Annotated in this window: 72 protein-coding genes, 1 pseudogene and 2 other annotated features (2 of these 75 running past the window's edge); of the genes and pseudogenes, 3 read left to right on the top strand and 70 right to left on the bottom strand. The window is 42.3% G+C overall.

Going from position 1 to position 54,879, the window contains the following annotated elements; genetic code table 11:
* The 3 genes from NYE22_RS00930 to NYE22_RS00920 all read right to left on the bottom strand — a co-directional run.
* Window positions 1-117: the 5' portion of a hypothetical protein gene (locus tag NYE22_RS00930; protein ID WP_017695837.1), read on the bottom strand. Its footprint begins 39 nt before the window's first position; 117 of the gene's 156 nt are visible here — the first part of the coding sequence; the start codon lies at window positions 115-117; its stop codon lies off the left edge, out of view.
* Window positions 118-255: 138 nt separating this feature from the next.
* A complete protein-coding gene (locus NYE22_RS00925; RefSeq protein ID WP_017695836.1) occupies window positions 256-525 on the bottom strand; it encodes a hypothetical protein in 270 nt (89 codons plus the stop codon).
* A gap of 5 nt (window positions 526-530) precedes the next feature.
* Window positions 531-716 carry a helix-turn-helix transcriptional regulator gene (locus tag NYE22_RS00920; protein ID WP_048407361.1) on the bottom strand — a complete coding sequence of 62 codons (186 nt, stop codon included), beginning with the start codon at window positions 714-716 and terminating at the stop codon, window positions 531-533.
* 271 nt (window positions 717-987) lie between these two features.
* On the opposite strand from NYE22_RS00920, the gene NYE22_RS00915 reads away from it, so the two are divergent.
* From NYE22_RS00915 to NYE22_RS00905, 3 genes are read left to right on the top strand one after another with little or no spacing between them, the layout of a single operon-like run.
* On the top strand, window positions 988-1,416 hold the full coding sequence (locus NYE22_RS00915) for a helix-turn-helix transcriptional regulator (protein ID WP_017695834.1): 429 nt from the start codon (window positions 988-990) through the stop codon (window positions 1,414-1,416).
* Between the two features lie 10 nt (window positions 1,417-1,426).
* Window positions 1,427-1,849, top strand: a complete 423-nt coding sequence (locus tag NYE22_RS00910; protein WP_159376596.1) for an ImmA/IrrE family metallo-endopeptidase — start codon at window positions 1,427-1,429, stop codon at window positions 1,847-1,849.
* 42 nt (window positions 1,850-1,891) lie between these two features.
* Complete coding sequence (locus NYE22_RS00905; protein WP_017695832.1) at window positions 1,892-3,019, top strand: site-specific integrase; 1,128 nt, start codon at window positions 1,892-1,894, stop codon at window positions 3,017-3,019.
* A gap of 89 nt (window positions 3,020-3,108) precedes the next feature.
* Here the strand turns inward: NYE22_RS00905 and rpsI are convergent, their stop codons facing one another.
* The 67 genes and pseudogenes from rpsI to NYE22_RS00570 form a co-directional block, all read right to left on the bottom strand.
* On the bottom strand, window positions 3,109-3,501 hold the full coding sequence (gene rpsI, locus NYE22_RS00900) for a 30S ribosomal protein S9 (RefSeq protein ID WP_004399691.1): 393 nt from the start codon (window positions 3,499-3,501) through the stop codon (window positions 3,109-3,111).
* Between the two features lie 20 nt (window positions 3,502-3,521).
* Complete coding sequence (gene rplM / locus NYE22_RS00895) at window positions 3,522-3,959, bottom strand: 50S ribosomal protein L13 (RefSeq protein WP_003241966.1); 438 nt, start codon at window positions 3,957-3,959, stop codon at window positions 3,522-3,524.
* A gap of 161 nt (window positions 3,960-4,120) precedes the next feature.
* Window positions 4,121-4,864 (bottom strand): tRNA pseudouridine(38-40) synthase TruA, encoded by a 744-nt coding sequence (gene truA / locus NYE22_RS00890; protein WP_014475607.1) that lies wholly within the window; start codon window positions 4,862-4,864, stop codon window positions 4,121-4,123.
* Between the two features lie 9 nt (window positions 4,865-4,873).
* On the bottom strand, window positions 4,874-5,671 hold the full coding sequence (locus NYE22_RS00885) for an energy-coupling factor transporter transmembrane protein EcfT (protein WP_004399656.1): 798 nt from the start codon (window positions 5,669-5,671) through the stop codon (window positions 4,874-4,876).
* Entirely contained in the window at window positions 5,668-6,537 is an 870-nt protein-coding gene (locus NYE22_RS00880; RefSeq protein WP_123374470.1) for an energy-coupling factor ABC transporter ATP-binding protein, read from the bottom strand. The genes NYE22_RS00885 and NYE22_RS00880 overlap by 4 nt, the downstream gene beginning before the upstream one ends.
* Window positions 6,513-7,358 (bottom strand): energy-coupling factor ABC transporter ATP-binding protein, encoded by an 846-nt coding sequence (locus NYE22_RS00875; protein ID WP_004399689.1) that lies wholly within the window; start codon window positions 7,356-7,358, stop codon window positions 6,513-6,515. Before NYE22_RS00875 ends, NYE22_RS00880 begins: the two co-directional genes overlap by 25 nt.
* A gap of 127 nt (window positions 7,359-7,485) precedes the next feature.
* Entirely contained in the window at window positions 7,486-7,848 is a 363-nt protein-coding gene (gene rplQ / locus NYE22_RS00870) for a 50S ribosomal protein L17 (RefSeq protein WP_003225836.1), read from the bottom strand.
* A gap of 77 nt (window positions 7,849-7,925) precedes the next feature.
* Window positions 7,926-8,870: a DNA-directed RNA polymerase subunit alpha gene (locus NYE22_RS00865; RefSeq protein WP_003225835.1), complete on the bottom strand. Its 945-nt coding sequence runs from the start codon at window positions 8,868-8,870 to the stop codon at window positions 7,926-7,928.
* Window positions 8,871-9,046: 176 nt separating this feature from the next.
* The gene (gene rpsK, locus NYE22_RS00860) at window positions 9,047-9,442 is read right to left on the bottom strand and encodes a 30S ribosomal protein S11 (RefSeq protein WP_009966385.1); all 396 of its coding nucleotides are present in this window, start codon (window positions 9,440-9,442) and stop codon (window positions 9,047-9,049) included.
* Window positions 9,443-9,462: 20 nt separating this feature from the next.
* Window positions 9,463-9,828 (bottom strand): 30S ribosomal protein S13, encoded by a 366-nt coding sequence (rpsM, locus tag NYE22_RS00855; RefSeq protein WP_003235095.1) that lies wholly within the window; start codon window positions 9,826-9,828, stop codon window positions 9,463-9,465.
* A gap of 22 nt (window positions 9,829-9,850) precedes the next feature.
* Window positions 9,851-9,964 (bottom strand): 50S ribosomal protein L36, encoded by a 114-nt coding sequence (gene rpmJ / locus NYE22_RS00850; protein WP_003156543.1) that lies wholly within the window; start codon window positions 9,962-9,964, stop codon window positions 9,851-9,853.
* Window positions 9,965-9,997: 33 nt separating this feature from the next.
* Complete coding sequence (gene infA / locus NYE22_RS00845; RefSeq protein ID WP_003156508.1) at window positions 9,998-10,216, bottom strand: translation initiation factor IF-1; 219 nt, start codon at window positions 10,214-10,216, stop codon at window positions 9,998-10,000.
* A pseudogene (locus NYE22_RS00840) lies at window positions 10,194-10,462 on the bottom strand (ribosome-binding protein ybzG). The gene infA and the pseudogene NYE22_RS00840 overlap by 23 nt, the downstream one beginning before the upstream one ends.
* A gap of 65 nt (window positions 10,463-10,527) precedes the next feature.
* Window positions 10,528-11,274 carry a type I methionyl aminopeptidase gene (gene map / locus NYE22_RS00835; RefSeq protein ID WP_003225828.1) on the bottom strand — a complete coding sequence of 249 codons (747 nt, stop codon included), beginning with the start codon at window positions 11,272-11,274 and terminating at the stop codon, window positions 10,528-10,530.
* A complete protein-coding gene (locus tag NYE22_RS00830; RefSeq protein ID WP_003241987.1) occupies window positions 11,271-11,924 on the bottom strand; it encodes an adenylate kinase in 654 nt (217 codons plus the stop codon). Before NYE22_RS00830 ends, map begins: the two co-directional genes overlap by 4 nt.
* A 54-nt stretch (window positions 11,925-11,978) precedes the next feature.
* Entirely contained in the window at window positions 11,979-13,274 is a 1,296-nt protein-coding gene (gene secY, locus NYE22_RS00825; RefSeq protein WP_004399662.1) for a preprotein translocase subunit SecY, read from the bottom strand.
* A gap of 1 nt (window position 13,275) precedes the next feature.
* Window positions 13,276-13,716: a 50S ribosomal protein L15 gene (gene rplO, locus NYE22_RS00820; RefSeq protein WP_003225819.1), complete on the bottom strand. Its 441-nt coding sequence runs from the start codon at window positions 13,714-13,716 to the stop codon at window positions 13,276-13,278.
* A gap of 30 nt (window positions 13,717-13,746) precedes the next feature.
* Window positions 13,747-13,926: a 50S ribosomal protein L30 gene (gene rpmD / locus NYE22_RS00815; protein ID WP_342412229.1), complete on the bottom strand. Its 180-nt coding sequence runs from the start codon at window positions 13,924-13,926 to the stop codon at window positions 13,747-13,749.
* A 13-nt stretch (window positions 13,927-13,939) separates the two neighbouring features.
* Window positions 13,940-14,440: a 30S ribosomal protein S5 gene (rpsE, locus tag NYE22_RS00810; protein WP_003328273.1), complete on the bottom strand. Its 501-nt coding sequence runs from the start codon at window positions 14,438-14,440 to the stop codon at window positions 13,940-13,942.
* Window positions 14,441-14,464: 24 nt separating this feature from the next.
* On the bottom strand, window positions 14,465-14,827 hold the full coding sequence (gene rplR, locus NYE22_RS00805; protein ID WP_003225816.1) for a 50S ribosomal protein L18: 363 nt from the start codon (window positions 14,825-14,827) through the stop codon (window positions 14,465-14,467).
* 32 nt (window positions 14,828-14,859) lie between these two features.
* The gene (gene rplF, locus NYE22_RS00800; protein ID WP_004399690.1) at window positions 14,860-15,399 is read right to left on the bottom strand and encodes a 50S ribosomal protein L6; all 540 of its coding nucleotides are present in this window, start codon (window positions 15,397-15,399) and stop codon (window positions 14,860-14,862) included.
* A 29-nt stretch (window positions 15,400-15,428) separates the two neighbouring features.
* Window positions 15,429-15,827 (bottom strand): 30S ribosomal protein S8, encoded by a 399-nt coding sequence (rpsH, locus tag NYE22_RS00795; protein ID WP_003241998.1) that lies wholly within the window; start codon window positions 15,825-15,827, stop codon window positions 15,429-15,431.
* A gap of 31 nt (window positions 15,828-15,858) precedes the next feature.
* Complete coding sequence (rpsN, locus tag NYE22_RS00790) at window positions 15,859-16,044, bottom strand: 30S ribosomal protein S14 (protein WP_003156488.1); 186 nt, start codon at window positions 16,042-16,044, stop codon at window positions 15,859-15,861.
* A gap of 22 nt (window positions 16,045-16,066) precedes the next feature.
* A complete protein-coding gene (gene rplE, locus NYE22_RS00785; RefSeq protein ID WP_003225809.1) occupies window positions 16,067-16,606 on the bottom strand; it encodes a 50S ribosomal protein L5 in 540 nt (179 codons plus the stop codon).
* Between the two features lie 26 nt (window positions 16,607-16,632).
* Complete coding sequence (rplX, locus tag NYE22_RS00780; RefSeq protein ID WP_003156486.1) at window positions 16,633-16,944, bottom strand: 50S ribosomal protein L24; 312 nt, start codon at window positions 16,942-16,944, stop codon at window positions 16,633-16,635.
* 36 nt (window positions 16,945-16,980) lie between these two features.
* A complete protein-coding gene (rplN, locus tag NYE22_RS00775) occupies window positions 16,981-17,349 on the bottom strand; it encodes a 50S ribosomal protein L14 (protein ID WP_003225805.1) in 369 nt (122 codons plus the stop codon).
* A gap of 40 nt (window positions 17,350-17,389) precedes the next feature.
* Window positions 17,390-17,653, bottom strand: a complete 264-nt coding sequence (gene rpsQ, locus NYE22_RS00770; RefSeq protein ID WP_003225804.1) for a 30S ribosomal protein S17 — start codon at window positions 17,651-17,653, stop codon at window positions 17,390-17,392.
* A gap of 22 nt (window positions 17,654-17,675) precedes the next feature.
* Window positions 17,676-17,876, bottom strand: coding sequence for a 50S ribosomal protein L29 (gene rpmC / locus NYE22_RS00765; protein WP_003156482.1), 201 nt, complete (start codon window positions 17,874-17,876; stop codon window positions 17,676-17,678).
* Window positions 17,866-18,300 carry a 50S ribosomal protein L16 gene (gene rplP, locus NYE22_RS00760; RefSeq protein ID WP_003225801.1) on the bottom strand — a complete coding sequence of 145 codons (435 nt, stop codon included), beginning with the start codon at window positions 18,298-18,300 and terminating at the stop codon, window positions 17,866-17,868. Before rplP ends, rpmC begins: the two co-directional genes overlap by 11 nt.
* 1 nt (window position 18,301) lies before the next feature.
* Window positions 18,302-18,958, bottom strand: coding sequence for a 30S ribosomal protein S3 (rpsC, locus tag NYE22_RS00755; protein ID WP_003242001.1), 657 nt, complete (start codon window positions 18,956-18,958; stop codon window positions 18,302-18,304).
* A 3-nt stretch (window positions 18,959-18,961) separates the two neighbouring features.
* Window positions 18,962-19,303: a 50S ribosomal protein L22 gene (gene rplV / locus NYE22_RS00750; RefSeq protein ID WP_003156475.1), complete on the bottom strand. Its 342-nt coding sequence runs from the start codon at window positions 19,301-19,303 to the stop codon at window positions 18,962-18,964.
* Between the two features lie 16 nt (window positions 19,304-19,319).
* Entirely contained in the window at window positions 19,320-19,598 is a 279-nt protein-coding gene (gene rpsS, locus NYE22_RS00745; RefSeq protein ID WP_003156472.1) for a 30S ribosomal protein S19, read from the bottom strand.
* Window positions 19,599-19,655: 57 nt separating this feature from the next.
* On the bottom strand, window positions 19,656-20,489 hold the full coding sequence (rplB, locus tag NYE22_RS00740; protein ID WP_003225795.1) for a 50S ribosomal protein L2: 834 nt from the start codon (window positions 20,487-20,489) through the stop codon (window positions 19,656-19,658).
* A 31-nt stretch (window positions 20,490-20,520) separates the two neighbouring features.
* The gene (gene rplW / locus NYE22_RS00735) at window positions 20,521-20,808 is read right to left on the bottom strand and encodes a 50S ribosomal protein L23 (RefSeq protein WP_003156467.1); all 288 of its coding nucleotides are present in this window, start codon (window positions 20,806-20,808) and stop codon (window positions 20,521-20,523) included.
* A complete protein-coding gene (rplD, locus tag NYE22_RS00730) occupies window positions 20,808-21,431 on the bottom strand; it encodes a 50S ribosomal protein L4 (protein WP_003225792.1) in 624 nt (207 codons plus the stop codon). Before rplD ends, rplW begins: the two co-directional genes overlap by 1 nt.
* 27 nt (window positions 21,432-21,458) lie before the next feature.
* Window positions 21,459-22,088 (bottom strand): 50S ribosomal protein L3, encoded by a 630-nt coding sequence (gene rplC / locus NYE22_RS00725; RefSeq protein WP_004399671.1) that lies wholly within the window; start codon window positions 22,086-22,088, stop codon window positions 21,459-21,461.
* Window positions 22,089-22,127: 39 nt separating this feature from the next.
* Window positions 22,128-22,436: a 30S ribosomal protein S10 gene (rpsJ, locus tag NYE22_RS00720; protein WP_003156464.1), complete on the bottom strand. Its 309-nt coding sequence runs from the start codon at window positions 22,434-22,436 to the stop codon at window positions 22,128-22,130.
* 236 nt (window positions 22,437-22,672) lie between these two features.
* The gene (locus NYE22_RS00715; protein ID WP_120027713.1) at window positions 22,673-23,629 is read right to left on the bottom strand and encodes an alpha/beta hydrolase; all 957 of its coding nucleotides are present in this window, start codon (window positions 23,627-23,629) and stop codon (window positions 22,673-22,675) included.
* Window positions 23,630-23,727: 98 nt separating this feature from the next.
* Entirely contained in the window at window positions 23,728-24,918 is a 1,191-nt protein-coding gene (tuf, locus tag NYE22_RS00710) for an elongation factor Tu (RefSeq protein ID WP_003235058.1), read from the bottom strand.
* A 119-nt stretch (window positions 24,919-25,037) separates the two neighbouring features.
* On the bottom strand, window positions 25,038-27,116 hold the full coding sequence (gene fusA, locus NYE22_RS00705; RefSeq protein WP_003235056.1) for an elongation factor G: 2,079 nt from the start codon (window positions 27,114-27,116) through the stop codon (window positions 25,038-25,040).
* A 53-nt stretch (window positions 27,117-27,169) separates the two neighbouring features.
* Window positions 27,170-27,640: a 30S ribosomal protein S7 gene (rpsG, locus tag NYE22_RS00700; protein ID WP_003225784.1), complete on the bottom strand. Its 471-nt coding sequence runs from the start codon at window positions 27,638-27,640 to the stop codon at window positions 27,170-27,172.
* 41 nt (window positions 27,641-27,681) lie between these two features.
* Window positions 27,682-28,098, bottom strand: a complete 417-nt coding sequence (gene rpsL, locus NYE22_RS00695; protein ID WP_003225781.1) for a 30S ribosomal protein S12 — start codon at window positions 28,096-28,098, stop codon at window positions 27,682-27,684.
* A gap of 113 nt (window positions 28,099-28,211) precedes the next feature.
* Window positions 28,212-28,460: a 50S ribosomal protein L7ae-like protein gene (locus NYE22_RS00690; RefSeq protein ID WP_003225778.1), complete on the bottom strand. Its 249-nt coding sequence runs from the start codon at window positions 28,458-28,460 to the stop codon at window positions 28,212-28,214.
* A gap of 178 nt (window positions 28,461-28,638) precedes the next feature.
* Window positions 28,639-32,238, bottom strand: a complete 3,600-nt coding sequence (gene rpoC / locus NYE22_RS00685; RefSeq protein WP_004399688.1) for a DNA-directed RNA polymerase subunit beta' — start codon at window positions 32,236-32,238, stop codon at window positions 28,639-28,641.
* Window positions 32,239-32,298: 60 nt separating this feature from the next.
* Window positions 32,299-35,880, bottom strand: a complete 3,582-nt coding sequence (gene rpoB, locus NYE22_RS00680) for a DNA-directed RNA polymerase subunit beta (RefSeq protein WP_009966326.1) — start codon at window positions 35,878-35,880, stop codon at window positions 32,299-32,301.
* Between the two features lie 245 nt (window positions 35,881-36,125).
* A complete protein-coding gene (locus tag NYE22_RS00675; protein WP_003235045.1) occupies window positions 36,126-36,731 on the bottom strand; it encodes a class I SAM-dependent methyltransferase in 606 nt (201 codons plus the stop codon).
* An 89-nt stretch (window positions 36,732-36,820) separates the two neighbouring features.
* Window positions 36,821-37,192 (bottom strand): 50S ribosomal protein L7/L12, encoded by a 372-nt coding sequence (gene rplL / locus NYE22_RS00670; RefSeq protein ID WP_003156436.1) that lies wholly within the window; start codon window positions 37,190-37,192, stop codon window positions 36,821-36,823.
* 45 nt (window positions 37,193-37,237) lie between these two features.
* Window positions 37,238-37,738, bottom strand: a complete 501-nt coding sequence (gene rplJ / locus NYE22_RS00665; RefSeq protein ID WP_003235042.1) for a 50S ribosomal protein L10 — start codon at window positions 37,736-37,738, stop codon at window positions 37,238-37,240.
* Window positions 37,739-37,803: 65 nt separating this feature from the next.
* Window positions 37,804-37,944, bottom strand: a sequence feature (ribosomal protein L10 leader region).
* A 45-nt stretch (window positions 37,945-37,989) separates the two neighbouring features.
* The gene (gene rplA / locus NYE22_RS00660; protein WP_003235040.1) at window positions 37,990-38,688 is read right to left on the bottom strand and encodes a 50S ribosomal protein L1; all 699 of its coding nucleotides are present in this window, start codon (window positions 38,686-38,688) and stop codon (window positions 37,990-37,992) included.
* Between the two features lie 94 nt (window positions 38,689-38,782).
* On the bottom strand, window positions 38,783-39,208 hold the full coding sequence (gene rplK / locus NYE22_RS00655) for a 50S ribosomal protein L11 (RefSeq protein WP_003156430.1): 426 nt from the start codon (window positions 39,206-39,208) through the stop codon (window positions 38,783-38,785).
* Between the two features lie 167 nt (window positions 39,209-39,375).
* Entirely contained in the window at window positions 39,376-39,909 is a 534-nt protein-coding gene (gene nusG, locus NYE22_RS00650; protein WP_003225764.1) for a transcription termination/antitermination protein NusG, read from the bottom strand.
* A gap of 178 nt (window positions 39,910-40,087) precedes the next feature.
* On the bottom strand, window positions 40,088-40,267 hold the full coding sequence (secE, locus tag NYE22_RS00645; RefSeq protein WP_004399676.1) for a preprotein translocase subunit SecE: 180 nt from the start codon (window positions 40,265-40,267) through the stop codon (window positions 40,088-40,090).
* Window positions 40,268-40,300: 33 nt separating this feature from the next.
* A complete protein-coding gene (rpmG, locus tag NYE22_RS00640) occupies window positions 40,301-40,450 on the bottom strand; it encodes a 50S ribosomal protein L33 (protein ID WP_003156421.1) in 150 nt (49 codons plus the stop codon).
* A gap of 92 nt (window positions 40,451-40,542) precedes the next feature.
* Window positions 40,543-41,199 carry an RNA polymerase sporulation sigma factor SigH gene (gene sigH, locus NYE22_RS00635; RefSeq protein WP_003225758.1) on the bottom strand — a complete coding sequence of 219 codons (657 nt, stop codon included), beginning with the start codon at window positions 41,197-41,199 and terminating at the stop codon, window positions 40,543-40,545.
* Between the two features lie 62 nt (window positions 41,200-41,261).
* Entirely contained in the window at window positions 41,262-41,774 is a 513-nt protein-coding gene (gene rae1, locus NYE22_RS00630; protein ID WP_003235032.1) for a ribosome-dependent mRNA decay endonuclease Rae1/YacP, read from the bottom strand.
* A 6-nt stretch (window positions 41,775-41,780) separates the two neighbouring features.
* Window positions 41,781-42,530 (bottom strand): 23S rRNA (guanosine(2251)-2'-O)-methyltransferase RlmB, encoded by a 750-nt coding sequence (gene rlmB / locus NYE22_RS00625; protein ID WP_014475598.1) that lies wholly within the window; start codon window positions 42,528-42,530, stop codon window positions 41,781-41,783.
* Window positions 42,514-42,945, bottom strand: a complete 432-nt coding sequence (locus tag NYE22_RS00620; RefSeq protein WP_014475597.1) for a mini-ribonuclease 3 — start codon at window positions 42,943-42,945, stop codon at window positions 42,514-42,516. The genes rlmB and NYE22_RS00620 overlap by 17 nt, the downstream gene beginning before the upstream one ends.
* A gap of 3 nt (window positions 42,946-42,948) precedes the next feature.
* Complete coding sequence (gene cysS, locus NYE22_RS00615) at window positions 42,949-44,349, bottom strand: cysteine--tRNA ligase (RefSeq protein WP_038427269.1); 1,401 nt, start codon at window positions 44,347-44,349, stop codon at window positions 42,949-42,951.
* A complete protein-coding gene (gene cysE / locus NYE22_RS00610) occupies window positions 44,346-44,999 on the bottom strand; it encodes a serine O-acetyltransferase (RefSeq protein ID WP_003225749.1) in 654 nt (217 codons plus the stop codon). Before cysE ends, cysS begins: the two co-directional genes overlap by 4 nt.
* A gap of 68 nt (window positions 45,000-45,067) precedes the next feature.
* Window positions 45,068-45,298, bottom strand: a binding site (T-box leader).
* A 2-nt stretch (window positions 45,299-45,300) separates the two neighbouring features.
* On the bottom strand, window positions 45,301-46,752 hold the full coding sequence (gene gltX, locus NYE22_RS00605) for a glutamate--tRNA ligase (RefSeq protein ID WP_014478617.1): 1,452 nt from the start codon (window positions 46,750-46,752) through the stop codon (window positions 45,301-45,303).
* A gap of 90 nt (window positions 46,753-46,842) precedes the next feature.
* Window positions 46,843-47,319, bottom strand: a complete 477-nt coding sequence (gene ispF, locus NYE22_RS00600; protein ID WP_003225745.1) for a 2-C-methyl-D-erythritol 2,4-cyclodiphosphate synthase — start codon at window positions 47,317-47,319, stop codon at window positions 46,843-46,845.
* On the bottom strand, window positions 47,312-48,010 hold the full coding sequence (ispD, locus tag NYE22_RS00595) for a 2-C-methyl-D-erythritol 4-phosphate cytidylyltransferase (protein WP_064672086.1): 699 nt from the start codon (window positions 48,008-48,010) through the stop codon (window positions 47,312-47,314). The genes ispF and ispD overlap by 8 nt, the downstream gene beginning before the upstream one ends.
* A 14-nt stretch (window positions 48,011-48,024) precedes the next feature.
* Window positions 48,025-49,125 (bottom strand): PIN/TRAM domain-containing protein, encoded by a 1,101-nt coding sequence (locus tag NYE22_RS00590; RefSeq protein ID WP_003235014.1) that lies wholly within the window; start codon window positions 49,123-49,125, stop codon window positions 48,025-48,027.
* Between the two features lie 115 nt (window positions 49,126-49,240).
* Window positions 49,241-50,323, bottom strand: coding sequence for a DNA integrity scanning diadenylate cyclase DisA (disA, locus tag NYE22_RS00585; RefSeq protein WP_003225736.1), 1,083 nt, complete (start codon window positions 50,321-50,323; stop codon window positions 49,241-49,243).
* Between the two features lie 3 nt (window positions 50,324-50,326).
* Complete coding sequence (radA, locus tag NYE22_RS00580; RefSeq protein WP_014475593.1) at window positions 50,327-51,703, bottom strand: DNA repair protein RadA; 1,377 nt, start codon at window positions 51,701-51,703, stop codon at window positions 50,327-50,329.
* A 91-nt stretch (window positions 51,704-51,794) separates the two neighbouring features.
* Entirely contained in the window at window positions 51,795-54,227 is a 2,433-nt protein-coding gene (gene clpC / locus NYE22_RS00575; RefSeq protein WP_014475592.1) for an ATP-dependent protease ATP-binding subunit ClpC, read from the bottom strand.
* On the bottom strand, window positions 54,224-54,879 hold the 3' portion of the coding sequence (locus tag NYE22_RS00570) for a protein arginine kinase (RefSeq protein ID WP_003235007.1). The gene runs 436 nt beyond the window's last position; only the last 656 of its 1,092 coding nucleotides appear in the window; its start codon lies off the right edge, out of view — the gene reads right to left on this strand; the stop codon is at window positions 54,224-54,226. The genes clpC and NYE22_RS00570 overlap by 4 nt, the downstream gene beginning before the upstream one ends.

The following is a 54,879-nucleotide window of genomic DNA, read 5'->3' as shown; positions in this document are numbered from 1 at the left end:
GACACAAATACTACTGACTATAATTCCAATTAAATGAAATCTTCTGCTATCCATTTGATCACCTCCAACCTCTTCAACCTCTGTTGCCGCAGGGGTTGATTTATTTTGTTTGGTCATTTTTCTCTCTCCTTTTATTTCTAGATATGCTTCTTCACAAAAGCTTGATAAATCTTCATAAAACGCTCCGCCTCACTTAATGCAAGCCATTCTTTTGTTTTGATCTTCATTTTTCTCACCTTCCTCATTTAGTAGGGCTTAATGCCTTGGCTGTTCAGCCAACCAGGTTAACAAGAACTTTTTCATTTCCTCAGCAGGAAATCTCCAGCGAGAGCCAACTTTATATTTGGGACAACGAGGATCGTAAAAGAATTTATCTAAAATCTCAGTCCAACTCATATCTGTCTTTTCTTGAAGCGTTTTTGTATTCCAAAAAACCTTTTCATTTTCGATGGCCTTTAATTGCTCCTCAATTTTTTCTAGACAAATGCGTTTAACTTCATTTTCATCAATCTGAACCGTTAGCATTGCTATTATGAAACCTCCTTCATATCAAGGATTTTGACAATTTTCTCCCTGACTTTTTTGCCCTTTCTTTTACCAAGCAAAATGTCAGAGAGATACGCATTCGAAATGTTTAGCATCTTTGCTAAATCCTTTTGCTGCATGTCGTTAAGAATTAACCAAGTCTTAACCTGCTTTCCAAAATCCAGTTCCATAGAAAATACCTCCTTTTTATATTTTTAGCTAAATATTCAGCTTAATATTGACAGTTATTAAAGAATATTGTAGAGTATAGGCATAGCTAAACAAACCCTACAAAAACTGCCTAAAACGTTGAGGGACGTAGACATAGGCTTTGATTTGTGGTGTCTGAAAAAGCTGAATAAGTAGCTTATGAACATAGTGTATTAAAGAATTCTTTAAAAGTCAATTATTTTTTAGAGATTTCTTTAACTAGTTTTTCATGAGCCATTAAGGATGGTTGATATGACTACGTTTGAAAGAGTTAAAAAACTTTGTAAAGATCGAGGTATAAGCCTTTCAAGGCTAGAAGAAAATGTAGGTTTCGGAAAAAATTCTATTTATTCATGGAAACAAAATAATCCTTCAAGTGACAAACTCAAAAAAGTTGCCGATTACTTCAACGTTTCTGTTGACTACCTTCTCGGCAGAACAGAAAAAGAAAACTTTGAGCCTGAACTTACTGCTAAAGATGAAAGAGATATTCAGAAAGAGCTACAAAAAATTATAGAAGGGTTAGAAGGCAAGAACGGGTATGCTGCATTTGACGGCCAAACTCTTGACGATATGGACGACGAAGATAGAGAGCTGTTAATTGCAAGCTTGGAAAACTCCCTACGCCTTGCCAAAAGAATTTCAAAACAAAAGTTCACTCCTAAAAAATATCGTAAGTAGGTGCCTTTTTGTGGAGTCAATTACTAAAAAGATCAAATTATTAACAGAGAAATTTCAAACAAACAATCCGTTTAAAATTGCAAAAGGTTTAGGTATCGAGGTAGTTTATGAAGATTTAGGAAAAGCTTTGGGGTACTACAGTAGGCATTTCAGAGTTAAAGTCATCCACATTAATCAGAATGCGAATGAACATAGTAAGGAGTTTATTTGCGCCCATGAATTAGGTCATGCAATCTTTCATCCAGACGCAAACACTCCTTTTTTAAAAAGGCAGACTCTATTTTCAACAGATCGAATCGAGTTGGAAGCGAATTTTTTCGCGGTAAATTTATTGTTCTCCTCCACCGATGCGTGCGTAACTGTGGAAGAAGCTATTAAGCAGTATGGAATCCCTAAACAGTTAGTTATATCTAACATCGCTAAAAATTTTTAACCCAAAGACCGAACATATATTCCGATAATGAGGTGAGAAAAGATGGCCAGTTTTAGAAAGCACACTAACGGATCATGGGAATATCGCATAAGAATAAAAGACCCCATTTCCAAAAAATTCAAAGAGAAATCGAAACGCGGATTCCCAACAAAAAAAGCTGCTCAACTTGCAGCAGCCAAAGTAGAGCAGGAAATTAGTAACAGCACGTTTATTCCAAATAATTCAGCCACATTCAAACAGGTCTTTGATAATTGGTGGGCTTCTCACTCCAAGACATTAAAACCAAGTACTCAGTACTCTCTAGAATCAAAATTTAACAAACACATACTTCCTAGATTCGCCCATTTAAAAATTCAAGACATTTCAAAAGAATATTGTCAAAAAATGATTGATGAAATTGCGGAACAAATTGATTCTGTTAATGATGTGAAAATACAAGCGAACCAAGTTTTTAAATATGCCGTACGTATGGATTACATAGCCAAAAATCCTATGGAACATGTAATAATTCCGAAGAATGAGGCCGATTTTTTGGTGGAAGAACCTAAAAGGAATTTTTGGACCAAGCAAGAGATCAAAAACTTTTTTAACTTAGCAAGAATAACCTTAGATCATCAGGATTATGTAATGTTTCATTTGTTAATCTATACAGGGATGAGAAAAGGAGAGCTTTTATCATTAGAGTGGGAGGACATAGATTTTGACGAATGCACTATATTTATTTCTAAAACATTGTTTTTTAAAGATGGCAAGGAAATAATTCAAAAAGTTAAGACCTATCAAGCCAGGACTATACATATTGACACGAAGACCATCCAAATATTAAAAAAATGGCGCATACAGCAACGAGAAACTACCCCAGAGGGTAAAAGATACCCCTCCATCAAAAACGTGCTTACACGGGAAGATAAACGCCCTTTACGGCTTGCATATCCTAACGATAAGTTTGACAGCTTTATTAAAACCCATAATTTGCACCCCATCACAATCCATGGGCTCAGGCACACTCATGCTTCTATATTATTTGAAGCTGGTGCGACAGTTAAAGAAGTACAAGCACGCCTGGGGCATCGTGATATTAAAACTACAATGGATATCTACACCCACGTAACCAGAACAGTTAAGGAAAGAACCGCAGATCTTTTTCATTCTTACATTGACTTATCATAAATGTGGGTGTTTTGTGGGTGTGCTAGGTTTTCAAACAACAAAAAAGACCCCCAAGACAAGGTCTTGAGAGTCTTTGAAACGTTGATATATTAACGTTTTGAGAACTGAGGTGCACGACGAGCGCCTTTAAGACCGTATTTTTTACGTTCTTTCATACGAGCGTCACGAGTCAGAAGACCTGCACGTTTAAGAGTTGTACGGTATTCTGGATCTGCTTCAAGCAAAGCACGAGCGATACCGTGACGGATTGCTCCAGCTTGACCAGATAAGCCGCCTCCATGTACGTTTACTAAAACATCATAAGTGCCAGCTGTTTCAGTCAAAGTTAATGGTTGTTTGATATCTTCGATTAAAGCTGCAGATGGGATATGTTCGCTGATTTCACGATTATTAACGACGATACGGCCTTCTCCTGGAACTAAACGCACACGCGCTACAGAGCTTTTACGACGGCCAGTACCGTAATATTGAACCTGTGCCAAATTGGTAACCTCCTTTTTAATTAACCGCGAAGTTCGTAAACTTCAGGTTTTTGTGCTTCGTGTGGATGCTCAGAACCACGGTATACGTTCAATTTTTTGAACATTTGACGACCTAGAGAACCTTTTGGAAGCATGCCTTTGATAGCAAGCTCAAGCATTTTCTCAGGGTAGTTTGTACGCATTTCAAGAGCAGTTCTTGATTTTAATCCGCCTGGATGTTGAGTGTGACGGTAGTAGATTTTGTCAGTTAACTTTTTACCAGTTAACTCGATTTTTTCAGCGTTGATGATGATCACATGATCTCCAGTATCAACGTGTGGTGTGTAAGTTGGTTTGTGTTTTCCGCGAAGGATAGCTGCAACTTCTGAAGAAAGACGACCTAAAGTCTTGCCAGCAGCATCAACAACTAACCACTTGCGTTCAATAGTACTTGCGTTAGCCATAGGTGTTGTACGCATTGAATTTCCCTCCTAAATGATCTGTCATTTTCAATAAACTTCGATTACGTTCTATTTCACAACACAATAAGTTCCGGGGCTTATCGTGGGGTTGAAATACATACCATATGATATCTTATAACTTTATGCAGACTCTGTCAAGAAAATATTATACACCTGGTTTAGTTGTCATAGTAAACGTTCCACAAATATAGCCCGTGCCCCGGCGCTGTGCGCCCTGCCGCTTCGCGATCCTTCGCTTCCAGCATGGATTTCACATCATCGGGAGAAATTTTTCCAATACCTGCATCAAGCAAAGTACCCGCAATAATTCTGACCATATTATATAAGAAACCGCTGCCTGTGATCCGCATTTGCAGGCCGTCAGCCGTCTCAGTCCAATCAAGTTCGTAAATCGTTCTTACCTTGTCCTGCACTTCTGTTTTAGCCGCGCAAAAGCTCGTAAAATCATGTGTCCCTATAAGATGCTTTGCCGCTTCTCTCATGTCCTGCACATTAAGGCGATATGAAAAATGGTAAGCGTAATGCCGTTTAAATACGTCCGGGTGTTTCTCCGTGTATACAAAGTAGCGATATTCTTTTTTGACTGCGCTAAATCGTGCATGGAACCCATCATCCGCAATTTCTGCCTGTTTGACTGCGATATCGTCCGGAAGCAGTGCATTTAAGGCATATGGCCATCTCTCAGCCGGGATAGACAGTGGAGTGTCAAAATGAATCACCTGTCCGGCTGCGTGAACCCCGCTGTCTGTTCTTCCAGACGAAACGACCGGAATTCTGTCTTTTGACTTATGCAGGACAGCCAAAGCCTTCTCCAGTTCATCCTGAACCGTTCTTTTGCCCGGCTGAACCTGATAACCGTTAAACAAATGTCCGTCATAAGAAATCGTGCATTTCAGTCTCATACAGCACCTCTAAGCCCTTAAGAAAAATAACAAAGCAGCTAATACAATTAAGCTGACAATGACAGAAGTGTCTTTTCCTGTCCATACAAGCTTTCTATATTTCGTACGTCCTTCTCCGCCTTGATAGCCTCTTGCTTCCATTGCCACCGCAAGCTCTTCGGCGCGTTTAAATGCGCTGACGAAGAGCGGGACAAGAAGCGGGACAATAGCCTTCACTCTTTCTTTGACAGGCCCGCTTGTAAAATCAACGCCTCGCGCCATCTGAGCCTTCATGATCTTATCTGTCTCCTCCATCAGTGTCGGAATAAACCGTAAAGAAATTGACATCATAAGAGCCAGCTCATGAACAGGAAGCTTTAATTTTTTCAATGGGTTCAGCAGCTGCTCCATTCCATCGGTAATCTCAATCGGTGTAGTGGTAAGCGTTAATAAAGTTGTGATTAAAATCAAATAGACGAATCTAAGAGAAATGAATATCCCCTGAACCAGACCGCCCTCATAGACTTTGAAAAAACCTATTTGAAAGATAATCGGTCCTTCATGTGTCATAAGGATATGAAGAAGGAACGTAAAAAGGACAATCCAGATGATTGGCTTCAGCCCTTTCATTAAAAAAGAGAAAGGAACTCTTGTTAAAGAAACGACGCCAATTGTAAATAAACCAAGCAACGCATATGTCTGAACATTATTGGCTAAGAATACAATGCAGACAAATAAAAAGATCGTGATCAGTTTTGTTCTGGGGTCAAGCCGGTGCACAAGTGAAGTCCCCGGTACATACTTGCCGATAATCATGCTGTCCATCATAAAGTCTTCTCCCCCTGAAAAAGAGCACGGATTTCAGCAGCGGCATCTTCGATTGTGAGCATAGGCTCATTAAATCTCACACCCAGTACAGCTTCAAGGTGTCTTTGGAATTTTATTGTTTCAGGAAGATCCAGCCCCCAGCCGGCCATCTCTTCACCCTTTAAAAACAGATCACGCGGACTGCCTGATGCTTGTATCGTTCCTTTATGCATAACAATTATTTCATCAGCGTATGCAGCTGCATCCTCCATGCTGTGTGTCACAAGGATCGTCGTCAGGTTCCCACGCTGATGAAGCTCATAAAACATATCCATAATCTCTTTTCGCCCTCTTGGGTCCAAACCTGCAGTCGGTTCATCCAGAACAAGCACTTCAGGATCCATTGCAAGTACGCCGGCAATTGCAACTCTGCGCATTTGTCCCCCGCTTAATTCAAAGGGGGACCTGTCCAAAAGCTCTTCTGATAAACCTACAAGCTGCAGCATCTCTCTCGCTTTTTGTTCAGCATCTTCTTTTTTAACACCAAAGTTCATCGGTCCGAATGAAATATCTTTAAGAACTGTTTCTTCGAATAATTGATGCTCAGGAAATTGGAAAACGATTCCGACTTTTTTACGAAGTTTTTTCAGATCTTTATTCTTTTTCCCTGCCTGAATGACAGTGCTGCCTAGTGATATCTGTCCCTTCGTCGGCTTCAGGAGACCATTTAGGTGCTGAAGAAGAGTGGACTTGCCAGAGCCTGTATGTCCGATAACGGCTACGTAGCTTCCTTCTTTAATCGATGCATTGATATCATACAGTGCTAGGCGCTCAAACGGCGTCTTCATCTGATAACGATGCTCTACATCTTTGATTGTAATGTCCACAGCTCTTTCACCAGCCCTTCCTGAGTCAAATGGTTTTCTTCCAAAGCCAGTCCATTTTCTCTTAAAAGCTGGCTAAGCTGGAATGAGAAGGGTAAATCAAGCCCGATTCGAACAAGTTCTTTATTCAATTTAAAAATCTCTTCAGGCGGCCCTTCAGCATATTTTTTACCGCCATTCATGACAATGATCCTGTCTGCTTTTGCTGCCTCATTCAGATCATGTGTAATGGATATGACAGTCGCCATGCCCTGCTCTTTTAAATGTCTTACCGTTTCAAGCACTTCTTCTCGCCCGATCGGATCAAGCATGGATGTTGCTTCATCTAAGATAATAATATCAGGACGTGCGGCAATAACCCCCGCAATCGCAACTCTCTGCTTTTGGCCTCCGGAGAGATGGTGCGGCTCTTGATCGAGAAAATCTTGCATATTCACCTGTTTTACTGCCCAGTCTACTCTCTCAATCATTTCTTCCCGCGGTACACCATTGTTTTCTAAACCAAAAGCCACATCATCGCGAACAGTCGTTCCGACAAATTGGTTATCCGGATTTTGAAAGACCATACCTATCTTCTTACGCACTTCCCAAACAGATTCCTCTGTCAATTGAATCCCGGCAACCTCAATGTCGCCTGATTCAGGAAGAATTAAACCATTCAATGCCCGGGCCAGTGTTGATTTCCCTGAACCGTTATGACCTACGATTGCAAGCCATTCACCCTCATACACCTGCAGGGAGACGCCGTCTAGTGCTCGTCTTTCTGCGTCCTTCCGATATCGAAATACGATATCCTCTACCGATATCAACTGATTTTGATTCATGGAAAACCGGCCTCCTCTCAGCTAATGCTCTGCTTTTCTCTCTATTAAAAGTTGCAGTATCTAAAAAAAGGGCATAGATCCAGTTAGAAACTGTCCCGCCCTTCTTTAGATACACAAAAATATGTGATTAAACCAATTCGATAATTGCCATTGGTGCTCCGTCACCACGGCGAGGACCAAGCTTCATAATACGTGTGTATCCGCCTTGGCGCTCCTCGTAACGAGTTGCAATGTCAGAGAATAATTTTTGAAGTGCATCTTGGTTATTTTCTTCGTTTGCAACCTCGTTGCGGATGTATGCAGCAGCTTGACGGCGAGCGTGAAGATCACCGCGTTTGCCAAGCGTGATCATTTTTTCAACTACAGAGCGAAGTTCTTTCGCACGTGTTTCAGTTGTTTCGATTCTTTCGTTGATGATCAAATCAGTTGTAAGATCACGAAGCATAGCTTTACGCTGTGCACTCGTACGTCCTAGTTTTCTGTATGACATGTGATGTCCCCTCCTTTATTGGAATACTGTTTCTGAATAATAAACACACGAAAATCCTAGTTCACATGGGAAACTAGTCAATCGTCTTTGCGAAGTCCGAGTCCAAGTTCTTCTAGTTTCGCTTTCACTTCTTCAAGTGATTTGCGTCCTAGATTTCGAACTTTCATCATATCTTCTTCCGTCTTGTTCGCAAGCTCTTGAACCGTGTTAATACCCGCACGCTTTAAGCAGTTGTAAGAACGAACAGAAAGATCCAATTCTTCAATTGTCATTTCAAGAACTTTCTCTTTTTGATCTTCTTCTTTTTCAACCATGATTTCAGCATGTTGAGCTTCGTCAGTTAAACCAACGAATATATTAAGGTGTTCAGTTAAAATCTTTGAACCAAGCGCAATTGCTTCTTTCGGTCCAGTGCTTCCATCAGTCCAAACATCAAGTGTAAGTTTATCATAGTTTGCAACTTGGCCTACACGAGTGTTCTCTACCTGATAAGATACACGAGAAACTGGCGTATAGATAGAATCGATCGGAATCACGCCGATTGGCTGATCGTCTCTCTTGTTTGCGTCAGCAGGCGTATACCCACGTCCTCTTTGAGCAGTAAGGCGAACTCGGAAACTCGCATTCTCACCAAGAGTCGCGATATGAAGATCAGGATTTAAGATCTCTACATCACTATCGTGTGTAATATCAGCTGCCGTTACAGTTCCTTCACCCTGTACATCAATTTCTAGCGTCTTCTCTTCATCAGAGTAGATTTTCAATGCAAGCTTTTTAATGTGTAAGATAATCGTTGTAACATCTTCCACAACGCCTTCAATTGTCGAGAATTCGTGCAGTACACCATCTATCTGGATTGATGTTACAGCGGCACCAGGGAGTGAGGATAAGAGGATACGACGTAAGGAGTTACCCAGAGTTGTACCATATCCACGCTCAAGTGGCTCTACGACAAACTTACCAAATTTGGCATCGTCGCTGATTTCAACCGTTTCGATTTTTGGTTTTTCAATCTCGATCATTACTTAAAACCCTCCTTCAAAACGTCGAAACCTCGAATAGAATCATATGAGATTCCATCCGAAATTCCCCATTGTTTAGTCCCGTATGTGCTCAGGCAACGAGTCGGTGCATTCGTTTCATAAATAACTGTATCATAACCCATTATTGACAGGGACACAAAATCTATACAAACAAATTACACGCGGCGACGTTTTGGTGGACGGCATCCGTTATGAGGAACAGGAGTTACGTCTCTGATAGCAGTGACTTCTAGTCCAGCAGCTTGAAGTGCACGGATTGCAGCTTCACGGCCTGAACCAGGTCCTTTAACAGTAACCTCTAGAGTTTTAAGACCATGTTCGATTGAACCTTTAGCAGCTGTTTCTGCAGCCATTTGCGCAGCAAAAGGAGTAGATTTACGAGAACCTCTGAATCCTAAAGCTCCGGCACTAGACCAAGAAATAGCATTACCATGAGTGTCAGTGATCGTAACGATCGTGTTATTGAAAGTTGAACGAATATGAGCAATTCCAGACTCAATATTCTTTTTCACGCGACGTTTACGCGTGTTAGATTTACGAGCAGCAGCCATTGTTTAAGAACCTCCCTTACTTATTTTTTCTTGTTAGCTACAGTACGACGCGGACCTTTACGAGTACGCGCATTGTTTTTAGAGTTTTGTCCGCGAACAGGTAATCCTCTGCGATGACGGATTCCGCGGTAGCTTCCGATTTCGATCAGACGTTTGATATTAAGAGAAACTTCACGGCGAAGGTCACCTTCTACTTTCAGTTTGTCAATAATATCACGGATTTTACCAAGTTCTTCTTCAGTAAGATCGCGCACACGAGTATCTTCTGAAACTCCAGCTTCTTTTAAAACTTGCTGAGCCGTTGTGCGGCCAATTCCGAAGATGTATGTTAAAGAAATAACAACACGTTTGTCACGTGGGATATCTACACCAGCAATACGAGCCATTCTCTGGGCACCTCCTTATAAATTATCCTTGTTTTTGTTTATGCTTTGGATTTTCACAGATCACCATTACTTTTCCTTTTCTGCGAATAACTTTACATTTTTCGCAGATTGGTTTAACTGATGGTCTCACTTTCATGTGTTTCCAACCTCCTTCAGTTTCCGGAGTGCTTTATTTGTAACGGTACGTAATCCTGCCACGAGTTAAGTCATATGGAGATAATTCTACCGTAACTTTGTCTCCAGGTAAAATGCGAATGAAGTGCATGCGGATTTTACCAGATACATGAGCCAAAACAGTGTGGCCATTTTCAAGTTCAACTTTGAACATCGCGTTTGGCAGTGTTTCGACTATAGTACCTTCCACTTCAATTACATCGTCTTTCGCCATTCAAGTGTTCTCCCTTCTTCAAATCAGTAACTTGCTTTCTGACAAATTTCAAAAGAAGTTTGTCACACGCCCTGTTTCGTTTATACTGTTCTGAACTTCCGGAGATACGCAATCATAAAGGGTTAAATGATTGATATTCTTTATCTTAGGAGAATGAAATGTACGCTTTTCTCCGTCTGCTGTTAGTACATTGATGATGGTTAAAATTCCAACGACAAGCAGCAAGATGAATTCGGTCTTGCCAATGTTCACCCAAGCTTTCTGCCCTATCAAGCTTGAAAAACATCTGTCTTCGGAATTATTTTCATCATCTAGACTCTCGTCAGTATATCAAAACCCGTTTCCGTAATCGCAATCGTATGTTCAAAATGAGCACACTTTTTCCCATCTACCGTTACAACCGTCCAGTTATCAGCCAATGTTTTCACGTAGCGGCTGCCAGCGTTCACCATAGGTTCAATAGCGAGAACCATGCCAGGTTTAAGCCGTGGTCCTTTGTTGGGCGGACCGTAATGAGGAATTTGCGGGTCCTCATGCAAGTCTTGACCAACACCATGTCCGACATACTCCCTAACAACTGAAAACTGCTCATTTTCGACATACGTTTGTATTGCGTGGGAAATATTCGACAAACGTTCACCTGGTTTTGCTTCCTGCAAGCCTTTATATAAAGACTCCTCTGTCACTTCCAGAAGTTTTTTGTCATCATCGCTGATGTTTCCTACCGGATATGTCCATGCAGAGTCACCATGATAACCATTTAATTTAGCACCGATATCAATACTGATGATGTCACCGTCCTTCAGCACCCTGCTGCCAGGTATGCCGTGAACGAGTTCTTCATTAACTGATACGCAAATGCTCCCGCGAAACCCATTATACCCCTTAAAAGATGGGATTGCACCCTGCTTCTTAATAAAACGTTCGGCAATTTGATCCAATTCTTTTGTCGAGATTCCTGGTTTAATGTGCTTTTTTAACTCTTCATGAGTTAAAGCCACGATTCGCCCTGCTTCCCGCATGATACCAAGTTCACGTGGGGTTTTACAGATAATCATTTTTTTAATCCTCCAAGAAGATCCTTCACATCTGCATAAACGTCTTGAATGTCCTGCTGGCCATTCACGTTTGCAAGATAACCTTTCTCTGAATAGAAATCGAGTAAAGGCTGAGTTTGCTTCATGTTTACCTCAAGCCGTTTAGAGACTGTTTCCTCATTATCATCTGCCCGTTGATAGAGTTCGCCTCCGTCTTTATCACAAATACCCGGCGTTTTCGGCGGATTAAAGACTAAATGATAGGTTGTGCCGCAAACACTGCAAATTCTGCGTCCAGTCAGACGTTCCATAAGAGCGTCTTTGTCGACTTCAATGTTAATGACATAATCAATCGGCTTGCCGTATTCCTCAAGAATTTCTTCAAGAGCTTCGGCTTGAGCGACTGTTCGCGGAAATCCGTCCAGAAGAAAACCTCTTTCACAATCATCTTTGCCAAGTCTCTCTTTTACAATTCCGATTGTGACTTCGTCAGGTACGAGCTCTCCCTTATCAATATAAGATTTTGCTTCGAGTCCGAGTGGTGTTTCTTCTTTCATAGCAGCACGGAACATATCTCCTGTTGAGATATGAGGAATCCCATAATCCTCAACAATTCGTTCGCCCTGTGTGCCTTTACCGGCACCAGGAAGCCCCATTAAGACTAAGTTCATTCGGATTTCCCCCGTCCTCTCTTTATTAAGAGGGAATGGATAAATCCATTTCCTCTAGTTTTTCATAAATCCACGGTAGTTTCGTTTCACCAACTGGCTTTCTAGTTGTTTCATTGTCTCCAAGGCTACCCCGACAACAATTAACAAAGATGTTCCGCCAATTTGTGCACTTTGAGGCAATCCAGCGAATTGAATGAAAAAGATAGGAAGAATGGAAATCACGGCTAAGAATATAGAACCCACAAACGTAAGTCGATACAAAATGCTCGTAATTCTATCTTGAGTCATTTTCCCTGGACGAACCCCCGGGATATAGCCACCCTGTTTTTTAAGGTTATCAGCCATTTGTTCAGGGTTTACCTGTACAAAAGCATAAAAGTACGTAAAGGCAATAATCAACGCAACATATATCGCCATACCCACCGGATGCGTATTATCAAAGTTGTTTTGAATCCACTTTGTCACATCGTTTGTTCCAAAGAATGACGCGATCGTCCGCGGCGTTATCAAAAACGCAACCGCAAAGATTACCGGAATAACCCCTGCAGGATTCACTTTCAATGGAAGGTGTGTAGACTGACCTCCGCCAGCAGGTGAACGACCTGTGCCTTTAGCATATTGAATCGCAATTTTCCGTACGGCTTGCTGAATGAAAATAACTCCAACAATAACTGCTAAAATCGCAATCACAAGAAGTGCGACTTTCACAATATGAATAAACAACTGATCGTTGCTGCCGACAAATTGAGTCTCATATATTTGCCCAATTGTTTTTGGAATACTAGACACAATCCCCGCGAAGATAATGATCGATATTCCGTTGCCTACTCCATGAGAAGTAATTTGTTCCCCAAGCCACATTAAAAAGGCAGTTCCGCCAGTGAGCACTAAAGCAATGATAAGATATGTCGATACACCGGATTTTTCGATCAGCATACCGTTTGCCAGATTGTTAAATCCATATGACATACCTAATGCTTGGATGAAACCAAGCACAATCGTAAAGTACCTTGTGAACTGAGCTAATTTACGGCGGCCAACTTCACCTTGCTTAGACCACTCGGTAAACTTCGGTACAACATCCATCTGAAGCAGCTGAATGATGATCGAAGCCGTGATATAAGGAGTAATTCCCATTGCGAAAATGGAAAATTGGTAAAGCGCACCGCCGCCAAATGTATTAAGGAGATCAAAAACACCCATTTGAGACTGTGCCTGTAACGCTTCAGCGTTAACGTAAGGCACAGGAATAAACGCACCTATGCGAAAGACGATAAGCATGAGTAAAGTGAATATGATTTTATTCCTGATATCACTCACACGCATAAAGTTGGAGATTGTTTTAAACAAGTTAGATCACCTCAGCTGTACCGCCAGCAGCTTCAACAGCTTCTTTCGCAGAAGCAGAGAATTTATTGGCTTTTACAGTTAATTTTTTCTCTAATTTACCGTTGCCAAGAATCTTTACTCCTGCATTAAGTTTGCTAATAACACCAGTCTCTAGAAGAAGTTCAGGAGTGACTTCCGTTCCTTCTGCAAAACCGTTCAATTTGTCTAGGTTGACTACAGCGTATTCCTTGCGGTTGATGTTAGTGAAACCGCGTTTAGGAAGACGTTGGAATAAAGGCATTTGTCCCCCCTCGAATCCAGGGCGTACACCGCCACCAGAACGAGCGTTTTGACCTTTGTGACCTTTACCAGCTGTTTTACCGTTGCCAGAACCAATACCACGACCTACGCGATTACGCGTTTTGCGTGAACCTTCTGAAGGTTTTAATTCATGAAGTTTCATTAGGACACCTCCTTATCCGATCAAATATTTTTATTGTTCTTTAACAGAAACTAAATGAGATACTTTATTAATCATACCACGGATCGCAGCGTTGTCTTCATGAATAACAGTTTGGTTTGTTTTCTTTAAACCAAGTGTTCTTACAGTAACGCGTTGGTCTTCCGGGCGACCGATTACACTTCGTTTGAGGGTAATTTCTAATTTAGCCATTAATGTTCCCTCCTTATCCTAACAGTTCTTCTACAGATTTTCCACGAAGCTTCGCAACGTCTTCAGCACGTTTAAGTTCACTTAAACCTTGAAGTGTTGCACGAATCATGTTGATCGGTGTGTTAGAACCTAAAGACTTAGAAAGGATATCAGCTACACCAGCTAGCTCAAGTACCGCACGTACAGGGCCTCCAGCGATAACTCCAGTACCTTCAGAAGCAGGTTTTAACAAGATGTTACCTGCACCGAAACGTCCGATGATTTCGTGTGGAATTGTAGTTCCAACCATTGGTACTTCAATCAAATTCTTTTTCGCATCTTCAACAGCTTTGCGGATCGCTTCTGGTACTTCTTGTGCTTTACCAGTACCGAATCCTACGTGTCCGTTTTTGTCACCGACAACGACTAGAGCTGCGAAGCGGAAACGACGACCACCTTTAACAACTTTCGCTACGCGGTTAACCGTAACTAAGCGTTCTTCTAACTCTAATTTGCTTGGGTCAATACGACGCATAATCATGTGTCCCTCCTTCTTTTATTAAAATTTAAGTCCAGCTTCACGAGCGGCATCAGCCAAAGCTTTTACACGTCCATGGTATAAGTATCCGCCACGGTCAAATACTACGTCAGAAATGCCTTTTTCAGCAGCGCGTTTTGCAACTAATTCTCCAACTTTAGTAGCAGCAGAAGTATCTCCAGTGCTTTCAACGTTCAAGTCTTTATCGAGAGTAGATGCACTAGCAAGTGTTACACCATTTACATCATCGATGATTTGAGCGTAAATGTGCTTGTTAGAACGGAAAACGTTCAGGCGCGGTCTTTCAGCAGTACCGGAAAGTTTAGCGCGAACACGAGCGTGTCTTTTAAGACGAGCAGCATTTTTGCTAGTTTTCGTAATCATCTAGGTCACTCCTTTCTTCACTTTAAGCGATCTTACTTAGCAGATTTACCTTCTTTACGGCGAACAACTTCACCTTCGTAGCGGATTCCTTTACCTTTGTAAGGCTCTGGAGAACGTACAGCGCGGATGTTAGCAGCAATAGCTCCTACACGTTCTTTGTCTGTACCTTTTACAACTACTTTTGTTTGAGAAGGAACTTCGATTTCGATGCCTTCTTCAGGAACGATCTCAACAGGATGAGAGTATCCAACGTTTAAAACAAGTTTATTTCCGGATTTAGAAGCACGGTAACCGACACCGACTAATTCCAAACCTCTTTCAAATCCTTTAGATACACCTTCAACCATGTTGCCAAGCAGACTGCGAGTCGTACCATGCAGGGCACGGTGCTCTTTTTGATCAGAAGGACGAGCGACTGTAAGCACATTGTCCTCTACTTTAATCTCCATATCAGGGTGAAACGTACGAGTTAATTCTCCTTTTGGTCCTTTCACAGCTACAGTGTTGTTATCATTTAACGTTACTGTAACATCAGAAGGAATCTCAAGTAGCTTCTTACCTACACGAGACATACCAAACACCTCCATTCATGTTAAACTTCTTACCAAACGTATGCTAGAACTTCTCCACCAGCTTGTTTTGCACGGGCTTCTTTGTCCGTTAAAACACCTTGTGATGTAGAAATAATCGCGATTCCAAGACCGTTAAGTACGCGAGGTACTTCATTAGATTTAGCATAAACACGCAAACCAGGCTTGCTGATTCTTTTAAGACCAGTGATAACGCGCTCGTTATTTTGTCCGTATTTCAAGAAAACGCGGATGATACCTTGTTTGCTGTCTTCTACGAACTCAACGTCACGAATGAAACCTTCACGCTTTAAAATTTCAGCAATTTCTCTTTTCAATTTAGAAGCAGGAATTTCAAGCTTCTCATGACGTACCATGTTTGCATTGCGAATACGAGTTAGCATATCTGCAATTGGATCTGTCATAACCATTATATAATTACCTCCTTCCCTTTCTTGGGGATTACCAGCTGGCTTTTTTCACGCCAGGAATTTGTCCTTTATATGCAAGCTCACGGAAACAAATACGGCAAAGTTTAAATTTACGAATGACTGAATGCGGACGTCCGCAGCGTTCACAGCGTGTGTACTCTTGTACTTTAAACTTTGGTGTACGTTGTTGTTTCGCAATCATAGACTTTTTAGCCACGATTTCGCCTCCCTTTCATTGATTATTTCTGGAACGGCATACCTACTTGAGTTAATAGCTCACGAGCTTCTTCGTCAGTATTAGCAGTTGTTACGATAACGATGTCCATTCCGCGAACCTTTGTTACTTTATCGTAGTCAATTTCAGGGAAGATTAACTGTTCTTTGATACCAAGTGTGTAGTTACCGCGACCGTCGAAAGATTTTTTAGAAACCCCGCGGAAGTCACGTACACGTGGTAAAGATACAGAAATAAGTTTATCAAGGAAATCATACATGCGCTCTCCGCGAAGAGTTACTTTCGCACCGATAGGCATTCCCTCACGAAGACGGAATCCAGCAATTGATTTCTTCGCACGAGTAACGACAGGTTTTTGACCTGCGATAAACGTTAATTCTTCAACAGCACTGTCGATTGCTTTGGCGTTTTGAACAGCGTCACCAACACCCATGTTGATTACGATTTTTTCGATTTTAGGCACTTGCATGACTGAATCATAGTTGAACTTAGTCATTAAAGCAGGTGCAATTTCTTTATTGTACTTTTCTTTAAGGCGGTTCATGAGATAGACCTCCCTTCCTTTTAATACTATTTATCTAGAACTTGCCCAGATTTTTTTGCTACACGAACTTTTTTGCCATCTTCCACTTTGTATCCTACGCGAGTCACTTCACCTGTTTTAGGATCGAGCGGCATAACGTTTGATACATGAATTGGCGCCTCTTGATTAGAAATACCGCCTTGAGGGTTAGCTTGAGTTGGTTTAGAGTGTTTCTTTACCATGTTAACACCTTCAACTAAAACGCGGTCCTTTTTAGGGAAAGCAGCAAGGATTGTTCCTTGTTTGCCTTTATCTTTACCAGAGATAACCATAACTTTATCGCCTTTTTTTACATGCATCCTGATCGCACCTCCTTGAGTAAGGCATTTATTTCATTAGATAACTTCTGGAGCTAGAGAAACAATTTTCATAAAGTTGTTTTCACGCAATTCACGAGCAACTGGTCCGAAGATACGAGTTCCGCGTGGGCTCTTGTCGTCACGGATGATAACACATGCATTCTCATCGAAGCTGATGTATGAACCGTCACTTCTGCGCGCTCCGCTTTTAGTGCGAACGATAACAGCTTTTACGACTTCACCTTTTTTGACAACGCCTCCTGGTGTTGCTTGTTTAACCGTGCAAACAATTACATCACCAATGTTAGCTGTTTTACGTCCAGAACCACCAAGAACTTTAATAGTAAGTACTTCACGTGCGCCAGAGTTGTCAGCTACTTTTAAACGAGTCTCTTGTTGAATCATTATTTGTTACCTCCCTTCGGAAAAAGAATTCCGAACTTTATTAGATAATAACAGCTTCTTCGACAACTTCAACTAGACGGAAACGCTTAGTTGCAGACAATGGACGAGTTTCCATGATCTTAACGATGTCACCGATTTTAGCTTGATTATTTTCATCATGTGCTTTGAATTTTTTTGAGTATTTTACGCGTTTACCGTAAAGTGTATGTTTTTTGTATGTCTCAACAACAACAGTAATGGTTTTATCCATTTTGTCAGAAACAACACGGCCTTGGTAAACTTTGCGTTGGTTACGTTCGCTCATGCTCACGACCTCCCCTCAGTGATTATTTATTAGCAGCAATTTCTCTTTCACGAATCACAGTTTTCATGCGCGCGATAGCTTTGCGCACTTCACGAATGCGAGCAGTATTTTCAAGTTGTCCTGTCGCTAATTGAAAGCGAAGATTGAAAAGTTCTTCTTTAAGAGACTTTACTTTTTGTTCAATTTCAGCAGTGGTAAGGTCACGAATTTCATTAGCTTTCATTTGATTCACCACCAATTTCTTCACGTTTTACGAACTTCGTTTTAATTGGCAATTTGTGAGATGCAAGGCGAAGCGCTTCACGAGCAACCTCTTCAGACACACCAGAAATTTCAAATAAAACTTTGCCCGGTTTTACAACAGCTACCCAACCTTCTGGAGCCCCTTTACCGGATCCCATACGTACCTCAAGTGGTTTAGCAGTGTAAGGTTTAGAAGGGAAAATTTTGATCCAAACTTTACCGCCACGTTTCATGTAACGAGTCATCGCAATACGTGCAGCTTCGATTTGACGGTTAGTAATCCAAGAAGCTTCTAGAGCTTGGATACCGAATTCTCCGAAATGTACTTCAGTACCGCCTTTCGCACGGCCACGCATTTTTCCGCGATGCTCTCTGCGATATTTAACGCGTTTTGGTAATAACATATTATTTTCCTCCTTCCTCAGTTTTCTTCTTAGTAGGAAGAACCTCTCCACGATAGATCCAGACTTTTACACCAAGCTTACCGTAAGTAGTATCAGCTTCAGATGTTGCATAGTCAATGTCCGCACGTAATGTGTGCAATGGAACAGTTCCTTCACTGTAGTATTCAGAACGAGCGATATCTGCACCGCCAAGACGACCAGAAACCATTGTTTTCACACCTTGTGCTCCAGCACGCATAGTACGTTGGATTTGTTGTTTCTGCGCACGGCGGAAAGAAACACGGTTTTCTAATTGACGAGCGATGTTGTCAGCAACTAGCTGTGCATCAAGATCTGCTCTTTTGATTTCAAGAATGTTAATGTGTACACGCTTGCCAGTAAGGCTGTTAAGGGCTTTGCGAAGTGCTTCGACTTCAGAACCGCCTTTACCGATAACCATACCAGGCTTAGCTGTGTGGATCGTAATGTTAACGCGGTTTGCTGCACGCTCGATTTCTACTTTAGAAACAGAAGCGTCAGAAAGGCGTTTGCTAATGTATTCACGAATTTTTAAATCTTCGTGCAGGAAGTCAGCGTAATCTTTACCAGCGTACCACTTAGATTCCCAATCACGAATGACTCCGATACGAAGACCGACTGGATTTACCTTTTGACCCACTACTTATCCCTCCTTCTTTTCTGATACAACGATTGTAATGTGGCTCGTACGTTTGTTGATTTGGCTCGCACGTCCCATAGCACGTGGGCGGAATCTTTTTAACGTAGGGCCTTCGTCAACGAATGCTTGAGAAATAACCAGGTTGTTAGCGTCCATTTCATAGTTATGCTCAGCATTTGCAATAGCGGATTTTAATACTTTCTCGATAATTGGAGAAGCAGCTCTTGGTGTAAGGTTCAAGATTGATACTGCCTCACCTACTTGCTTGCCTCGAATCAGGTCCATTACTAGACGTGCTTTACGAGGAGCAATACGGACTGTTCTTGCAACAGCTTTAGCTTGCATTTAAAAGCCTCCTCTCTTAGCGTCTTGTTTTTTTGTCATCACTAGCATGACCTTTGTACGTACGAGTTGGAGCGAATTCACCCAACTTGTGCCCTACCATATCTTCAGAGATGAATACAGGCACGTGTTTACGTCCGTCATAGACTGCGATTGTGTGACCAATAAACTGTGGGAAAATAGTAGAACGACGAGACCAAGTTTTTACGACTTGTTTCTTGTCTGTTTCATTTAATTTCTCGATTTTAGTCATCAAGTGTCCATCGACAAATGGTCCTTTTTTTAAGCTGCGAGCCATTTTGGAACCTCCCTTCGTGATTGCACTACGGTCCGAAAAGAACCGTAGACAACCCCGTTATTTATTTTTACGACGACGTACGATAAATTTATCGGATTTGTTCTTTTTCTTCCGAGTCTTGAATCCAAGAGTTGGTTTGCCCCATGGAGACATTGGTGATTTACGTCCGATTGGCGCACGTCCTTCACCACCACCGTGTGGGTGATCGTTAGGGTTCATTACAGAACCACGAACTGTAGGACGGATGCCTTTCCAGCGAGAACGTCCAGCTTTACCAATGTTGATAAGTTCGTGCTGTTCGTTACCTACTTGACCGATAGAAGCACGGCAAGCAGAAAGGATCATGCGAACTTCACCAGAGTTAAGACGTACAAGAACGTATTTACCTTCTTTACCAAGAACCTGAGCAGATGTACCAGCTGAACGTACAAGCTGTCCGCCTTTACCAGGTTTTAATTCAATGTTATGCACAACTGTACCAACAGGGATGTTGATAAGTGGAAGTGCATTACCTACTTTAATGTCAGCTTCAGGACCTGACATGATTTCAGTACCTACTTGAATTCCTTTAGGAGCAAGAATGTAACGTTTTTCTCCGTCTGCATAGTTGATTAGAGCGATGTTAGCTGAACGGTTTGGATCGTATTCAACTGTAGCAACGCGTCCAGGTATACCATCTTTATCGCGTTTGAAGTCGATAACACGGTATTGGCGTTTATGTCCGCCACCTTGGTGACGTACAGTCAATTTACCTTGGTTGTTACGTCCGCCTTTTTTGTGAAGGGGAGCAAGCAAGGATTTTTCCGGCTTGTCAGTCGTGATTTCAGCAAAATCTGAAGTTGTCATGCCACGACGTCCATTAGAGGTCGGTTTATACTTTTTAATCGCCATTTTGAATTTCCCTCCTTCTTTTTACAGATAATTAAGCTTCAAAAATTTCGATTTCTTTGCTGTCTGCAGTAAGTTTTACGATCGCTTTTCTGCGACGGCTAGTCATACCAGTGTAGCGTCCAACACGTTTTGATTTACCTTTGTAGTTCATGATGTTGACTTTGTCAACTTTCACTCCAAAGATGCTTTCAACCGCGTCTTTCACTTCTGTTTTGTTAGCTCTTACATCAACTTCAAAAGTATATTTCTTTTCAGTCATTAAATCAGCAGAACGTTCAGTAATGACGGGGCGCTTTAGAACATCACGAGGATCTTTCATTATGCAAGCACCTCCTCTACTTTTTCAACCGCTGCTTTTGTAATCAGAAGCTTCTCGTGGTTGACAACGTCTAAAACGTTGATTCCGTTAGCTTCAACAACAGTAACTCCAGGAATGTTACGAGCAGATAAAGCTACTGCTTCGTTTGCATCCGCAGTTACGATTAAAGCTTTTTTCTCAACAGATAATCCTTTAAGGATAGCTGCCATTTCTTTTGTTTTAGCCGTATCAAGAGTAAGATCTTCAAGAACGATGATGTTGTTGTCGTTCACTTTAGAAGACAATACTGATTTGATTGCCAAGCGGCGAACTTTTTTAGGTAATTTATAAGAATAGCTGCGTGGTGTTGGGCCGAATACGACACCACCTCCGCGCCATTGCGGTGAACGGATTGAACCTTGACGGGCACGTCCAGTACCTTTTTGACGCCATGGTTTACGACCTCCGCCGCGTACTTCAGAACGATTTTTTACTTTGTGAGTTCCTTGACGTAAGGAAGCTCTTTGCATAAGAATAGCGTCGAATACAACACTCTCATTTGGTTCGATACCAAATACAGAAGCGTTTAATTCGATGTCACCAGCAGTAGAACCGTTTTGGTTGTATAATGCTACTTTTGGCATAATCAATTTCCTCCTTTCCTAAGAGAATTATTTAGATTTAACAGCACTTTTAACAGTGATTAAAGATTTCTTCGCACCAGGTACGTTACCTTTGATCAAAAGAAGATTGCGTTCTGCATCAACTTTTACGATTTCAAGGTTTTGAACAGTGATTTGCTCTCCGCCCATACGTCCAGGTAATAATTTACCTTTGAATACACGGTTAGGATCTACAGGTCCCATTGAACCAGGACGACGGTGGTAGCGTGAACCGTGAGACATAGGTCCGCGAGATTGTCCGTGGCGCTTGATCGCACCTTGGAAACCTTTACCTTTAGATACTCCTGTTACATCTACGATTTCTCCAGCAGAGAAAATTTCAACCTTGACTTCCTGACCAACTTCATACGCATCCATTTCCACTCCGCGTAATTCTTTAACGAAGCGCTTAGGAGCAGTTTCCGCTTTTGCAACGTGCCCTTTTTCAGGTTTGTTAGAAAGCTTTTCACGCTTGTCGTCAAAACCAAGCTGGATTGCTTCATAACCGTCGTTTTCAGCTGTTTTCTTTTGAAGAACAACGTTTGGAGCAGCCTCGATAACAGTTACCGGAATAAGATCACCATTCTCAGCGAATACTTGCGTCATACCAATTTTTCTTCCTAAGATTCCTTTGGTCATTCGTCACACCTCCTATTAAGATCATTCTATATTTTAGAATTAAAGTTTAATTTCGATATCGACACCAGATGGTAAGTCTAATCGCATAAGAGCATCAACAGTTTGTGGTGTTGGGTTCACAATGTCGATTAAACGTTTATGTGTACGCATTTCAAATTGCTCACGAGAATCTTTGTATTTGTGCACCGCACGAAGGATTGTGTAAACTGATTTTTCAGTTGGCAACGGAATCGGACCAGATACGCTGGCACCAGAACGTTTTGCCGTTTCAACAATCTTCTCTGCAGATTGATCAAGGATTCTATGATCATATGCTTTCAAACGAATACGAATTTTTTGTTTTGCCATTATTTTCCCTCCTTTTCGCCTACATCACGTTAGACAGTTCTCCGTGAGAAAAACCTGAACACCTTGCCATGGCAAAGCGGCCGGGTGTGTCAGCAACCTCTCACTTCATCGCAGTCAAAGACCAACATACACCATTATACAGAAAATAGGCGCATGTTGCAAGACTTATTTAAAATATGCATGGTTTGCACACTTTTTTTATTATACAGGGGTTTTTCTTATTTATCAAGGATCTATCATAAATGGTGTCGTGCATGTCGACTTAATGTGTTCGCGAATAATGACGGTTCCTCAATATGCGGGGTGTGAGCTGAGTTCTCAAATTGAAACCAGCGCTTTTCGGGTGCCTCAAGTTCTTGATAATACTGTTTCGATATTTCAGCAGGAACAATTAAGTCATGTTTCCCTGAAATGAAAACACACGGTACTTTAATAGAAGGAACTGATGTAAAAGCATTAAACCGGTACAACTCATCAGTTAAATGTTTTTTACTGAAGCGCAATCCATTAAAGAAGCTGTGCATGTTCCGCACTCCATACTCATTGCCAGTAAGCATTTGAAATATTACAGCTAGAGATTGACGATGACGACGAGTGAATCCTCCCCTGCTAAGCTCGACACAAAACCGATAGATAAGGTGCTGGATATCCTGCTTCCAAGGCGGAGCACCAATGAAACGTGTGAGGAAAGATAATAAGCTGGCTTTTTTTGATTCAGAAATTTCACGAATATGTTGATAAGCAGTTGATTCTTCATCGTGGGGGTTAACAACCTGGCTGATTCCATAATACGCGTAAAATAAATCAGGACACTGCTGCAGCACATGGAGCGCCAGTATTGACCCCCACGAATGACCGGCTAGGTAAAGTTTTGATTTTGAAAAATGAGCTAAAAGCCATTGAGTGACTTGGATTGTATCTTTAATGAAGTGATTTATTGTCATAGAGTGATGCGAAATTCGCTTAGAATAAGAAAGCCCCGATCCTCTCTGATCCCAATGAACTACTGTAAAATACTGTTCCAGCTCTTTTTGATAATGTCTAACATATCCGATTTGCGGCGTTCCCGGCCCGCCATGTAAAAAAAGCAGCAATGGATTTTTCACGTCATCTCCATTAATCATCAGCATTTGCTTTGTATTTCCAATGCTTATTTCTTTCATGATTGCGATTGATTTCTTTTCAGGAATCATAAATATTAACCCCTCGAATATGATAGATCCTATTATACAAGAAAAAGATAAGCAAACAAAAAACGAGACCCGCAGGGGTCTCGTTTAAAATCATACTATTACTCAGTGATTGTAGAAACAACGCCTGAACCAACAGTACGTCCGCCTTCACGAATAGAGAAACGAGTTCCTTCTTCGATAGCGATTGTAGAAATAAGTTCAACGTTCATTTCAGTGTTATCTCCAGGCATAACCATTTCTACGCCTTCTGGGAGATGGATGATACCAGTTACGTCAGTTGTACGGAAGTAGAACTGAGGACGGTAGTTAGAGAAGAATGGAGTATGACGTCCACCCTCTTCTTTAGAAAGAACGTAAACTTCAGCTTTGAATTTGCTGTGTGGAGTGATTGTACCTGGTTTAGCAAGTACTTGACCACGTTGGATTTCTTCACGAGATACACCGCGAAGAAGGGCACCAATGTTGTCACCAGCTTCAGCATAATCAAGAAGCTTACGGAACATTTCAACACCTGTAACAGTTGTTTTCTTGTTCTCTTCTTGAAGACCGATGATTTCAACTTCGTCACCGACTTTAACTTGTCCGCGTTCTACACGGCCAGTAGCAACTGTACCACGACCAGTGATTGAGAATACGTCCTCAACTGGCATCATGAATGGTTTTTCAGTGTCGCGTTCTGGAGTTGGGATGTACTCATCAACCGCATCCATAAGTTCGAAGATTTTAGCTTCCCACTCAGCGTCTCCTTCAAGAGCTTTAAGAGCAGAACCTTTAACAACTGGTACATCATCACCAGGGAAGTCGTATTCGCTAAGAAGATCGCGAACTTCCATTTCAACTAGTTCAAGAAGCTCTTCGTCGTCTACCATGTCGCATTTGTTTAAGAATACAACGATGTATGGTACACCAACGTTTTTAGAAAGAAGGATGTGCTCACGAGTTTGTGGCATTGGGCCATCAGCAGCAGATACTACAAGGATAGCTCCGTCCATTTGCGCAGCACCAGTGATCATGTTTTTAACATAGTCAGCGTGTCCTGGGCAGTCAACGTGTGCATAGTGACGAGTTTCAGTTTCGTACTCAACGTGTGCAGTAGAGATTGTGATACCGCGCTCACGTTCTTCTGGAGCACCATCAATTTGATCGTACGCCATAGCTGTACCTTTACCAGATTTCTTATGAAGTACTGTTGTGATAGCAGCAGTTAAAGTTGTTTTACCATGGTCAACGTGTCCAATTGTACCAATATTGGCATGTGATTTGGAACGGTCGAATTTTTCTTTAGCCATTCTAAAATCCTCCTTAAGAGCTTTTAATTAGTAATGTATAGAGTGATAGGAAGTGAAAGAAAGCTTTCACTTCCTCATCTTACAATAGTAGTTATACTTGAGTTAAGCGGCAAAATCAATTATTCGCCTTTATTTTTTTTGATAATTTCTTCTGCGACGCTCTTCGGCACTTCTTCGTAGTGATCCATGTGCATAGTGAACGTACCGCGACCTTGCGTATTAGAACGAAGTGCAGTAGCGTAACCGAACATTTCAGCAAGAGGAACCATAGCGCGAACAACTTGAGCGTTACCGCGTGCTTCCATACCTTCTACGCGTCCGCGACGTGAAGTGATATCACCCATGATATCTCCCATGTATTCTTCTGGAATAACCACTTCCACTTTCATGATTGGTTCAAGAAGAACTGGGTTACATTTGCTGACTGCATTTTTCAATGCCATAGAAGCAGCAACTTTAAATGCCATTTCGTTTGAGTCAACATCATGGTAAGAACCGTCGAAAAGTTTAGCTTTAATGTCGATAAGCGGGAAGCCTGCTAGTACACCATTTTCAAGTGCATCTTCCAGACCTGCTTGAACAGCTGGGATGTATTCACGAGGAACAACCCCACCGACAATCGCATTTTCAAATTCAAAGCCAGCGCCTTCTTCGTTTGGTTCGAATTCAATCCAAACGTGTCCGAACTGACCGCGTCCACCAGACTGACGTACGAATTTACCTTCAACTTTTGCACCGGTACGGAATGTTTCACGGTACGCAACTTGAGGAGCACCAACATTGGCTTCTACTTTAAATTCGCGTTTCATACGGTCAACAATGATATCAAGGTGAAGTTCACCCATACCAGAGATGATCGTTTGGCCAGTTTCTGGGTTTGTTTGAGTACGGAATGTAGGATCTTCTTCAGCAAGTTTCGCTAAAGCGATACCCATTTTATCTTGGTCGGCTTTTGATTTAGGCTCAATAGCAACGTCGATAACTGGTTCTGGGAATTCCATTGACTCAAGGATAACAAGATCCTTCTCATCACATAGAGTATCTCCAGTAGTTGTATCTTTTAGACCTACAGCAGCTGCGATATCCCCTGCGTATACAGTAGAGATTTCTTCACGGCTGTTAGCGTGCATTTGAAGAATACGTCCAACACGCTCACGTTTGCCTTTAGTAGAGTTTTTCACGTATGAACCAGAATCAAGTGTTCCAGAGTACACACGGAAGAACGTCAACTTACCAACGTAAGGGTCAGTCATAACTTTAAATGCTAATGCAGAGAATGGCTCTTCGTCAGAAGAATGACGCTCAATCTCTTCATTTGTATCAGGACGTGTACCTTTGATTGCAGCAACGTCAGTTGGTGCAGGAAGGTAGTCAAGAACAGCATCAAGTACTAGTTGAACACCTTTGTTTTTGAAGGCAGAACCAACAAGAACAGGGTAGAATTCAACATTTAATGTACCTTTACGAATTCCTGCTTTTAACTCGTCAATTGTGATTTCTTCACCCTCAAGGTACTTATCCATAAGCTCTTCATCAAGCTCACATACAGCTTCAATAAGGCTGTTGCGAAGCTCTTCAGCTTGCTCTTTGTACTCCTCAGGGATTTCTTTTGCATCAGAACGAGTTCCGAGGTCATCTTCGTAGAAATACGCAACGTTTTCTACAAGGTCAATGATACCTTCGAAGTTATCTTCAGCACCGATCGGCAATTGAATTGCATGAGCGTTTGCTTGAAGACGGTCTCTTAAAGTTCCTACAGAGTAAAGGAAGTCTGCACCGATTTTGTCCATTTTGTTAACAAAAACGATACGCGGTACTCCATAAGTTGTTGCCTGACGCCAAACAGTTTCTGTTTGAGGCTCAACGCCTGATTGCGCGTCAAGTACAGCAACAGCACCATCAAGTACACGAAGAGAACGTTCAACTTCAACTGTGAAGTCTACGTGTCCTGGAGTATCGATGATGTTTACGCGGTATCCTTTCCACTGTGCAGTTGTCGCAGCGGAAGTGATTGTGATACCACGTTCTTGTTCCTGCTCCATCCAGTCCATTTGTGAAGCTCCTTCATGAGTTTCACCAATTTTGTGGATACGACCAGTATAGAACAAGATACGTTCTGTAGTAGTCGTTTTACCGGCATCGATGTGAGCCATGATACCGATATTACGAGTTTTTTCTAAGGAGAACTCTCTTGCCATTGGGTAATTTCTCCTTCCTTATTAGGAAATTGTGTTTTGTTAATCTATAAATCCTACCAGCGATAGTGAGCAAATGCTTTGTTTGCTTCAGCCATCTTATGAGTGTCTTCACGTTTCTTAACAGCAGCACCAGTGTTGTTAGCTGCGTCAAGGATTTCGTTAGCTAAACGCTCTTCCATCGTTTTTTCTCCGCGAAGACGAGCGTAGTTAACTAACCAGCGAAGTCCAAGAGTCGTACGACGTTCAGGACGAACTTCTACAGGAACTTGGTAGTTCGCACCACCTACACGGCGTGCTTTTACTTCAAGTACAGGCATGATGTTTTTCAATGCTTGTTCGAAAACCTCCATTGCATCATTGCCAGTACGTTCTTTAATGATATCGAATGACTTGTATAGGATTGTTTGAGACTTACCTTTTTTACCATCGATCATCATTTTGTTGATTAAACGAGATACAAGCTTAGAGTTGTAAATCGGATCAGGTAAAACATCTCTTTTTGCTACAGGACCTTTACGTGGCATCTGAATATCCTCCCTTCATCAATTATGCGTATTTTCGTATATTATTTTGCTTTAGGTTTTTTCGTACCGTATTTAGAACGGCCTTGTGCACGGTTTTCAACTCCAGCAGTATCAAGCGCACCACGAACGATGTGGTAACGTACCCCTGGTAAGTCTTTTACACGTCCGCCGCGGATAAGTACAACACTGTGCTCTTGCAGGTTGTGACCGATACCAGGAATGTAAGCAGTAACCTCGATTCCGTTAGTCAAACGAACACGAGCATATTTACGAAGTGCTGAGTTCGGTTTTTTCGGTGTCATTGTACCAACACGAGTACATACCCCGCGTTTTTGTGGAGAAGATACGTTAGTGTGCTCTTTTTTAAAGCTGTTGTATCCTTTGTTAAGTGCAGGAGACTTTGAGTTTTCTACTTTACTCACGCGTCCTTTGCGAATTAGCTGATTAATTGTAGGCATGAATTTTTCCTCCCTTCATTACGTTTTATAACCCACATACCCAGGTGGTTCATCAAAAGGCAAAAAACAATGTCTTTACACAAGATGGAATCTTACGCAAAAACAAAAGTACGTTATAAAATAATGGCAACAGCGGCTGCTCCTACCTCAATTCCGCAGGCTTTGCCGAGCTTTTTCATGGATTCAACCATTGAGACAGAGATACCTTGATCTTCAGCAAGTGAAACAACACTTGACGTGAGTATCGGATCTGCGTCTTTTGCAACGACTACTTCCTTTACTGAACCTCGCTTTAGAGCTTTCACTGTTTGCTTCGTACCAATAATAATTGATTTGGCCTGTGATACTTTATCATAAGACATAAACATATCCTCCAAAGTAACAGGTTTATTTCGAGCACCTTGGTTATATTATCATTCTAGGAGACGAATGTCAACAAGGTATGACATTTTTTAGATTTCTTCTTCTCATAGAGTGACTTTTTCATAAATATATCTGCTGAAAGACTGTTTTTGCAGTCTTTCAGCAGAATGAAATCAGTTATTCAACCGGGACCATATCGTCAGTCGGCTGAACATTTGATACTGGTTTTACTTTACGGTATTTCATCATTCCTGTACCAGCTGGAACAAGCTTACCGATGATAACATTCTCTTTCAAGCCAAGAAGCTCGTCACGCTTACCTTTGATCGCTGCATCTGTAAGGACACGTGTTGTTTCCTGGAAGGAAGCAGCAGATAAGAATGAATCAGTTTCAAGAGATGCTTTTGTAATACCGAGTAAGACAGGACGGCCTGTAGCAGGTCGATTGCCTTCAAGTAATACCTTTTTATTCGCTTCAGTAAATTGGTGAATATCAAGCAATGTACCTGGAAGCACATCAGTGTCACCGGCATCAATTACGCGTACTTTGCGAAGCATCTGGCGAACCATTACTTCTACGTGTTTATCACCGATTTCAACACCCTGCATACGGTAAACCTTTTGAACCTCATGGAGAAGATACTCTTGAACAGTTGTCAGGTCAGTTACTTTAAGAAGTTCTTTCGGATCGATTGAACCTTCTGTCAGTACTTGGCCTCGAGTAATTTTATCTCCTTCCGCTACTTTCAGGCGGGAGTTGTAAGGTGCCGTATAAGAACGTGTTTCCACTGCGCCTTGAACCACAATTTCCTGTTGCTTATCACGAACTTCATTGATTTCAACGACTGTACCGTCGATTTCTGTAATTGTTGCCTGACCTTTCGGATTACGCGCTTCGAAAAGCTCTTGGATACGCGGAAGACCCTGTGTGATATCGTCTCCGGCAACCCCGCCTGTATGGAATGTACGCATTGTTAACTGTGTACCAGGCTCACCGATTGATTGGGCAGCAATGATTCCGACAGCTTCACCGACTTCAACATCGGAGCCAGTTGCAAGATTTCGGCCATAGCATCGTTTACATACACCATGAGGCGTATTACATGTGAAGGCAGAACGGATCCACACTTCTTCAATGCCGGCTTCGACAATCTCCAGTGCTTTATCTTCATCGATAAGTTCGTTTTCATTCACAAGCACTTCACCTGTTTCAGGGTGCTTCACTTGTTTTCTTGCAAAACGTCCGATTAAGCGTTCTTCTAAGCGCTCAATTGTTTCGGTTCCTTCTTTAAGAGGCTTAGCAAGAATGCCTCGGTCAGTACCGCAATCAGTTTCACGGATGATAACATCCTGCGCAACGTCAACGAGACGGCGTGTAAGGTAACCTGAGTCAGCAGTTTTAAGAGCGGTATCGGCAAGACCTTTACGCGCACCGTGTGTGGAGATAAAGTACTCCAATACTGTCAGACCTTCACGGAAACTTGATTTGATCGGCAACTCAATGATACGTCCAGCCGGGTTGGCCATCAGGCCGCGCATTCCGGCAAGCTGCGTAAAGTTAGATGCGTTACCACGGGCACCAGAGTCACTCATCATGTAGATCGGGTTGAGTTCATCAAGTGATTTCATCAGTTTGCCTTGGATAACGTCTTTTGCAGCACTCCAGATAGAGATGACTCTCTCATAGCGTTCTTCTTCAGTGATAAGACCGCGGCGGAACTGCTTCATAACGTTGTCAACTTTGCTTTGCGCTTCTTCAAGAATTTCTTGTTTATCATCGAGTACGACGATGTCAGAAACCCCAACTGTAATACCAGCTTTTGTTGAATATTTGAAACCTAGGTTTTTCATGCGGTCAAGCATTTTAGACGTTTCCGTGATATGGAATCGTTTAAAGATTTCCGCGATGATTTTACCCAGAATGCCTTTTTTAAACGGCGCATTGATTGGCTGCTGTGCGATAACAGCTTTAACGTCAGCACCTTTTTCTAAGAAGAAACGGTCAGGTGTTTTCTCTTCAATGTTGCTCTTCGTTGGTTCATTCATGTAAGGGAATGATTCCGGAAGAATTTCATTGAAGACAAGCTTACCGACAGTTGTAATTAACAATTTTGAGCGCTGTTCTTCGGTAAATGTCACATTCTTAAGTGAGTTAGCTGCAACAGCTACTCTCGTATGAAGGTGAACATATCCGTTTTGATAAGCAAGAAGCGCTTCGTCTGTATTCTTGAAGACCATACCTTCACCGACAGCACCGGCACGCTCAAGTGTCAGGTAATAGTTACCTAGTACCATATCCTGAGACGGTGTTACAACCGGTTTACCATCTTTAGGGTTCAAGATGTTTTGAGCAGCAAGCATCAAGATGCGTGCTTCAGCTTGTGCTTCAGCAGATAATGGTACGTGAACCGCCATTTGGTCACCGTCAAAGTCAGCGTTGTAAGCTGTACATACGAGCGGGTGAAGACGGATTGCGCGTCCTTCAACAAGCGTTGGTTCAAACGCCTGGATACCTAATCTGTGAAGTGTAGGGGCACGGTTCAGCAGTACCGGATGCTCCTTAATAACTGATTCTAGTACATCCCAAACTTCAGGCTGTACGCGCTCAATTTTGCGTTTCGCACTCTTAATGTTGTGAGCAAGACCTTTTTCAACAAGTTCTTTCATAACGAAAGGTTTGAAAAGTTCAAGCGCCATTTCCTTCGGTAATCCGCATTGGTACATTTTCAAATGAGGACCAACAACGATTACAGAACGTCCGGAGTAATCGACACGTTTACCAAGAAGGTTTTGACGGAAACGGCCTTGCTTCCCTTTCAGCATGTGAGAAAGAGATTTTAACGGTCTGTTACCAGGGCCTGTTACAGGGCGTCCACGGCGGCCGTTGTCAATTAAGGCATCGACAGCCTCTTGAAGCATACGCTTTTCGTTTTGAACGATGATGCTAGGCGCACCAAGGTCCAAAAGGCGTTTCAAACGATTGTTACGGTTGATGACACGACGATAAAGGTCATTCAAATCAGAAGTCGCAAAACGTCCGCCATCTAGCTGAACCATCGGTCTAAGCTCCGGAGGAATAACAGGAAGCACATCAAGGATCATCCAAGAAGGCTTGTTTCCTGAGTTACGGAAGGCTTCTAAAACTTCAAGACGTTTGATCGCACGAGTACGTCGTTGTCCTTGTGAAGTTTTCAGCTCTTCTTTTAACATATCAACTTCTTTGACAAGATCGATATCTTGAAGAAGTTTATGAATTGCTTCAGCACCCATAGATGCTTGGAATTTATTACCGTATTTATCAAGATAAGCACGGTATTCTTTCTCAGACAGAAGCTGTTTCTTTTCAAGCGGTGTATTCGCCGGATCAGTTACAACGTAAGAAGCAAAGTAAATGACTTCTTCTAAAGCACGAGGTGACATATCCAGCACAAGACCCATACGGCTTGGAATACCTTTGAAATACCAAATGTGGGAAACTGGGGCAGCCAGTTCAATGTGCCCCATTCTCTCACGACGGACTTTAGCCCGTGTTACTTCGACTCCGCAGCGGTCACAAACTACGCCTTTATAACGAACTCGCTTGTACTTCCCGCAATGACATTCCCAGTCCTTAGTCGGTCCGAAAATGCGTTCGCAAAATAGACCGTCCTTTTCAGGTTTTAACGTACGATAGTTTATCGTTTCAGGCTTTTTCACTTCACCAAAAGACCATGAACGGATTTTATCTGGTGAAGCAAGACCGATGTTCATATACTCAAAATTGTTCACATCTAGCAAGGGGCCTACCTCCCTTTTTTCTTCGGATTAACCGATGTCACTTGCCTTTATAACTAGAGATTATTCTTTTGTTACTACATCGCGTTCAACGTCTGCAGATGCTGTTTCTTCCGGCTCTTCATCACCTGATAATGCCAGGCCGTCAGCTTGTTTCGCATCTTCTTCGTCTTCTAAATCTCTCATTTCTATTTCTTCTTCATCACCAGAAAGGATTTTGACATCCATACCTAAGCTTTGAAGTTCTTTGATTAATACTTTGAATGATTCCGGAACACCTGGTTCAGGAACATTGTCGCCTTTAACGATGGCTTCGTATGTTTTCACACGTCCAACCACGTCATCAGACTTAACAGTCAGAATTTCTTGAAGAGTGTAAGCCGCACCGTAAGCTTCAAGTGCCCAAACCTCCATCTCACCAAAACGCTGTCCGCCAAATTGCGCTTTACCGCCAAGAGGCTGCTGCGTAACAAGTGAGTAAGGGCCTGTAGAGCGTGCATGAAGTTTATCGTCAACCATGTGAGCTAGTTTGATCATGTACATGATACCTACAGATACACGGTTATCAAACGGCTCTCCAGTACGTCCGTCGTAAAGCACTGTTTTGGCGTCACGAGACATGCCGGCTTCTTCAAGTGTTTCCCAGACATCCTCTTCTCGCGCTCCGTCAAATACAGGAGATGCAATGTGAATGCCAAGGTAACGAGCGGCCATACCCATGTGAAGTTCCAATACCTGCCCGATGTTCATACGTGATGGTACGCCCAGCGGGTTAAGCATGATATCAATCGGTGTGCCGTCAGGAAGGTAAGGCATATCCTCTTCAGGAAGAATCTTAGAGATAACACCTTTGTTACCGTGACGACCGGCCATTTTATCCCCTTCAGAAATCTTACGTTTCTGAACGATATATACGCGTACTAACTGGTTAACACCTGGAGGAAGTTCGTCTCCGTCTTCACGGTTGAAGACTTTAACGTCATGGATAATTCCGCCGCCGCCGTGAGGCACACGAAGAGAAGTATCACGAACCTCGCGGGCTTTCTCGCCAAAAATGGCGTGAAGAAGGCGTTCTTCTGCAGTCAGTTCAGTTACGCCTTTAGGCGTTACTTTACCAACAAGAAGATCTCCGTCTTTTACTTCTGCCCCAATACGGATGATTCCACGGTCATCAAGATTGCGAAGCGCATCTTCACCGACGTTTGGAATATCGCGAGTGATTTCTTCAGGTCCAAGTTTCGTATCACGTGCTTCTGATTCGTATTCTTCAATGTGGATAGATGTATAAACATCATCCTTCACTAGGCGTTCACTCATGATGATGGCATCCTCATAGTTGTAGCCATCCCATGTCATGAAGCCGACCATTACGTTACGGCCAAGTGCAAGTTCACCGAGCTCCATAGAAGGACCGTCAGCAAGGATTTCTCCTTTTACCACTTCATCGCCGACACTTACGATCGGACGCTGGTTGTAGCACGTACCTTGGTTAGAGCGGACAAATTTCAGCAGGCTGTATTTATCCAGGTTTCCTTTTACTTTTTGACCGTCTACTTCTTCATAACGGCGAACCCAAACGTTTTTCGCTTCTACGCGTTCAACGATACCAGGGTGTTTACAAATAACAGCGGCACCAGAGTCTTTTCCTGATACGTATTCCATACCAGTTCCAACAAATGGCGCTTCCGGCTGCATCAAAGGCACAGCCTGACGCTGCATGTTCGCTCCCATGAGGGCACGGTTGGAGTCATCGTTTTCTAAGAACGGGATACATGCTGTCGCAGCAGATACAACCTGCTTAGGCGATACATCCATGTAGTCTACACGGTTTCTGGAAACAACAGTGTTCTCCCCGCGGAAACGAGCTACGATGCTGTCATCAATAAAGGCGCCTTCGTCATCAAGACGAGCATTCGCTTGAGCGACAACATAGTTATCCTCTTCATCAGCAGTTAAGTAATCGATTCTGCCCGTTACCTTCCCTGTTTCAGGGTCAACGCGGCGATATGGCGTTTCAATAAAGCCAAAACGGTTTACTTTTGCATAAGATGATAGTGAGTTGATCAAACCGATGTTCGGGCCCTCAGGCGTTTCAATCGGACACATACGGCCATAGTGGGAGTAGTGAACGTCACGCACTTCCATTCCGGCACGCTCACGTGTCAATCCGCCCGGTCCTAATGCTGACAGACGACGCTTGTGCGTTAATTCAGCAAGCGGGTTCGTCTGATCCATGAATTGAGAAAGCTGTGAGCTTCCAAAGAACTCTTTAATGGACGCAATAACAGGACGAATATTGATCAGCTGCTGAGGCGTAATTGTATTCGTATCTTGAATTGACATTCTCTCACGAACCACACGCTCCATACGGCTTAAACCGATACGGAATTGGTTCTGGAGAAGCTCGCCTACAGAACGTAAACGGCGGTTTCCAAGATGATCGATATCATCTGTGTCGCCTACTCCGTGCAGCAAGTTGAAGAAGTAGCTGATTGAAGAAATAATATCAGCAGGCGTGATGTTTTTAATCTCTTCTTCGATGTAAGCATTGCCGATTACATTAATAACCTGTTCTCCTTCTTGATCAGTCGGAGCAAAGATTTTAATTGATTGAAGAGTCACTTCATCTTCAACAACGCCGCCATTCGGATACAGCTTTCTAAAACCGATTCCGTTTTCTAAGTATGGCAGTACTTTATCAAGTGTTCTTCTATCAAGAATCTGGCCTTTTTCAGCAAGGATTTCTCCTGTTTCAGGATCAACAAGCGTTTCAGCAAGTCTCTGATTGAAGAGGCGATTCTTAATATGAAGTTTTTTATTAATTTTATAGCGTCCTACATTGGCAAGATCGTATCGTTTCGGATCAAAGAAACGAGAATCAAGCAAGCTTTTCGCATTTTCTACTGTAGGCGGCTCTCCAGGACGGAGACGCTCGTAAATTTCCAGCAACGCTTTGTCGCTGTTTTCTGTGTTATCTTTATCAAGCGTATTTCGCAGGTATTCGTTTTCTCCTATGAGATCAAGAATCTCTTGATCGGAGCCGAAGCCGAGAGCACGCAAAAGAACCGTAACCGGCAACTTACGTGTGCGATCAATGCGGACATAAACAACATCTTTCGCATCAGTTTCGTATTCTAACCATGCGCCACGGTTTGGAATGACAGTTGCGGTAAAACCTTTTTTACCGTTTTTGTCTACTTTACCACTGAAATATACACTTGGAGACCGAACAAGCTGGGAAACGATAACACGTTCCGCACCGTTAATGATAAAAGTACCTGTATCTGTCATAATAGGGAAATCACCCATGAAGACATCTTGGTCTTTTACCTCTCCAGTTTCTTTGTTAATTAAACGAACCTTCACTCTTAGCGGAGCTGAGTAAGTCACATCACGTTCTTTTGATTCCTCTACAGGATATTTAGGCTCACCTAAACTATAATCAATGAACTCAAGAGAGAGGTTACCAGTGAAATCCTCAATTGGTGATATGTCTTGAAACATCTCTCTAAGACCCTCATCAAGAAACCACTGATAAGAAGAGGTTTGAATTTCAATGAGATTTGGTAATTCTAACACTTCGCTAATGCGAGCATAGCTTCTGCGCTGGCGGTGTCGTCCATACTGAACTAGTTGACCTGTCAACTGATTCACCCCTCAAATCATGCGTATTATATGTGTAATAAGCATTTCTTCCAAAGAAAGAAAATACTTTTACAAGACAAAAGAAAAAAGGGTTTCTAATTAAGAAAACCACATCCAAAAACAAATACCGATTTTATTAGCATTTCCATACTTGTATAATTTATACATAGATATTGACAATTCATCATATCAAGCAAAATATATACATTGGCATTTTACAATATTAACATAGTTAAAATACCGAGTCAAACTTTTTTTGCTTTTATGATATAATAGCCTTTCTTTTTTTGAACGACGGAAACTTCATCGAACAGTTCCTCGAGCTTTTCAATGGCAGAAGGCGCGCCTTGCTTTTTCTGTATGACGATCCACAATTCACCTGAAGCTTTTAAGTGTTCAGCGCTTTTCTCAAAGATAGCATGGACAACTTTTTTTCCGGCTCGGATTGGGGGATTTGTAAGAATAGAAGCAAATGTTTGAGCAGAATCAACGTTTGAAAACAAATCGCTTTGATAAATCTTAACGTTTGTTATTCCGTTTTGTTCCGCATTTTCATTTGATAGTTCTACGGCTCTCTCATTAACGTCAATCATGTGGATAGTCCGGTCTTTAAAGTCGCTGGCGAGCGATAAACCAATCGGGCCGTACCCGCAGCCTACATCCAAAATGCCGCCCTCAACCTCAGGCTCTTCAAAAGAATCAATCAGCAGGCGGGAGCCGAAATCAACTTCTTTTTTAGAAAAAACCCCGCTGTCGCTGGTAAACGTGAAATCTTTATTCCGAAGCCTAAAAGACCAGGTTTGCTTGTTGCTTTTTACTGAAGGTTTTTCTGAATAATAGTGCTCACTCATTATTAGAACCTCCTTTTTTCATGGCTTAAAGAATGGCAAAGAAAAAGCTCGCCTCATAAAAGCGAGCTTCCCCTACAGGTAAGTGAAGATTACTTAACTTCTACAGAAGCGCCAACTTCTTCAAGTTTAGCTTTAAGCTCTTCAGCTTCTTCTTTAGCAATACCTTCTTTAAGTGGTTTTGGAGTGTTGTCAACAAGTTCTTTAGCTTCTTTCAAGCCAAGACCAGTGATTTCACGTACAACTTTGATAACTTTGATTTTTTGAGATCCTGCACCAGCAAGGATAAGATCGAATTCGCTTTGCTCTTCAGCAGCTCCGCCTGCAGCAGCTCCGCCAGCTACAGCTACAGGAGCAGCAGCAGTTACGCCAAATTCTTCTTCGATTGCTTTTACTAGGTCGTTCAATTCAAGTACAGTTGCTTCTTTAACGGAAGCAATGATTTCTTCGATATTTAAAGCCATTTGTAATTCCTCCATTTTGTTTTAATTTATGAAAAACTGATTAGATTAAGCGCCTTGTTCTTCCTTTTGTTCTGCCACAGCTTTTGCAGCAAGAGCAAGGTTGCGAACTGGAGCTTGAAGTACGCTAAGCAACATAGAAAGCAAGCCTTCGCGTGATGGAAGTTCAGCAAGAGCTTTCACTTCTTCAACAGTAGAAACTTTACCTTCGATAACGCCAGCTTTGATTTCAAGAGCTTCGTGATTTTTAGCGAAGTCATTAAGAACTTTAGCCGGAGCGACAACATCTTCAGTGCTGAATGCGATCGCGTTCGGTCCAGTTAAGAAATCATTCAAACCATTAAGCTCAGCTTGTTCAACCGCACGGCGAGTCATCGTATTTTTGTAAACTTTGAACTCAACGTTAGCTTCGCGAAGCTGTTTACGAAGTTCAGTTACTTCAGAAACGTTAAGTCCGCGATAGTCAACGATGATCGTTGATTTACTTTCTTTCAGTTTAGAAGCAATTTCTTCAACAACAACTTTTTTTGTTTCAATTGCGCTGCTCATGGTTACACCTCCTGTAGATTCTTGTGTAACACTTATACCGTTAGGTGATCACGACTGAGACGACGGATTCCATATAAAAAGCCTCCATGAGACATGGAGGCTGTATATACAAGCATACGTAACGTAATAGCTGTGATAATATACACCTCGGTAGGATAATTAAGCGGTTAGGCCCCTACTGTCTACGGTATAAATGATATTCTATTTTACAACATTTTGAATAATATCAGAATGTTGATGTCATGTCAATATTATTTTACGTTAAAAGTTGAAGAGTCTACTTTGACACCAGGTCCCATAGTAGAAGTTACAGCAACGTTTTTCACGTAAACGCCTTTAGCTGCAGCAGGTTTAGCTTTAAGGATTGTATCGTACATTGTTGTGAAGTTCTCAACAAGTTTTTCATCCTCGAAAGAAACTTTACCGATAGGAACATGAATGTTTCCAGCTTTATCAACGCGGTATTCAACTTTACCAGCTTTGATTTCGCCGATCGCTTTTTCAACTTCGAAGGTAACTGTACCAGTTTTAGGGTTTGGCATTAAACCTTTTGGTCCAAGTACACGACCGATTTTACCAACTTCACCCATCATGTCAGGTGTAGCTACGATAACATCGAAATCGAACCAGCCTTGTTGAATTTTGTTGATGTAGTCAGTATCGCCTACGAAATCTGCACCAGCAGCTTCAGCTTCTTTCGCTTTTTCGCCTTTTGCGAAAACGAGAACGCGCTGAGTTTTACCAGTTCCGTTTGGAAGAACAACTGCTCCACGGATTTGCTGGTCGTTTTTACGAGGGTCAACCCCTAAACGGAAAGCCACTTCAACTGTAGCGTCGAATTTAGCTGTGTTTGTTTTTTTAACGAGAGCTACTGCTTCAGAGACGTCGTAAGCTTTAGAACGGTCTACAAGCTTAGCAGCTTCAACGTACTTTTTACCTTTTTTAGCCATTTTAAAATTTCCTCCTTATGTGGTTATAGCGGAATAACCTCCCACGAATAAGGGTTGCGAACTTGTTAAAACTCGCAACCCGACAAGAAACAAATTAATCCTCGATTACAATACCCATACTGCGGGCAGTACCTTCAACCATGCGCATTGCCGCTTCAACGTCTGCTGCGTTTAAGTCAGGCATTTTCGTTTCAGCGATTTCGCGTACTTTATCGCGCTTAACGGTTGCCACTTTATTACGGTTTGGTTCACCAGAACCAGACTCAATTCCAGCTGCTTTTTTAAGCAATACTGCAGCAGGTGGAGTTTTTGTAATAAATGTAAATGAACGGTCTTCGTAAACCGAAATTTCAACAGGAATGATTAAACCAGCTTGGTCAGCTGTACGAGCGTTAAACTCCTTACAGAATCCCATGATGTTAACACCGGCTTGACCAAGTGCAGGTCCAACTGGTGGTGCTGGGTTAGCTTTTCCAGCAGGAATTTGCAATTTTACAACTTTAACTACTTTTTTAGCCACGAGACACACCTCCTTAAGTCCGTGATGTGGTAATAGGGTAAACCCTCCCACTCAAGGTTTCATTCTTTATATGAATGACGAAATATCATGCTAGTTGCCTTGGATAAGTCCAAGACGTACCTTTGCTATATTATCATTTATATATAGCAATTTCAAGTTTTTTCACATTACAATTTATCGATTTGGGTAAATTCCAGCTCAACCGGCGTTTCACGGCCAAACATATTAACGAAAACTTTGACCTTGCTTTTATCATAATCAATCTCTTCAATTGATCCTGTAAAGTTAGCAAAAGGTCCGTCTATTACTTTCACTGTCTCTTTCAGTTCAAAGTCAATATCAGTTTTTCGTTCATCCATGCCCATTCTCTTCAGAATGGTTTCTGCTTCGCCCGGAAGAAGCGGCGTCGGTTTTGAACCTGACCCGGCAGATCCTACGAATCCAGTAACGCCCGGCGTGTTGCGGACAACATACCAAGAGTCGTCTGTCATTACAATTTCAACAAGCACATAACCAGGGAATACTTTCTTTTTCACGACTTTTTTCTTGCCGTTTTTGATATCTGTTTCTTCTTCTTCGGGTACGACTACACGGAAAATTTTATCCTGCATCCCCATTGATTCAACACGTTTTTCCAAGTTGGCTTTTACTTTATTCTCATAACCAGAGTACGTGTGAACAACATACCAATTCTTTTCCATTCTATTCAGGACTGTCCAGTCCTTCCCTCCCCGCATTTGGTTTTAGTGAATTACCATAACGCTTCAAAAAATAGGCGGCAAGCCTATGATAACTTTCATTTTAAGCCACAATAAAAAACCCGCTGAACGGGTTTTGGCAAGTAATATTATGATCTATTATAGCACGTATTGCTGATCATTATTCAACTATTAAACGAATTAATTGAGAAATTCCTGTGTCAAGGAGGGCAAAAAAGATAACAAAAAAGATAACTGTTGAAATTACCGTAATGGTATAACGCGTTAACTCTTTTCCTTTAGGCCAGCTTACCTTTTTCATTTCTTTCCCAACATCTTTAAAGAATTTCATAATACGCATGTAAAAGACCTCCACAATTTAAAAGCGCAAAAACTATTTTGTTTCAAGATGAGCTGTATGTGAATTGCAAGTACTGCAGTATTTCTTTACTTCTAATCGCTCAGCCGCTGATGCAGAGCTCTTCATTGTCGTATAATTACGGTTTCCGCATGTCTTGCATGCTAACGTAATCTTTTTTCTCATGTCATTACACCTTTTTCTAAATAGACATTAGTTCTTATCTTTAGTAACATATCATAGTCAGAAAAATACTGTCAATATAGCATAAATTCCTATTACAAACTGATTTCGCGAATTTCCAAGTACTTCTCCAGCTTGCGTTTCACACGCTGAAGGGCATTGTCGATCGATTTCACATGTCGGTTCAGTTCATCAGAAATCTCTTGGTAACTTCTCCCATCGAGATATAAGACGAGTACTTTTCTCTCTAAATCACTTAATAGTTCTCCCATTTTCATTTCAATATCATCAAATTCTTCCTGATTAATGATCATTTCCTCAGGATTTAAGGTTTTCGCTCCTGAAATGACATCCAGCAGCGTTCGGTCTGATTCTTCATCAAAAATCGGTTTATCTAATGAGACGTAGGAATTCAAAGGAATGTGTTTCTGGCGAGTAGCTGTCTTTATTGCGGTAATAATTTGGCGGGTAATACATAATTCTGCGAAAGCTTTGAATGAGGTAAGCTTGTCCTCTTTGAAGTCACGAATAGACTTATAGAGGCCTATCATGCCTTCCTGAACAATATCCTCTCTGTCCGCCCCTATTAAGAAATAGGATCTTGCTTTTGCCCGAACAAAGTTTCGGTACTTCGTAATCAAGTAATCTAACGCATCACTGTCCCCAACATGAACCTTTTCAATGACCTGCTCGTCCTCCAACTGGCAAAACTGCTCTTTGTTGAATTTTCCCTTGTTGTTCTGTAGATTCACTCCGATCCCCCCGGCGCACGTAGATAGAAATATTATACAGTATTGGGCAAAAAAGCGTCAACTTAATCTAAGTCTCCCCGCCTCCACTTTTCAAACGTTTTCAAAACCTCTTCCGATAAAGCAATTTTACCCGCCGGCTTTTCGGAAGTGATTTTTCTTACCCGTCTCTCTATTCGCCTTTCAATCGTTTCTACCTCTCTCAAAAGCTCCCGGGCCGATTTCCGCAATGCCCCCTGTCCGAAAATCGCCCACTGCTCAGTATAGTCAGAGGTCGCAACGTGAATTTGAGTCGCAATATTATTCAAAGCCTGAGCGAGCTTTTCTATCCGCTCATCAGCCGTCTCATTTTCTTTTGTAAAAATCACTTCAACTCTATGGTTGGTCTGTTTTTTCTCAAGCCCTTTTACGAGATGCGCGTCAAAAACAACAATAACCCTGTTTCCTGTATACGATTGATATTCCGCCATTTTCTGAATCAGTACGTCTCTCGCCTCTTCAAAACTGTTCGCTTTTAAATCCTTCAGCTGCGGCCAGGCTCCAATCATGTTGTACCCGTCTACTAACAGGATATCCATGGGTCTTTATTCTCCCAGAGGGTTTCGTTTCCGGTAGACTTCATACATCAAAAGACCAGCCGCGACAGATGCATTTAGTGAAGTTACCTTTCCGGCCATCGGGAGTTTAATGAGAAAATCGCACTTTTCTTTCACAAGGCGGCCCATCCCTTTTCCTTCACTTCCGATGACTAGAGCCAAAGGCATATTCCCGTCCATATTGCGGTAATCCTCACGCGCTGACGCATCCGTTCCGACAACCCAGATTCCCCGCTCTTTCATCTCTTCTAACGTCCGTGCCAAATTGGTGACTCTTGCTACAGGAATGTGCTCAATTGCTCCTGTTGAAGCTTTTGCCACTGTTGTTGTCAGCCCGACAGCTCTCCGTTTTGGAATGACGATGCCATGAGCGCCGACCGCATCTGCTGTCCTCATAATGGAACCAAGATTATGAGGGTCTTCAAGCTCGTCCAGAATGAGGAAGAAAGGCTGTTCATTTTTTTCTTCGGCTGCTTTATATAAATCGTCCAGTTCTGCATATTCATACGCTGCAACCTGTGCCACTACGCCCTGATGCTGTCCTGTCACCATTTGATCGAGTTTTTTTCTCGGGACGTATTGAATCGTGATTCCCTGCTTTTTGGCAAGCTCAATCACTTGCTGTGCTTGTCCCTTTACGGTGTTTTCCGCCATCCACAGCTTATACAGCTTCCGATCAGATTTTAACGTCTCGATCACTGCATTTTTCCCTATGACGTAATCATGTTGCTGACTCATTTGTTTTCCTCCCTGACGTCCCGAATTGTATAGCTTCGGCTACGAGCTGACTAAGTCGTTCCTCTTTTTTCTCTAGAAAAAGGTAGCCCAGAAGCGCTTCAAATGCTGTACTGTAGCGGTACGTCTGAACATCTGTATTTTTAGGTATTGTCCCTGACTTGGCATTTCTGCCTCTTTTTAGCACCGCTTCCTCTTCTTCCGTAAAAAATGATTGATTCTGCAGAAAAAATAGGATCTCAGCCTGTGACTTTGCTGAAACAATCCGGCTTGATTTCTTATGAAGATCATTTGGTTTGGTAAAGCCCTGCTTAAGCAGGTGATGCCTGACATACACTTCAAAAATGGCATCACCTATATAAGCAAGCGCAAGACCGTTAAGCTGCTTAGAATCTTTTATCGTATCAAATTCAAGCATCTGTTATTCTCCCCGTTTCCAGCGAGTGCCTTGAGCCGTATCTTCAAGAATGATATTCATGCTTTTCAGCTGGTCGCGGATCTGGTCTGACAATGCAAAATCGCGATTCCGGCGCGCTTCATTTCGCTTTTCGATTAAGTCTTCAATCTCTTGATCGAGAAGTTCCTGCTCACCCAACGAAAAACCGAGGACAGAAACAATGCGGTCAAACATCTCAATAAACGCCGTAATTACATGATCAGCTGTATGGTCTTTCTGAAGATAGTAATTGGCGTGTTTCGCTAAGTCGAACAAGACAGAAATCGCATTCGCCGTATTAAAATCATCGTCCATCGCTTCTTCGAATGCATTGCGGTGTTCTTCAACTTTCTCAAGCCATTGATCGTCATCTTCCGTTAAATTCGTACTGCTGTTCAGACGGTGCTGGAGATTGCTGTACGCTGTTTTTAAACGGTTAAATGCGCTTTTCGTATTTTCTAGAAGTTCTTCTGAATAGTTAATCGGATGGCGATAATGAACAGATAGCATAAAGAATCTCAAAAGCTGCGGATCATGCTGTTTAATGATGTCATGCACAAGCACAAAGTTGCCCAGTGATTTTGACATTTTTTCATTATCAATATTGATATAACCATTATGAAGCCAGTACTTCGCAAACGTTTTGCCTGTCAGCGCCTCAGATTGCGCAATTTCGTTTTCATGGTGAGGGAATGTTAAATCCTGTCCGCCCGCATGGATATCAATCTGGTCACCGAGATACTTTTTCACCATTGCTGAGCATTCAATGTGCCAGCCCGGACGTCCTTTCCCCCAAGGGCTATCCCAAGAGATTTCTCCTTCTTTTGCCGCTTTCCACAGTGCGAAATCAAGAGCATCTTCTTTTTTCTCGCCGACTCGGATGCGTGCACCTGATCTAAGTTCATCGATTGATTGCTGAGAAAGCTTTCCGTACCCTTCAAATGCTCTGGTTTTGAAATATACGTCACCTTCTGATTCATATGCGTAGCCCTTTTTCACGAGCTGATCTACGAATTCGATAATGGCATCCATGTTCTCCATTACTCGCGGATGAAGGTCGGCTTTTCGGCATCCGAGCGCACCTACGTCTTCAAAGTATGCTTTAATAAAACGCTCTGAAATGGTGGGTACATCCTCACCGAGTTCATTTGCCGCTTTAATTAATTTATCGTCTACGTCTGTGAAGTTAGAGACATACTGCACATCATAGCCTTTATACTCTAAATAGTTTCGAACCGTATCGTAAACGATTGCCGGACGCGCGTTCCCGATATGAATATAATTGTAAACCGTGGGTCCGCATACATACATTTTCACTTTTCCCTCTTCAAGAGGAACAAACGTTTCCTTCTGTCTAGTCAATGTATTATAAAGTGTGATTGTCATTTTTGGTTGATCCTTTCTTTTCTGTCTTCAAGTTCTGCCTTCAGCTCTAAAATCTGCTGTTCCAAAGACTTAAAGCGGTCAGCAACTGGATCGGGCAAATCCTGATGGTTTAAATCGCGTCTTACTTTTTTGCCATTTTGTACAACGACCCGTCCAGGGATACCGACAACTGTTGAAAAATCAGGAACATCATGCAGTACTACTGAACCAGCCCCAATCTTTGAGCCTTCACCGACCGTAATAGAACCGAGCACTTTAGCACCTGTGGCTATCAATGCGTCATCTTTAATCGTTGGGTGCCTTTTTCCCTTTTCTTTCCCCGTTCCCCCGAGGGTAACCCCCTGAAAAACGGTTACGTTATTGCCGATTTCACATGTCTCCCCAATGACAACCCCCATGCCGTGGTCTATGAAAAATCTTCTCCCGATTGTAGCGCCGGGGTGGATTTCTATCCCGGTAAAAAATCGGCTTACTTGAGATATAAGGCGTGCAAGGAAATAAAATTTTCGTTTATATAAAGCATGTGCAATCCGATGCGCCCATATAGCATGTAAACCGGAATAAGTTAAAATCACTTCAAAATAGCTTCTTGCTGCGGGATCTTGATCGAACACAGTATCAATGTCTTCTTTGAGCATTCTAAAAAACACATGCTTCCCCCCGTTTCTCTATCTGATTTCCTCTACCCAATAAAAAAAGCGTCTCTGCATGTAAACATGACAGAGACGCTTTAACCGCGCGGTTCCACTCTGTTTGAAAAGCAGACTTCTGCTCTCCCAACTTCAGCCTGTAACGGCGGCGGCCGCCTTTGAATACTGGTTTCAAAAAACGTTCTTCAAAGGTCTTAAGGGCGCACTTCTAAAACCCGGCTCATGGATCTCTCTCAGCCAATGGAGATCCTTTCTGTAATGACCTAAAGCTTTATACTCTTCCCTGTCAACAATCATTTATTTAGATATTTTTTAAACGCTGAATTGCAGTCTCTTTACCGATCAATTCAATTGATTGCGGCAGTTCCGGACCGTGAGTTTGCCCTGTTACAGCAACACGAATCGGCATAAACAGTTTTTTCCCTTTATGGCCAGTTTCTTTCTGCACTGCTTTGATCGATGCTTTGATGTTATCCGGAGTGAACTCCTCAAGCTCTTCAAGCTTCGCTGCGAATGTACTGAGCACTTCAGGAACCTGTTCTTCTTCCAGAACAGCTTTCGCTTCTTGATTATACTCGATCTCATCCGTAAAGAACAAATCAGTCAGCTCAACAATTTCCGCACCGTAGCTTAATTGCTCATGATACAGGGAAATCAGTTTACGAACCCATTCTTGTTCTTCAGCAGAAAGCTCAGTGCCAACTTTGCCCGCTTTTTGCAAATGCGGAAGCGTCAGTTCAACAACCTGATCAAGATCCAGCTTCTTCACATATTGGTTGTTAACCCATTTTAGCTTATGCATATCAAACAAAGCTGGTGATTTAGATAAACGATTTACATCAAAAATTTCAATAAACTGCTCTTTTGTGAAAAGCTCTTCTTCTCCAACCGGTGACCAGCCTAGCAGTCCGATAAAGTTGAACAGCGCTTCTGGCAGGTAGCCAAGCTCTTTGTACTGCTCGATGAATTGAATAATGGATTCATCACGTTTACTGAGCTTTTTACGGCTTTCGTTTACGATCAGCGTCATGTGTCCGAACTGAGGAATATCCCATCCGAATGCTTGATAAATCATAATCTGTTTCGGTGTGTTAGAAATATGATCCTCACCGCGCAGCACGTGTGTCATTTTCATTAAGTAGTCATCAATCGCTACCGCGAAGTTGTAAGTCGGCGTTCCGTCCTTTTTCACAATAACAAAGTCGCCGATGCCATCTGATTCAAAAGAAATTTCGCCTTTTACGATATCATTGAAGGCGATGATTTTTCCTTCCGGCACGCGGAAACGAATACTTGGTTTTCTGCCTTCAGCGATAAATTTCTCCTGTTCTTCCTGAGTCAGGTCTCTGTGTTTTCCGGAATAACGAGGCATTTCTCCGCGGGCAATCTGTTCTTCACGCTCTTTTTCAAGCTCTTCTTCCGTACAGTAACATTTATAAGCAAGCCCTTTTTCAAGAAGCTCTTCATAGTACACTTTATAGATATCGTTACGCTCGGACTGACGGTATGGGCCGTACTCTCCTCCGACATCCACACTCTCATCCCAGTCAATACCTAGCCACTTCAGATAATTCAGCTGGCTTTGTTCTCCGCCCTCAATATTGCGCTTTTTATCTGTATCCTCAACTCGAATGATAAACTTACCGCCTTGATTGCGGGCAAATAAATAATTAAAAAGCGCCGTTCTGGCATTTCCAATATGCAAATGTCCGGTTGGACTCGGTGCATAACGGACGCGTACTTCGTTTCCCATTTTCAAATACTTCCTTTCATGTCATGTATGGCCTCAGGCAAAAATGTATGAATCTATTCTACCACCAAATAGACCCGGCATCAAAACAAGTTAGCCTTTTTGTATCAGTACTGTCGCCTGAGCCGCTATTCCTTCCGCCCGGCCTGTAAATCCAAGCTTTTCTGTCGTTGTTGCTTTTACATTTACTTGAGAAACATCTGCCTCAAGGCCTTCAGCAATTCTTTTTCTCATATCTTCTATGTACGGCAGCATCTTCGGCTTTTGCGCTATGATGGTGCAATCAATGTTCCCAAGGACATACCCTTTCTGTTTCACGATTCCCCAGACATGCTGAAGTAATTTGAAAGAATCTGCGTCCTTGAACTCGGGATCTGTGTCAGGAAAATGCTTGCCGATGTCTCCTTCACCCACAGCTCCCAGGCAGGCGTCAGCGACAGTATGCAGCAATACGTCTGCATCAGAATGGCCAAGCAGCCCTTTTTCGTACGGGATTTCAATTCCGCCAATAATGAGAGGACGGCCCTCCACTAATTGATGCACATCAAATCCTTGTCCAATTCTAAACATGTTTATTCCCACTTTCTGATTCCATGATAGCTTCAGCTGACGTCAAATCGTCTGGCGTCGTCAGCTTAATATTTGTATAGCTGCCTTCTACAACACGGACCGAACCGCCCTCCATCTGTTCAACGAGGCTGGCGTCATCTGTCCCTAAAAATCCCTTACGCTCGGCCTCAGCGTGAGCCTTCATCAATAAAGAAAGACGAAAAGCTTGTGGCGTTTGGACAGCCCACAAGCTTGAACGTTCAATCGTCTCACTGACTTGTAAATCTTGAACGCGTTTAATCGTATCTTTTACCGGAACAGCAAGGATGGCCGCTCCTGTCTGTTCCGCCTCTGCGATCAGTTCGTCAATTTGTTCATGTTTTATAAATGGGCGGGCACCGTCATGTACAAGGACAATCTTTTCCTGCTTTACGGCTTTCAGCCCCTTATACACACTGTGCTGACGCTCTTCTCCGCCTGCAACAAGCTCAATTGAAGTTTGAAACGGGTAATCGGACAGCAATTGCTGAAAGTGCTCCCGCTCCTGCTCGTTAATCACCAAAATGATTTTATCGCACTGCCGGTGGCTGTCAAACACTCTTAACGTGTGTATGATCACCGGGTCTCCCTTCAGATCAATGAACAGTTTATTTCTCCCTGCCTTCATCCGCTTTCCCTGTCCGGCTGCAGGAATCACCACATCATAACTCATTGTTTTTTCTCCCTTTACAGCGCCTTCTCCAACAGCTTAGGCTTCGCAAAAATCATTCGTCCCGCTGCTGTCTGCAGCACACTTGTGACGAGTACATCAATATGCTTGCCGATATAATTGCGTCCTTCTTCAACGACAATCATCGTACCGTCATCCAAGTAGGCAACTCCCTGATTATGCTCTTTCCCGTCCTTAATGACCTGAACATTCATTTCCTCGCCAGGAAGCACAACAGGCTTGACCGCATTGGCAAGGTCATTAATGTTTAATACTGCTACCTTCTGAAGCTCGCACACTTTATTTAAATTAAAATCATTCGTCACAACGACCCCGGATGTCAGCTTAGCAAGTTTGACGAGCTTGCTGTCAACCTCCTGAATATCTTCAAAGTCGCCTTCGTAAATTTCAACTTCAATGTCTAATTCTTTCTGAATGCGGTTCAGGATATCAAGACCGCGGCGTCCTCTGTTTCGTTTTAAAACATCTGAAGAGTCTGCAATATGCTGCAATTCCTCAAGGACAAACTGCGGAATCACGATAACTCCCTCTAAAAAACCAGTCTGACAAATATCTGCTATTCTCCCATCAATAATAACACTAGTGTCCAAAATTTTCAGCTTCTTGTCTTGAACCTCATGTTCTTCATCAGCTGTTCCTTTTTTCTTTTGCATTCTGGCGCTAATGGAAAACAGGCTGATCAATTCATCCTTTTTCTTAAAGCCCACCTGGAAGCCGAGATAACCGAGGAAGAAAGCCAAAAATACAGGAATTATTGTGCTGAATATGCGGTAAGGTATATTGTCTAAAGGAATAACATTTACGATAAGATAAGCAATTATAAGTCCAAAAACTAAGCCAAGACTTCCAAATAACAAATCTGGAACCGGCGCTTTTAACAATGAATCCTCTATCCACTTCACCCAGTTCACAACGTATTCTGTACCCCATATACTGATGAGAAAAAAGATAATTGCTCCTATTGCCGCAGACGTATATGCGTTTGTTATTAAAGGTATGTCCTGTATATTTAACAGTACAAACAATTCAGGTATCAAAAATATACCAACAACGCCGCCAAAAATAATGAAGAACGCCTGAACTATTCGTTTTAACATACCCCCACCTCCTTTTTTAACATTTTAATTTCACAAAGTCTTATGCATCCTACGAATATCAGAATAAACAAAAACCAACATTAATATACCCGTATTCATAAGGTTTTAACCGAAATCACAGTTGTCTGTCTAAATAATGCTTCTCTTGCAGGCGTTTTAATCCTTTTTTGATTTTTTGGGCTCGTACTTCACCGATTCCCTCTACTTCATCTAATTCTTCTGCACTCGCCTCAATAATCCTTGGTAGGACTCCAAATGCTTCTACAACATTTTCAACAATCGGCATCGGAAGACGCGGTATCTTATTTAACAGCCTGTATCCTCTCGGCAATACATAATCATCAAGATTAGTAGAAGCAGGGTAACCGAGAAGCTTATACACAATGGAATCATCCAGCAGATCATAACTGGACATATCCTGCAGCTCCTTCAAGAGAACAAACGGATCTTTAATCTTTTCTTTTACATAGTCCTTAATAAATAAAGCGGCCTCTTCTTCCATATCCGTAATCAATTCAATGACTTGCAGTTTGATCAGATGCCCTTCTGTCCCCAGCTCTTTGATATACATATTAATTTCGTTTTTGATTCTCAGGACCATTTCATAACGATGCATGACAGACAAGACATCACTGAAGGTAACAAGTTCCTCAAACTCTAACGCGTTCAGTGCATTAATCGTTTTATCGAGGATTGTCTTATACTTTTCAAGTGTTTGAATGGCTTGGTTCGCCTTGGTTAAAATAAATCCTATGTCTTTTAGTGTATACTTCATGTTTTCCTGATATAACGTTATGACATTTCTTCTTTCAGAAATAGCGATTACAAGACAGCCAGTTTGCTTAGCTACTCTTTCGGCAGTTCTGTGCCGCATTCCTGTTTCTGATGAAGAAATTGTGGCATCCGGCATCAGCTGAGTATTCGCGTAGAGGATCTTTTGACCCGAATCACTTAAAATGATCGCTCCATCCATTTTAGCCAACTCATATAAATGCGCCGGAGAAAAAGCCGTGTTTATGTGAAAGCCGCCGTCCACCACTTCTTTTACTTTATCATTATATCCAACAACAATCAGACCGCCTGTATTTGCTCTCAAGACGTTTTCCATCCCCGCTCTGAGCGGTGTACCCGGAGCAACAAACTGCAATATAGATGACAGGTCTAACTCGTGTTTCGCCCCTTTTTTCTCTTTTTCCATCTATTATCCTCCTAATGAAGTACGAAGCGCTTCTGCAACATTTGCTACTCCGATAACCTCAATCCCTTTTGGTTTTGTCCATCCGTCCAGATTTGCCGCGGGTATGATCATGCGTTTAAAGCCAAGCTTTGCCGCTTCTTTCACACGCTGTTCAATTCTTGAAACCCGCCGGACTTCTCCGGTTAATCCCACTTCTCCAATAAAACAATCTGCAGGATTTGGAGGTGTGTCTCTAAAGCTTGATGCGATACTAATTACAATCGCAAGATCAATTGCCGGTTCATCAAGCTTAACGCCGCCAGCCACTTTCAAATAAGCATCCTGATTTTGCAGCAGCAGTCCAACTCTTTTTTCTAACACAGCCATTAACAGAGAAACCCTGTTATGGTCTATTCCCGTTGCCATACGCCTTGGGTTGCCAAAGCTTGTTGGCGAGATGAGCGCCTGAATTTCAACGAGAATCGGTCTAGTGCCCTCCATAGAGGCAGTGATACTCGAGCCTGCGGAACCAGCAGAGCGTTCTTCTAAGAAAATTTCCGAAGGATTCAAAACCTCAGTGAGCCCCTCTTCCCGCATTTCGAAAATGCCCATTTCGTTTGTAGATCCGAAACGGTTTTTTACAGCCCGCAAAATACGGAAAGTATGGTGGCGTTCTCCCTCAAAATATAAAACAGTGTCAACCATATGCTCCAACAGTCTCGGACCTGCAATAGACCCTTCTTTCGTCACGTGCCCTACGATAAAAATCGGAATACCTTTTGTTTTTGCGATTTTCATCAGCTCAGCAGTACATTCTCTGACCTGTGACACACTGCCTGGAGCCGATGTAATATCGCTTTGGTAAACCGTTTGAATAGAGTCAACAACGACAAACGCTGGATTCATCTCTTGTATAGCAGACGAAATATACTCCATATCGGTTTCAGATAAAACATGTAGTGACGGATTATTAATGCCAAGACGGTCTGCTCGCAGCTTCGTTTGCTTTACAGATTCTTCTCCCGAAATATACAGGACACTGTTTGATGAGCCTGATAATTGAGCGGAAACCTGCAGTAATAGCGTTGACTTTCCGATACCAGGATCACCGCCAATTAAAACGAGGGAGCCTTTAACTACACCTCCGCCGAGTACTCTGTTAAACTCGCCAAGCTGGGTTTTGACGCGGGGTTCTTCTGATGTTTCGATTGATGTAATAGGTGAAGGTTTCTGTACAGTTTGAACAGAATGAGAAAAAGCCGCTCTCCGATTGGCCGGTGCTTTTTTAATCATTTCTTCCACCATTGTATTCCAAGCACCGCAGCCCGGACATTTCCCCATCCATTTTGGAGACTCGTAGCCGCAGGATTGGCAGATGAATTTCGATTTTGTTTTAGCCATATATAGTGTAAGACCTCTCCCTTGTTCTATTTCTTGATATGAAAGTGAGGCATACACTTACATGCTGTATGCCTCATTCCCGTCTTCTATATTAATTCGTTTTAGCAGTCGTTTTTACGACAAATTCGCCATCTTCTACATCAAGAACAATATGCTGTCCTTTATGAATATTTCCTCTGAGGAGTTCTTCAGATAAACGATCCTCGACATGTTTTTGGATCGCTCTTCTTAACGGACGGGCACCGTATTCCAGGTCAACGCCCTCTTCCGCGACTTTCGCTTTTGCAGCATCTGTCAATTCGATAGAAAGATCTTGTTCTTTCAAGCGTTTCGTTAATTGATCAGACATTAATGACACAATTTCAGTAAGATGTTTTTTCTCAAGTGAATGGAAGACAATGATTTCATCGATACGGTTGATGAACTCAGGTCTGAACGCTCGTTTTAATTCACCCATCACTTTGTCTTTCATGTCTTTATGATTTTGAGTTTCATCCTGAACGTTAAAGCCGACATATTTATTGCGTTTCAGCTCACTTGCTCCGACGTTTGATGTCATGATCAGAATGGTATTGCGGAAATCGACTGTGCGTCCTTTAGAATCAGTCAATCGTCCGTCTTCAAGAACTTGCAGAAGGATATTGAAGACATCAGGGTGCGCTTTCTCGATCTCATCAAGAAGCACGACAGAGTAAGGTTTTCTTCTGACTTTCTCTGTCAATTGACCGCCTTCATCATATCCCACATATCCCGGAGGTGAACCAACAAGTCTTGAAGTTGAGTGTTTTTCCATGTATTCAGACATATCAATTCTGATCATGGATTCTTCATCGCCAAAAATGGATTCAGCGAGTGCTCGTGCAAGCTCTGTTTTACCTACACCTGTAGGGCCTAAGAAAATGAATGAGCCGATTGGGCGTTTAGGATCTTTCAATCCTGCTCTCGCACGTCTGACGGCTTTTGCAACAGCTACAACTGCTTCATCCTGGCCGATGACGCGGGAATGAAGAATGTTTTCCATATTGAGAAGCTTATCAGTTTCAGTTTGGGCGATTTTAGATACAGGCACACCAGTCCAGCTGGATACAACCATCGCAATATCATCCACAGTAACCTCTGAGTTTTCCTGCCCTTGCTTCTCTTTCCATGATTTCTTCGTATCCTCTACTTGCTCGCGCAGGCGTTGTTCAGTATCACGCAAGGAAGCAGCTTTTTCAAACTCTTGGCTTTGCACTGCCGCATCCTTCTCTTTACGAACCTCATCAAGCTTCTGCTCAAGCTCTTTTAAGTTAGGAGGCGTTGTAAATGAGCGCAGTCTCACCTTTGAACCCGCTTCATCGATCAAGTCAATTGCTTTATCCGGAAGGAAGCGGTCAGAAATATATCTGTCAGAAAGCTTAACCGCAGCTTCAATGGCATCATCAGTGATAGAAACGCGGTGGTGGGCTTCGTATCTGTCACGCAGACCTTGTAAAATTTGAATACTTTCATCTACAGATGGCTGATCAACCTGAATCGGCTGAAAACGGCGTTCCAGTGCTGCATCTTTTTCAATATATTTACGGTACTCATCAAGAGTCGTTGCGCCAATACATTGGAGTTCGCCGCGAGCAAGTGAAGGTTTTAAAATATTAGATGCATCAATAGCACCTTCTGCTCCGCCTGCCCCGATTAATGTATGGAGCTCATCGATGAATAGGATGATATTTCCTGCCTGGCGAATTTCATCCATGACCTTCTTCAGGCGATCCTCAAATTCTCCGCGGTATTTTGTGCCGGCAACAACTGTTCCCATGTCTAATGTCATCACACGTTTATCACGCAAAATTTCGGGTACTTCATTATTGATAATTTGCTGTGCCAAACCTTCTGCGATAGCCGTTTTACCTACACCTGGTTCCCCAATGAGAACAGGGTTGTTTTTCGTTCTGCGGCTTAATACTTCAATGACACGCTGGATCTCCTTGCTTCTGCCGATTACAGGGTCAAGGCTGTCTTCCTTCGCAATAGCAGTTAAGTCTCTTGCCAAGCTGTCAAGCGTAGGCGTATTCGCATTGCTGTTTGTTCCTGCCGCTGATGATCCTGTTTCATTACTTCCTAGAAGCTGGAGCACCTGCTGTCTTGCTTTATTTAAGCTGACACCGAGATTATTCAGAACTCTCGCAGCAACACCTTCTCCTTCCCGAATCAGACCAAGAAGAATATGTTCTGTTCCAACATAAGAATGACCGAGTTTTCTTGCCTCATCCATTGAAAGCTCAATGACTTTTTTAGCTCTAGGAGTATAATGAATCGTTTGAGACATTTCCTGCCCGCGCCCGATCAAACTTTCTACTTCTTTCTGAATTTTATCTGAACCGAGTCCAAGCGCTTGAAGAGCTTTAGCAGCAATGCCCTCTCCTTCTCTTACCAGTCCTAATAAAATATGCTCAGTGCCAATGTTATTATGACCTAACCGAAGTGCTTCTTCCTGTGCTAGCGCCAGTACTTTTTGAGCTCGTTCTGTAAATCTTCCAAACATCATATCGATTCATCCTCCTGTCTTTTCCCATTCATTTCTAAGTGAAGCCGTTCTCTGATGAGAGCCGCTCTTCGAATGTCCCTTTCGTTCGGACGCAAAGCGCCTCCCGAGTATTGCTGTAAAAATCCTGGCTGCGTCAAAATCATAAGTTCGTTAAGTATGTTGCTTGAAAGTCCTTTTATAATGCCTAGGTCTATGCCTAACCGAACATCTGAAAGGCACTTTGCAGTTTCTTTCGATTCTATCATCCGGCAATTAGACAAGACCCCATAAGACCGATATACCCGATCCTCAAGTTCGATTTTAGAAGTTTGATAAATCGCTTCTCGGGCAGATCGTTCTTGTTCAATCAACTGAGCAGCAACACTGTTAAGATCCTCTACAATATCCTGCTCTGACTTACCAAGCGTGATCTGATTTGAAATTTGAAAGATATTCCCTACTGCTTCGCTGCCTTCCCCATAAATTCCTCTAACAACTAAGCCTAATTGATTAATTGCCGGTATAATTCGATTTATTTGCCTAGTTAAAACCAGTGCCGGCAGATGCATCATGACCGAAGCCCTTAAACCTGTACCTACGTTTGTAGGACAGCTGGTTAAGTATCCTCTTTGCTCATTGAATGCATAATCAACTTTTTCTTCAATCCAGTCGT

Origin of the sequence: Bacillus sp. FSL K6-1560 (assembly GCF_038592935.1) — a bacterium.
Lineage (GTDB): Bacteria > Bacillota > Bacilli > Bacillales > Bacillaceae > Bacillus > Bacillus subtilis.
The sequence above is the reverse complement of the archived record's forward strand: the minus strand, read 5'-3'. Positions and strand labels throughout refer to the sequence as shown.

Coding starts and splice junctions, on each gene's coding strand:
- NYE22_RS00590 (WP_003235014.1), bottom strand. CDS start 49,125: ATGTTAAAACGAATAGTTCAGGCGTTCTTCATTATTTTTGGCGGCGTT.
- NYE22_RS00885 (WP_004399656.1), bottom strand. CDS start 5,671: ATGATGGACAGCATGATTATCGGCAAGTATGTACCGGGGACTTCACTT.
- NYE22_RS00830 (WP_003241987.1), bottom strand. CDS start 11,924: ATGAACTTAGTCTTAATGGGGCTTCCTGGTGCCGGTAAAGGCACACAG.
- map (WP_003225828.1), bottom strand. CDS start 11,274: ATGATTATCTGTAAAACCCCACGTGAACTTGGTATCATGCGGGAAGCA.
- rplD (WP_003225792.1), bottom strand. CDS start 21,431: ATGCCAAAAGTAGCATTATACAACCAAAACGGTTCTACTGCTGGTGAC.
- rplL (WP_003156436.1), bottom strand. CDS start 37,192: ATGGCTTTAAATATCGAAGAAATCATTGCTTCCGTTAAAGAAGCAACT.
- cysS (WP_038427269.1), bottom strand. CDS start 44,349: ATGACAATCACACTTTATAATACATTGACTAGACAGAAGGAAACGTTT.
- rplV (WP_003156475.1), bottom strand. CDS start 19,303: ATGCAAGCTAAAGCTGTTGCAAGAACAGTCCGTATTGCTCCTCGTAAA.
- rplJ (WP_003235042.1), bottom strand. CDS start 37,738: ATGAGCAGCGCAATTGAAACAAAAAAAGTTGTTGTTGAAGAAATTGCT.
- radA (WP_014475593.1), bottom strand. CDS start 51,703: ATGGCTAAAACAAAATCGAAATTCATCTGCCAATCCTGCGGCTACGAG.
- NYE22_RS00905 (WP_017695832.1), top strand. CDS start 1,892: ATGGCCAGTTTTAGAAAGCACACTAACGGATCATGGGAATATCGCATA.
- disA (WP_003225736.1), bottom strand. CDS start 50,323: ATGGAAAAAGAGAAAAAAGGGGCGAAACACGAGTTAGACCTGTCATCT.
- rpmJ (WP_003156543.1), bottom strand. CDS start 9,964: ATGAAAGTGAGACCATCAGTTAAACCAATCTGCGAAAAATGTAAAGTT.
- rplW (WP_003156467.1), bottom strand. CDS start 20,808: ATGAAAGATCCTCGTGATGTTCTAAAGCGCCCCGTCATTACTGAACGT.
- rplR (WP_003225816.1), bottom strand. CDS start 14,827: ATGATTACGAAAACTAGCAAAAATGCTGCTCGTCTTAAAAGACACGCT.
- rpmD (WP_342412229.1), bottom strand. CDS start 13,926: ATGGCTAAATTAGAAATTACCCTCAAACGAAGTGTAATCGGTCGCCCG.
- NYE22_RS00915 (WP_017695834.1), top strand. CDS start 988: ATGACTACGTTTGAAAGAGTTAAAAAACTTTGTAAAGATCGAGGTATA.
- gltX (WP_014478617.1), bottom strand. CDS start 46,752: ATGGGAAACGAAGTACGCGTCCGTTATGCACCGAGTCCAACCGGACAT.
- rpsJ (WP_003156464.1), bottom strand. CDS start 22,436: ATGGCAAAACAAAAAATTCGTATTCGTTTGAAAGCATATGATCATAGA.
- rpsK (WP_009966385.1), bottom strand. CDS start 9,442: ATGGCTGCTGCTCGTAAATCTAACACGCGTAAACGTCGCGTGAAAAAG.
- NYE22_RS00865 (WP_003225835.1), bottom strand. CDS start 8,870: ATGATCGAGATTGAAAAACCAAAAATCGAAACGGTTGAAATCAGCGAC.
- ispF (WP_003225745.1), bottom strand. CDS start 47,319: ATGTTTAGAATTGGACAAGGATTTGATGTGCATCAATTAGTGGAGGGC.
- secE (WP_004399676.1), bottom strand. CDS start 40,267: ATGCGTATTATGAAATTCTTTAAAGATGTTGGGAAAGAAATGAAAAAG.
- NYE22_RS00715 (WP_120027713.1), bottom strand. CDS start 23,629: ATGATTCCTGAAAAGAAATCAATCGCAATCATGAAAGAAATAAGCATT.
- rplC (WP_004399671.1), bottom strand. CDS start 22,088: ATGACCAAAGGAATCTTAGGAAGAAAAATTGGTATGACGCAAGTATTC.
- rpsQ (WP_003225804.1), bottom strand. CDS start 17,653: ATGAGCGAACGTAACCAACGCAAAGTTTACCAAGGCCGTGTTGTTTCT.
- rplF (WP_004399690.1), bottom strand. CDS start 15,399: ATGTCTCGTGTAGGTAAGAAGCTACTTGAGATTCCTTCTGATGTTACA.
- rpsG (WP_003225784.1), bottom strand. CDS start 27,640: ATGCCACGTAAAGGTCCTGTAGCAAAAAGAGATGTTTTACCTGATCCG.
- nusG (WP_003225764.1), bottom strand. CDS start 39,909: ATGGAAAAGAATTGGTATGTTGTTCACACGTACTCTGGTTATGAGAAT.
- rpsM (WP_003235095.1), bottom strand. CDS start 9,828: ATGGCTCGTATTGCTGGTGTAGATATCCCACGTGACAAACGTGTTGTT.
- tuf (WP_003235058.1), bottom strand. CDS start 24,918: ATGGCTAAAGAAAAATTCGACCGTTCCAAATCACATGCCAATATTGGT.
- clpC (WP_014475592.1), bottom strand. CDS start 54,227: ATGATGTTTGGAAGATTTACAGAACGAGCTCAAAAAGTACTGGCGCTA.
- rplE (WP_003225809.1), bottom strand. CDS start 16,606: ATGAACCGCCTTAAAGAAAAGTACAATAAAGAAATTGCACCTGCTTTA.
- rplQ (WP_003225836.1), bottom strand. CDS start 7,848: ATGTCATACAGAAAACTAGGACGTACGAGTGCACAGCGTAAAGCTATG.
- truA (WP_014475607.1), bottom strand. CDS start 4,864: ATGAGACTGAAATGCACGATTTCTTATGACGGACATTTGTTTAACGGT.
- ispD (WP_064672086.1), bottom strand. CDS start 48,010: ATGAGTTATGATGTGGTGATTCCTGCAGCCGGACAGGGAAAGCGGATG.
- rpsE (WP_003328273.1), bottom strand. CDS start 14,440: ATGCGTCGTATTGACCCAAGCAAATTAGAGTTAGAAGAACGCTTAGTT.
- rplA (WP_003235040.1), bottom strand. CDS start 38,688: ATGGCTAAAAAAGGTAAAAAGTACGTTGAAGCTGCTAAGCTTGTAGAC.
- infA (WP_003156508.1), bottom strand. CDS start 10,216: ATGGCGAAAGACGATGTAATTGAAGTGGAAGGTACTATAGTCGAAACA.
- rae1 (WP_003235032.1), bottom strand. CDS start 41,774: ATGGATATCCTGTTAGTAGACGGGTACAACATGATTGGAGCCTGGCCG.
- NYE22_RS00690 (WP_003225778.1), bottom strand. CDS start 28,460: ATGTCTTATGATAAAGTATCACAGGCCAAATCAATTATTATTGGTACG.
- rplB (WP_003225795.1), bottom strand. CDS start 20,489: ATGGCGATTAAAAAGTATAAACCGACCTCTAATGGACGTCGTGGCATG.
- NYE22_RS00620 (WP_014475597.1), bottom strand. CDS start 42,945: ATGCTTGAATTTGATACGATAAAAGATTCTAAGCAGCTTAACGGTCTT.
- rpmG (WP_003156421.1), bottom strand. CDS start 40,450: ATGAGAAAAAAGATTACGTTAGCATGCAAGACATGCGGAAACCGTAAT.
- rplO (WP_003225819.1), bottom strand. CDS start 13,716: ATGAAACTTCATGAATTAAAACCTTCAGAAGGTTCACGCAAAACGCGT.
- rpmC (WP_003156482.1), bottom strand. CDS start 17,876: ATGAAAGCTAATGAAATTCGTGACCTTACCACTGCTGAAATTGAACAA.
- rpsS (WP_003156472.1), bottom strand. CDS start 19,598: ATGGCTCGCAGCTTAAAAAAAGGACCATTTGTCGATGGACACTTGATG.
- rplM (WP_003241966.1), bottom strand. CDS start 3,959: ATGCGTACAACACCTATGGCTAACGCAAGTACTATTGAACGCAAGTGG.
- NYE22_RS00875 (WP_004399689.1), bottom strand. CDS start 7,358: ATGAATCAAAATCAGTTGATATCGGTAGAGGATATCGTATTTCGATAT.
- rplX (WP_003156486.1), bottom strand. CDS start 16,944: ATGCATGTAAAAAAAGGCGATAAAGTTATGGTTATCTCTGGTAAAGAT.
- fusA (WP_003235056.1), bottom strand. CDS start 27,116: ATGGCAAGAGAGTTCTCCTTAGAAAAAACTCGTAATATCGGTATCATG.
- rplN (WP_003225805.1), bottom strand. CDS start 17,349: ATGATTCAACAAGAGACTCGTTTAAAAGTAGCTGACAACTCTGGCGCA.
- NYE22_RS00925 (WP_017695836.1), bottom strand. CDS start 525: ATGCTAACGGTTCAGATTGATGAAAATGAAGTTAAACGCATTTGTCTA.
- rpsL (WP_003225781.1), bottom strand. CDS start 28,098: ATGCCTACAATTAATCAGCTAATTCGCAAAGGACGCGTGAGTAAAGTA.
- rlmB (WP_014475598.1), bottom strand. CDS start 42,530: ATGAGTCAGCAACATGATTACGTCATAGGGAAAAATGCAGTGATCGAG.
- NYE22_RS00920 (WP_048407361.1), bottom strand. CDS start 716: ATGGAACTGGATTTTGGAAAGCAGGTTAAGACTTGGTTAATTCTTAAC.
- rpsH (WP_003241998.1), bottom strand. CDS start 15,827: ATGGTTATGACAGATCCAATTGCAGATATGCTAACTCGTATTCGCAAT.
- NYE22_RS00675 (WP_003235045.1), bottom strand. CDS start 36,731: ATGAGTGAGCACTATTATTCAGAAAAACCTTCAGTAAAAAGCAACAAG.
- rplP (WP_003225801.1), bottom strand. CDS start 18,300: ATGTTATTACCAAAACGCGTTAAATATCGCAGAGAGCATCGCGGAAAA.